Origin of the sequence: Methylobacter psychrophilus (assembly GCF_025583945.1) — a bacterium.
Taxonomy (GTDB): Bacteria; Pseudomonadota; Gammaproteobacteria; order Methylococcales; family Methylomonadaceae; genus Methylobacter_C; species Methylobacter_C psychrophilus.
The window spans coordinates 171,968-229,638 of record NZ_JAOEGU010000002.1; the positions used below are offsets into that span (position 1 = coordinate 171,968).

At 43.5% G+C, this 57,671-nt stretch carries 43 protein-coding genes and 1 riboswitch (1 of these 44 cut by a window edge); of the genes, 19 read left to right on the forward strand and 24 right to left on the reverse strand.

Going from position 1 to position 57,671, the window contains the following annotated elements; all coding sequences use genetic code 11:
* The 3 genes in view from nifX (N7974_RS01935) to nifE are tightly spaced (at most 44 nt apart) and all read right to left on the reverse strand, a layout consistent with a single transcriptional unit that may run on beyond the window.
* Nucleotides 1-95: the 5' portion of a nitrogen fixation protein NifX gene (gene nifX / locus N7974_RS01935; protein WP_262964011.1), read on the reverse strand. 337 nt of this gene lie to the left of the window's left edge; only the first 95 of its 432 coding nucleotides appear in the window; the start codon lies at nt 93-95; its stop codon lies beyond the left edge, outside the window.
* A gap of 44 nt (nt 96-139) precedes the next feature.
* Nucleotides 140-1,549 carry a nitrogenase iron-molybdenum cofactor biosynthesis protein NifN gene (gene nifN, locus N7974_RS01940; protein ID WP_262964012.1) on the reverse strand — a complete coding sequence of 470 codons (1,410 nt, stop codon included), beginning with the start codon at nt 1,547-1,549 and terminating at the stop codon, nt 140-142.
* Nucleotides 1,542-2,981, reverse strand: coding sequence for a nitrogenase iron-molybdenum cofactor biosynthesis protein NifE (gene nifE, locus N7974_RS01945; RefSeq protein ID WP_243217892.1), 1,440 nt, complete (start codon nt 2,979-2,981; stop codon nt 1,542-1,544). The genes nifN and nifE overlap by 8 nt, the downstream gene beginning before the upstream one ends.
* A 356-nt stretch (nt 2,982-3,337) precedes the next feature.
* On the opposite strand from nifE, the gene N7974_RS01950 reads away from it, so the two are divergent.
* Entirely contained in the window at nt 3,338-5,170 is a 1,833-nt protein-coding gene (locus N7974_RS01950) for an autotransporter outer membrane beta-barrel domain-containing protein (protein WP_262964013.1), read from the forward strand.
* Between the two features lie 149 nt (nt 5,171-5,319).
* On the opposite strand, the gene N7974_RS01955 is transcribed toward N7974_RS01950, so the two are convergent.
* From N7974_RS01955 to nifH, 10 genes are all read right to left on the reverse strand, one after another.
* The gene (locus N7974_RS01955; protein WP_243217890.1) at nt 5,320-5,538 is read right to left on the reverse strand and encodes a Nif11-like leader peptide family natural product precursor; all 219 of its coding nucleotides are present in this window, start codon (nt 5,536-5,538) and stop codon (nt 5,320-5,322) included.
* A 70-nt stretch (nt 5,539-5,608) separates the two neighbouring features.
* A complete protein-coding gene (locus tag N7974_RS01960; protein WP_262964014.1) occupies nt 5,609-6,616 on the reverse strand; it encodes a hypothetical protein in 1,008 nt (335 codons plus the stop codon).
* A 1-nt stretch (nt 6,617) separates the two neighbouring features.
* Entirely contained in the window at nt 6,618-7,394 is a 777-nt protein-coding gene (locus tag N7974_RS01965; protein WP_243217888.1) for a 4Fe4S-binding leucine-rich repeat protein, read from the reverse strand.
* Between the two features lie 12 nt (nt 7,395-7,406).
* On the reverse strand, nt 7,407-7,673 hold the full coding sequence (locus N7974_RS01970; protein ID WP_243217887.1) for a DUF6129 family protein: 267 nt from the start codon (nt 7,671-7,673) through the stop codon (nt 7,407-7,409).
* Nucleotides 7,670-8,383 carry a nitrogen fixation protein NifX gene (gene nifX, locus N7974_RS01975; protein WP_243217886.1) on the reverse strand — a complete coding sequence of 238 codons (714 nt, stop codon included), beginning with the start codon at nt 8,381-8,383 and terminating at the stop codon, nt 7,670-7,672. The genes N7974_RS01970 and nifX (N7974_RS01975) overlap by 4 nt, the downstream gene beginning before the upstream one ends.
* Before the next feature lie 4 nt (nt 8,384-8,387).
* On the reverse strand, nt 8,388-8,588 hold the full coding sequence (locus N7974_RS01980) for a 4Fe-4S binding protein (RefSeq protein ID WP_243217885.1): 201 nt from the start codon (nt 8,586-8,588) through the stop codon (nt 8,388-8,390).
* 2 nt (nt 8,589-8,590) lie between these two features.
* Nucleotides 8,591-8,815, reverse strand: a complete 225-nt coding sequence (gene nifT, locus N7974_RS01985; RefSeq protein WP_243217884.1) for a putative nitrogen fixation protein NifT — start codon at nt 8,813-8,815, stop codon at nt 8,591-8,593.
* 65 nt (nt 8,816-8,880) lie between these two features.
* Nucleotides 8,881-10,452 (reverse strand): nitrogenase molybdenum-iron protein subunit beta, encoded by a 1,572-nt coding sequence (gene nifK / locus N7974_RS01990; RefSeq protein WP_243217883.1) that lies wholly within the window; start codon nt 10,450-10,452, stop codon nt 8,881-8,883.
* Between the two features lie 132 nt (nt 10,453-10,584).
* The gene (gene nifD, locus N7974_RS01995; protein ID WP_243217882.1) at nt 10,585-12,066 is read right to left on the reverse strand and encodes a nitrogenase molybdenum-iron protein alpha chain; all 1,482 of its coding nucleotides are present in this window, start codon (nt 12,064-12,066) and stop codon (nt 10,585-10,587) included.
* A 183-nt stretch (nt 12,067-12,249) separates the two neighbouring features.
* Nucleotides 12,250-13,134 carry a nitrogenase iron protein gene (gene nifH, locus N7974_RS02000; RefSeq protein WP_262964015.1) on the reverse strand — a complete coding sequence of 295 codons (885 nt, stop codon included), beginning with the start codon at nt 13,132-13,134 and terminating at the stop codon, nt 12,250-12,252.
* 498 nt (nt 13,135-13,632) lie between these two features.
* Here nifH and N7974_RS02005 point away from each other — a divergent pair, with 498 nt between their 5' ends.
* The 4 genes from N7974_RS02005 to N7974_RS02020 all read left to right on the forward strand — a co-directional run bounded on the left by N7974_RS02005 (nt 13,633) and on the right by N7974_RS02020 (nt 16,463).
* Nucleotides 13,633-14,469 carry an SIR2 family protein gene (locus N7974_RS02005; protein WP_243217880.1) on the forward strand — a complete coding sequence of 279 codons (837 nt, stop codon included), beginning with the start codon at nt 13,633-13,635 and terminating at the stop codon, nt 14,467-14,469.
* 41 nt (nt 14,470-14,510) lie between these two features.
* Nucleotides 14,511-15,080, forward strand: coding sequence for a hypothetical protein (locus N7974_RS02010; RefSeq protein WP_262964016.1), 570 nt, complete (start codon nt 14,511-14,513; stop codon nt 15,078-15,080).
* A gap of 300 nt (nt 15,081-15,380) precedes the next feature.
* Nucleotides 15,381-15,689, forward strand: a complete 309-nt coding sequence (locus N7974_RS02015) for a rhodanese-like domain-containing protein (protein WP_262964049.1) — start codon at nt 15,381-15,383, stop codon at nt 15,687-15,689.
* 60 nt (nt 15,690-15,749) lie between these two features.
* Nucleotides 15,750-16,463: a dinitrogenase iron-molybdenum cofactor biosynthesis protein gene (locus tag N7974_RS02020; protein ID WP_262964017.1), complete on the forward strand. Its 714-nt coding sequence runs from the start codon at nt 15,750-15,752 to the stop codon at nt 16,461-16,463.
* 50 nt (nt 16,464-16,513) lie between these two features.
* Here N7974_RS02020 and ligA read toward each other — a convergent pair whose 3' ends face one another.
* The 3 genes from ligA to smc all read right to left on the reverse strand — a co-directional run bounded on the left by ligA (nt 16,514) and on the right by smc (nt 22,797).
* A complete protein-coding gene (ligA, locus tag N7974_RS02025; protein WP_262964018.1) occupies nt 16,514-18,520 on the reverse strand; it encodes an NAD-dependent DNA ligase LigA in 2,007 nt (668 codons plus the stop codon).
* Nucleotides 18,521-18,595: 75 nt separating this feature from the next.
* A complete protein-coding gene (locus N7974_RS02030; RefSeq protein WP_262964019.1) occupies nt 18,596-19,282 on the reverse strand; it encodes a cell division protein ZipA C-terminal FtsZ-binding domain-containing protein in 687 nt (228 codons plus the stop codon).
* A complete protein-coding gene (gene smc / locus N7974_RS02035) occupies nt 19,282-22,797 on the reverse strand; it encodes a chromosome segregation protein SMC (RefSeq protein ID WP_262964020.1) in 3,516 nt (1,171 codons plus the stop codon). The genes N7974_RS02030 and smc overlap by 1 nt, the downstream gene beginning before the upstream one ends.
* 419 nt (nt 22,798-23,216) lie before the next feature.
* Here smc and hrpA point away from each other — a divergent pair, with 419 nt between their 5' ends.
* A complete protein-coding gene (gene hrpA, locus N7974_RS02040) occupies nt 23,217-27,158 on the forward strand; it encodes an ATP-dependent RNA helicase HrpA (protein WP_262964021.1) in 3,942 nt (1,313 codons plus the stop codon).
* A 475-nt stretch (nt 27,159-27,633) separates the two neighbouring features.
* On the opposite strand, the gene lnt is transcribed toward hrpA, so the two are convergent.
* The 3 genes from lnt to N7974_RS02055 form a co-directional block, all read right to left on the reverse strand.
* A complete protein-coding gene (gene lnt / locus N7974_RS02045; protein WP_262964022.1) occupies nt 27,634-29,196 on the reverse strand; it encodes an apolipoprotein N-acyltransferase in 1,563 nt (520 codons plus the stop codon).
* A gap of 539 nt (nt 29,197-29,735) precedes the next feature.
* Nucleotides 29,736-30,515 (reverse strand): ParA family protein, encoded by a 780-nt coding sequence (locus N7974_RS02050; RefSeq protein ID WP_262964023.1) that lies wholly within the window; start codon nt 30,513-30,515, stop codon nt 29,736-29,738.
* 59 nt (nt 30,516-30,574) lie between these two features.
* Nucleotides 30,575-31,060 carry a zinc ribbon-containing protein gene (locus N7974_RS02055; RefSeq protein ID WP_262964024.1) on the reverse strand — a complete coding sequence of 162 codons (486 nt, stop codon included), beginning with the start codon at nt 31,058-31,060 and terminating at the stop codon, nt 30,575-30,577.
* 83 nt (nt 31,061-31,143) lie between these two features.
* Here N7974_RS02055 and leuS point away from each other — a divergent pair, with 83 nt between their 5' ends.
* From leuS to fusA, 4 genes are all read left to right on the forward strand, one after another.
* Nucleotides 31,144-33,597: a leucine--tRNA ligase gene (gene leuS, locus N7974_RS02060; protein WP_262964025.1), complete on the forward strand. Its 2,454-nt coding sequence runs from the start codon at nt 31,144-31,146 to the stop codon at nt 33,595-33,597.
* Nucleotides 33,598-33,862: 265 nt separating this feature from the next.
* Nucleotides 33,863-34,345, forward strand: a complete 483-nt coding sequence (locus tag N7974_RS02065) for an LPS-assembly lipoprotein LptE (protein WP_262964026.1) — start codon at nt 33,863-33,865, stop codon at nt 34,343-34,345.
* A 1-nt stretch (nt 34,346) separates the two neighbouring features.
* A complete protein-coding gene (gene holA / locus N7974_RS02070) occupies nt 34,347-35,372 on the forward strand; it encodes a DNA polymerase III subunit delta (RefSeq protein ID WP_262964027.1) in 1,026 nt (341 codons plus the stop codon).
* 582 nt (nt 35,373-35,954) lie between these two features.
* Nucleotides 35,955-38,045, forward strand: coding sequence for an elongation factor G (gene fusA / locus N7974_RS02075; protein WP_243221519.1), 2,091 nt, complete (start codon nt 35,955-35,957; stop codon nt 38,043-38,045).
* Between the two features lie 162 nt (nt 38,046-38,207).
* Here the strand turns inward: fusA and N7974_RS02080 are convergent, their stop codons facing one another.
* The 5 genes from N7974_RS02080 to N7974_RS02100 form a co-directional block, all read right to left on the reverse strand.
* Nucleotides 38,208-40,229, reverse strand: coding sequence for a multiheme c-type cytochrome (locus N7974_RS02080; protein ID WP_262964028.1), 2,022 nt, complete (start codon nt 40,227-40,229; stop codon nt 38,208-38,210).
* A 29-nt stretch (nt 40,230-40,258) separates the two neighbouring features.
* Nucleotides 40,259-43,840, reverse strand: a complete 3,582-nt coding sequence (locus N7974_RS02085) for an FG-GAP-like repeat-containing protein (RefSeq protein WP_262964029.1) — start codon at nt 43,838-43,840, stop codon at nt 40,259-40,261.
* Nucleotides 43,841-44,115: 275 nt separating this feature from the next.
* Nucleotides 44,116-45,198: a DNA polymerase IV gene (gene dinB, locus N7974_RS02090; protein WP_262964030.1), complete on the reverse strand. Its 1,083-nt coding sequence runs from the start codon at nt 45,196-45,198 to the stop codon at nt 44,116-44,118.
* A gap of 93 nt (nt 45,199-45,291) precedes the next feature.
* Nucleotides 45,292-48,213, reverse strand: a complete 2,922-nt coding sequence (locus tag N7974_RS02095) for a UvrD-helicase domain-containing protein (RefSeq protein ID WP_262964031.1) — start codon at nt 48,211-48,213, stop codon at nt 45,292-45,294.
* 185 nt (nt 48,214-48,398) lie between these two features.
* A complete protein-coding gene (locus N7974_RS02100) occupies nt 48,399-49,175 on the reverse strand; it encodes a DUF2272 domain-containing protein (protein ID WP_262964032.1) in 777 nt (258 codons plus the stop codon).
* Between the two features lie 208 nt (nt 49,176-49,383).
* On the opposite strand from N7974_RS02100, the gene N7974_RS02105 reads away from it, so the two are divergent.
* The 9 genes from N7974_RS02105 to N7974_RS02145 all read left to right on the forward strand — a co-directional run bounded on the left by N7974_RS02105 (nt 49,384) and on the right by N7974_RS02145 (nt 57,656).
* Nucleotides 49,384-49,860, forward strand: a complete 477-nt coding sequence (locus N7974_RS02105) for a copper resistance protein NlpE (protein ID WP_262964033.1) — start codon at nt 49,384-49,386, stop codon at nt 49,858-49,860.
* A gap of 175 nt (nt 49,861-50,035) precedes the next feature.
* Entirely contained in the window at nt 50,036-50,851 is an 816-nt protein-coding gene (mutM, locus tag N7974_RS02110; protein ID WP_262964034.1) for a bifunctional DNA-formamidopyrimidine glycosylase/DNA-(apurinic or apyrimidinic site) lyase, read from the forward strand.
* A gap of 50 nt (nt 50,852-50,901) precedes the next feature.
* Nucleotides 50,902-51,113, forward strand: a riboswitch (cobalamin riboswitch).
* A gap of 111 nt (nt 51,114-51,224) precedes the next feature.
* Nucleotides 51,225-53,072 (forward strand): TonB-dependent receptor domain-containing protein, encoded by a 1,848-nt coding sequence (locus N7974_RS02115; RefSeq protein ID WP_262964035.1) that lies wholly within the window; start codon nt 51,225-51,227, stop codon nt 53,070-53,072.
* A gap of 48 nt (nt 53,073-53,120) precedes the next feature.
* On the forward strand, nt 53,121-53,690 hold the full coding sequence (locus tag N7974_RS02120) for a hypothetical protein (protein WP_262964036.1): 570 nt from the start codon (nt 53,121-53,123) through the stop codon (nt 53,688-53,690).
* Nucleotides 53,691-53,818: 128 nt separating this feature from the next.
* On the forward strand, nt 53,819-54,958 hold the full coding sequence (locus N7974_RS02125; protein WP_262964037.1) for an MlaE family ABC transporter permease: 1,140 nt from the start codon (nt 53,819-53,821) through the stop codon (nt 54,956-54,958).
* Nucleotides 54,955-55,737: an ABC transporter ATP-binding protein gene (locus N7974_RS02130; RefSeq protein ID WP_262964038.1), complete on the forward strand. Its 783-nt coding sequence runs from the start codon at nt 54,955-54,957 to the stop codon at nt 55,735-55,737. The genes N7974_RS02125 and N7974_RS02130 overlap by 4 nt, the downstream gene beginning before the upstream one ends.
* Nucleotides 55,730-56,644: an MlaD family protein gene (locus tag N7974_RS02135; RefSeq protein WP_262964039.1), complete on the forward strand. Its 915-nt coding sequence runs from the start codon at nt 55,730-55,732 to the stop codon at nt 56,642-56,644. The genes N7974_RS02130 and N7974_RS02135 overlap by 8 nt, the downstream gene beginning before the upstream one ends.
* Complete coding sequence (locus N7974_RS02140) at nt 56,641-57,210, forward strand: hypothetical protein (RefSeq protein WP_262964040.1); 570 nt, start codon at nt 56,641-56,643, stop codon at nt 57,208-57,210. The genes N7974_RS02135 and N7974_RS02140 overlap by 4 nt, the downstream gene beginning before the upstream one ends.
* A 110-nt stretch (nt 57,211-57,320) precedes the next feature.
* Complete coding sequence (locus N7974_RS02145; RefSeq protein WP_262964041.1) at nt 57,321-57,656, forward strand: ASCH domain-containing protein; 336 nt, start codon at nt 57,321-57,323, stop codon at nt 57,654-57,656.
* Nucleotides 57,657-57,671: the final 15 nt, after the last annotated feature.

Sequence of the window (57,671 nt, forward strand, 5' to 3'; positions counted from 1 at the left end):
ACGGCATAGACCGCAAAGGATTTTGCCGAACCGAAATGCTGATTAACCGTTTCCATATCGGTAGTGGCAAAAGCGACTTTTATTGCTGTTTCCATAAGATTCCTTTTATCAATAGATTGCACAACGTGCATACGTCGGGTTAATGACATGACAGCGCTTTACTTGAATGAAGTTCGGTGAGTTCGTTGGCCGGTTTTTGGGCATATATGGAATGGTAAACCGGTATTTCTTCATGCGAATAATTGATGACCAGATTGGCTAAATCGAACAGCGTTTGCCTAGTGCCGCGATAACCTACCCAGGTTTTTTGATAACCGCCAATAATGTCGAACAACGGAAATCCAGCCCTTAAAATAGGTACGCCGAGTCTTTGGGCCGTATCAACCGCATGAGAATTGCCAATCACCAGTTGAACTTTATTGGTTTTACCAATAATTTCCATATCTTCAAGATCGCCAATTTTAATACTGGCAACGGGAATACGCGCCAACAAAGGCACGTTGCACGACGTTACCGCAGTAACAACTTCAGCGCCCATTTCCTGAACCAGATCAACAAATGCCCCCAGTAAATCGCCATCGGCGGCGATCCCAATCCTTAACTGACCCAGCATAAAGTGGGTATCCAACATGGTATCCTGCAATTGTGACCGCTGCCGTTCAATGCGTTCAGGCACCTTTCGGCCGCTGATTTCAGCCAATGCGCTGATCAGTGCATCATTGGCTTTCAAACCGTAAAGATGATCCAGGCTAACCGTTGGCACGCCGGTTCTTTCTTCCAGTAATTCTGCCGCTTTACAAAGAGAGGCACCAATAACTACAGTTGCCAAGGCATCGCCCAGCGTTGTCATTTCCGACAAAGGGGTACCGCCAATAGTCACCGGGCTAAAATCTTCATCCGTCAAACAGCCATCCAGCGAATCAGAAATATCAGGTACAAAAACAGGTCTGAGCTGGAATTGCTCAAATATATCCCGAAGTGCTTCCAGGTCGCCCGGTGTTAGTGTGTAATTTGCCAAAACATTAACCTGACGTTTGCGTGTACCCGGGCAAGTCCCTGCATCTTTGGCATCCGGCACTAAAGCACGAATTATTTCCGTGAGTGTCGCGGCATAGCCGGTCTCTACACTACCGGTAAAATCAGGGGTATTGACAGCGACGACGGCAATGTCGGCAAATTCCGGGTTAGCTTCTCTAAATTCCCTGACATTACGTTGTACATCAGCGCCTTGGGTTTCTGCCAGTCCCGTCGTCAAAATAGTGATCAGGGCCGGGCGTGATTTTTCTGCAATGGTTCTAATACCCTCACGTACATTTTCGTCAGCACCCATAACCGAACTACCCTGATCCATTGCCGTACTTTGCAATGGAATGGGTTCTCTGAAATGACGAACAAAAAATACTTTGGCAAAAGCAGTGCAACCTTGCGAGCCATGCAGCATGGGTATTGAGCGATTAAACCCCAGTGTAGCCAGGGAACCGCCTATGGGCTGGCTGGCTTTCAGCGGATTGACGGATAGGGCTTTGTTTCTTTTCAGGATATCAGCCATGTGCCACCTCTTGTTCCAGAGCGGGCAGGCTTTTTTGCCGACCGGCATCTTGGTATTTTTTCCAGGGTGCCGGTGCCCTGACGGCATCCCATACCGGACTTTCAATAGTCAGTGCCAATTGGCGCACCAGTTCCAGCATGCCCTGATAGCCTTCATAACCAAATTCACGTTCCTGATTAATATCCAAAAACGGTACTTTGGCTTTTAAAGCCGTATACATATTGCGACCTCCGGCGATCAGAATATCGGCCTGATAATCATGGACGATTTTCAGTAACGCTCTGGGGCTGCCATCATCAATCATGACGGTATCTTCACCCATCAATTCACGTATTCTGGCTTTATCTTCTTCAGTAGATTTCTTGGTGCCGGTAGCAACCACCACCATGCCTAAATCTTGCAGGGCTGAAATGACTGACCAGCTTTTTACGCCGCCAGTAAACAACAACACCCGCTTGCCTTTGAGGCGGGCTTTCCAGGGCTCAAGTTCTGCTCTGACACGGGTTTCTTCACGCTTTATCAGTGCTTGGGTACGTGCGGTTAAATCGGTATCGTTTAGCGCTTTGGCGAAATCCGTTAATGCCTGGCTGGTGTCGGTAATGCCGTAAAAACTGCCTTCAAACCACGGTGTACCGTATTGTTGCTGTAACTTGCGGGCGACATTTACCATTGCTTTTGAGCACACCATCATATTGACTTCGGCTTTGTGCATGGTTTGCACTTCACGAAAGCGTGCGTCACCCGACAGCGTACACAATACGCGCAAACCCAATTCATCCAGTAACGGTAAAACATGCCAGAATTCACCGGCAATATTGTATTCACCGACCAGATTAACGTCATGAACCTTAATACCGGAATGCGCTGCGATTTTAGGCAGTGGATCAGGATCTCGCGTACCAATCACATGATTAACCATCGCGTCACCGGCAATGCGGTTACCCAGATTTTTGGTGCCGTAAAACCCGGCACAATCAATGGGCACTACCGGAACGCCCCAGAGCTCCTGAGCAGATTTACAGACCGCAGTAATATCATCGCCAATTAACGCCGGAACACAGGTGTTATAAATAAACACCGCAGGCGGAGCGTAAGTGTCGATTGCCTGTTTAATGGCATGGAACAAACGTTTTTCCGCGCGACCCATAATAATGTCTTGTTCGGTTAAATCAGTGGTCATACCAATGCGATATAAATCCGCTCCGGAAGATCGCGTCCCCCGGTTATCCCACGAACTACCGGCACAGGCAATAGGCCCGTGGACGATATGAGCAACATCGGCAATAGGCAGCAAGGCAATCTGGGCACCGTCAAAAGCACAGCCACCCGCAGAAGCTCCGGGTTTGGGCTTGGCGCAGCCTGACTTTTCCTTTTTGTTATGCTCACAGGCAGGTTCATCCAGTAGCGCAGCAATATCTTTTGTTGATTTCATGGTTACTTATATCCGATAGCCTTGTTTATATTGATCATAGCAAAGCTTATGCCATTATTATAAGCAATTGAATATATTGGCTTTTATGGGTATTTTTTTTGTAGTAAAACTTACAAAGCAGCTGGGTCCGTTATAACAAACAGATTTATTGGAGCAATAGTGACGGTGATGGAGGTTGCTGCGCCAGCCAAATTAGAAAGTTGAATGTAAAAGTAAAGGTTCTGGTTAGCAGAGGTAATTCCATTGCAGTTATCTCCGGCTTATACGTAGAATTACCTATTGTAGGATACGGGGTGTTTATTTTACTATGAGATTTTATTGGCTTATGTCGAACTTAAGTCAACGATAGCGAGGTCATGATGGACAAAAAGGTAACCGGTAAATATCAACGGCCATTCCCGGGGTTAAGGCTTCTTTTTGTAAGTGTGATACTGGCAACACTTTCTGCCGGAGCCTTGGCGCAACAAGACCCGGTCGATTTACCGCTACCCCCTGGCCAGATAATTTCCGGTCCGGTAAAGCGATCGGATGGAACATCTGTACCTTCAATTAATACGGGTGCTGATGCCAATCTTTATATTAAAAGCACACCGCCAACCGAATCCTTTACGCCATCGCTTGCAGCGCGAGTTGTTATTACGAATGAACCAACGCAATATATGCGTTTCTACACTGCCGGAGTGACCAACCCAATCGGTGGTTTTATTGCCGGTTCAAACGCAGTGCGCGGCGCCACACCTGAACAGGTGCGCGATGTACTGGCTTTACCTTATCAGCCTGATTCTTACACAATCGTGCAAGTGCCGGCGGGAACTTGTCTATTGGTTGGTACAGCCGCGCCGATCATGGGCAATTTCCCGGCTAATCCACCTTCAATTCCTACGTCAGGGCCGTGGGGTAATGGCGGCGTATTTCAAGAAAGGCTGATTGGCCGAAATGCAAACCCAACGGATTGTGGTAATGCCCAATTCCTGAGTGCCGGTAGTTACATTAATCAGCAGCTAATAGGTGCTTATGCGCTATCGTATCGACCCAGGGCAGGTTTTGGCAATGCCGGCGCAGTTGCCTCTGCACTGGATTTGACAATGCCGCCAGCGCTATTCACGGATATGGATGGCGTTTACAACAGACTGGACGTGCTCAATTTTGGCAACCCGGCGGCACTGCAATATGCACTGACCCAACTGGATGGCGAAGCATATGCCGATGTGGCATCGGTTGAAATCGTTGCCGCGCAAATGTTTCAGCGTGTTGTGCATGATCAGATGCGTCTTGGACGGGGTTCGGGTGGTTTGGCGGGCTCCGTTGCAGTGGGTGCCTTAACCGGTGAGGCCAATGGTCAAAGGAATATTGGTACTGTAAGGCCTTGGCTTAGCGGGTTTGGTGGTGGTGGAGGTTTGGACGGCAATGGCGATACTCACGGTTTGAGTTATAACGCCGGTGGCATTGCTGCGGGTATCGATCACCGGTTTAATGCTGAATTGTTGGCTGGCTTGGCATTGGGCTATACACACAGCACTTTAAATACCAACGGCATATCGGGTAACGGCACTATCGATTCGTTCTCGGCTGAAACCTATTCAAGCTACTCGCCAGGGTCTTGGTATATTGACGGTATGTTGGGTTATGGCCGCAGTCAGGGGACACTGAGCCGTACTATTATTGTCTCTGATTTGGCGCGTAATGCCAGTGGAAACCCCAATGCCAACCAGTTCCAATCCAGCCTAGAAGCCGGTCGCCACTTTACCTTGGGTGAACGGACGGTCTTAACTCCGCTGCTTGCCATGCAAGGCATTGTGATCTCTCAAGACAGCTTTAATGAAAGTGGGGCAGGAGCAATCAATTTGCAGATGCGTACTCACACCACTGCCTCAGCGCGTAGCGTTTTAGGGACGGAGCTGTCACACGGTCTGCCGATTGGCTTGGCATCACCGTTGTTGTTAACTTTACGGGCGGGGTGGGGACATGACTTTGCCGAGGTGACCCGTAACAGCACGGCCAGTTTTGAGGGCTTGCCGAGTGCAATATTTACTGTTCAAGGGGCAAAAGCACCACGTGACCAAGGTTTGGTTGGTGCCGGGGCGAGCTTTACGTTGAAGTCGGTCAATTTTTTTCTGCGTTATGACGGTGCATTGGCCAGTGGGGCATCCATGCATGCCGGTACCGCAGGTTTGCGTATTACCTATTAACCCGTAAGACGGATTAGAAGTAGGGCGCATATCCTACGCTATTGACGCCCTACATAGCAGACCTTGCCGTGCTTTTCGTGTCTTTCGTGGATATTGGCTTTTGCTTGTTAATCTTATCGGGCTAGGTCTTACCGTTAACTTACAAAGAACTAAACTCTCAGTAACGCTTTGGCCATTCTTTCAGAAAGTTGTGCTTCGACGAACTGCGGTTCGTTGGGTGGATAAAGCTCGACTTCATCAAGTTCAAAATCATATTCTTTGCCCAAGGCAATAAGTTCCCTGATTTTTTGTACCGCCAGTAGTTTTTCTTTTAAGCCGGAATCTGTTTTAGCGTGTTCAGAGAAGGCTTTTATTTGTGCGATTGACATGGTGTTTACCTCTTTTGTTTGAAAAATAAGCTTTGCATTACAAAGCAGTTGATGAAAATAAGTAGCATGACTACACGCTATAAGGGGTGTTTACCCAATCTTTGAGTACAGCAACATCACGTTCCGGTAAATAAGAAAAATCTCCGCTAATATCTTTAAAAACAGCGACACCGCTATCCGGAGAAACCAATTTGCCTTTAACCATATAAAAAAACCAGGCAAAAGGATAGCCTGCCTGGCGATCAAAACGTGTTAACAGGTTTTGTAGTGAGATACCTTTTTTACCATTAATATCATCCAATTGCGGCAGGTGTTTTTGCTGGATGTTGATGATTTCAATATTAATGATTTGTTCTCCAAAGCGCCCGGTATGCCGGAACGGCCGAACAATCCAGTCATCGGAAAGTATGGCTTTTTGCAGGGCGCTACTACGGTTCCAGTCATCCATAAAGCGTTGTACAGGATGTTCATCACTATGGTATTTATTGATTTCAGCCATGAAAATCGCCACGTCAGTTTTACGTCGATAAGAATAACGCGGGGTTCCGATACAGAATGTTTCTACATATTCCGGATACAGTGGATCAATAAATTCTTCTAAATCCTCAGGCGGATTGTGTTCGCTGACCAGTAAACGATCTGCTATTTCATGCGTTTTATCAATGTCGATCTGTATAAATTGTTCGGCTTTATTGCCGGTTTGCACAACAAAATGCAGCGTATTACCCGTTTGCCGCGTGGCAATCAGTTTCTGTTCCTGGGCATGGTCAATCAGGGTTTGCAAATTTTTGCCGCATTCGATATAAGTTCTTTCCGTCCACTCAATCAGATCGCTGGCAATACGGTTGCCTTCCTTATCAACTATACCGCCCAAGCGATACCATTCTTCATCCGTTTTGACTAAACGAACGGGATAATCAGGGTTAAGCGCTTGCAGTGTCGATAACAAGAATTTATCATCCTCGACATATCGCTGTGCTGCTCCAGCTTCTGTACCCATGCCATCGGAGCCGGGCAGGCTGTGTTTGCAAATTTTTGCAAGTTGTTGTCCATCCAGTTGAAAAGGTTGAGTAGCCATCTTATGCCTCCGGTTTCTGGTTGCCATGGGCCTGACCGGCATGGCCAACTAATCGTTCCCGCGCTACTGCCCTGACATCAGGTTCGGGATCATCAAGCAGACAGACCAAGGCTTCGGGTGCGACACGCTGGGCAGCGGTATAACGCACCACCCAATCAGGGTCATTTAATAAGGTGACGGCATCTTCAGTACTCATACGTTCAGCGATAATGCGCCTGACTTCAGGGGCATCGTCATGAGTCATTAATCCCAGACTAACCTCTGGCAAACGTTCAGCAACCACTTTTCTGACTTGTGCATCTCTATCCCGAATAAGACGAAACAGGCGACCTGTCGGCAGTCGTCTGGCAACCGTTAATCTAACAATATAGTCAGAGTCATTAGCCAGTTTTTCCAATTCCTCTAAGGCAATGCGATCAGCAACAGTCATGCGCACTTCCCGATCGGGATCATCAAGCAGTTGAGTCAACAAAGATTGCGGCAGGCGATAGGCAACTGCACGTCTAACCACTTCATCTTCATCATGAATCAAGTCAGCCAATGATTTTTGTGGCGCATAACGAACGGCAATGGCCCGTCTTTCCCAAAAACCATCGTGTAGATATTGCTCGGCATAGTTTGGATTAACGCGAAAAAAACGGTCAATTTGCCGGCCACTTTCCACACAGACACAGGTGTCACCCGGCATACAGCGCCCCATTAGCAGGGTTTTGCCACGAAAAGGACAAAGAGAACAATCAGCGACAGGAATGCTAACAGGGCTTTCACGACCGGGCATGGGAAGTTCCGTTTAATCAGGGACAGTTTCAGCAACGATAATGCCGGTTGCCGCATCGTAGTCATTAGTCAGACACAGGCAATGCTCACGGCCATCAATTAAATAAAGATTGAAGCCTTTATGTTCAATAATTGGCGTGTTATTGGGAAGATCATCATCCATACAATAAGTGAAATGAATGGGTTGATATTCCTGTCTTAACGTCAAAACAGTCGATTCATCAACACCTGATGCGGCAATTTTTGCCGCTATTGCCGTGACTTGTTGTGTGGTAATCATCCCGTTGCTTCCCGTTCAAATCTAAATCGATTGGTTGCTTCAATACCCATAACTTTAGCCAACCAGGGTGGTGGTGTACCGGCAATAACGGTTTGTAGTTGGTCGATGATGTCGGTAATGGGCTCAACATCCGGAAGTTTCATCGGATGTATGCCTAACTTGACAATTTTCGCCGCAGCAGGACCGCCTACTGATGCCATATAAATCACCTGACAATCCTGTATAAGCTCTGCTCTGTACCGGTTTTTGTCCTCCATATCCAAACCATCAAGACTGTTGGTTGGGCGTATGTCGATTAAACGGGTTTCATCGGCGGAAACCTGGTAAATCATAAATTGCGTACAAGAACCAAAATGACCATCGACATTGATGGCATCATTGCTGGCACAAGCAATACGAACAGACCCCGGCATTTCTCCTTCAGCAAGTCTAAGAATTTCCGGTTTCGGTATTTCACCGGTTTCCACATTGGTTTTAAGAATGTGTAAGGCCTTTCTTAGTAAAGCGTCATCAATGGTTGAAAATTCGCCTTGTTGAGCAGTCTTTAGCATTTTCAAGTTGATGCTGCTAATTTTAGCTTCAGTTATAGGCAAGCTAACGCAGTCGGTCAGCACGGTAAACAGACGTCTGGCATCGGTGTCCGGTAAAGCATGGGCAGCCAAACCAATACGTAAAGCCAGTTCTCTTAACATGATATCTTGACTGCTCATGAGATTATGCCTCCAGTGGTAGTATGCAATTATCAATGGGACATACCTTGATACACTGGGGTATGTCAAAATCCCCTTCGCATTCGGTACACGATTTTTTGTCTATTTTAAAAACAATAGAACCTTCGGTGATTGAATTGGTAGGGCAGACAGGTTCACAATCGCCACAAGAAATACAATCTGCTTCAACAATATATAAGGCCATGATTATTCTCCTGAATCTAAACGTTTTGCGCGTAAGGTAACGGGAAAGTCGGGCTGTGCATTAACAGGTTCAAAGTAATATTTTGAACCATCACTAAGTAAAACTTCACCACCCCATTTTTCGGGACTATCAAATTCAACCGATTCAGCTACTTCTTCCAAATCTTTTTTGGGTACGTAGAAGATTAATTTGCCTTCGGTATTCTTTTTCAACATGACACTGGGCATGGAGTTCTCCGTTATGCGCATTGGGTTGTATGTAGAGACGCGATGTGCGCGTCTCTACGGGCAAATTAACGAATCAAATCGTAGTTATAGTCTGTTGTACCCATGCCTTTGGTTTCTTTGTCCAACTGCTCCAGTACGGCATTAACCAAGGTTGTCAGCATATAAATAGCGCCTTCATAACCCAGTGTTGTCATTCTGTGCAGATGATGTCTGTCAAAGATTGGAAAGCCGATACGAATTAACGGTACTTCAAACGCTTCGCCTTTATAAAAAGTATCCCGTTGAATAAACTTGCCATAAGAATTACCGATCATGAAGTCGGGTTTGTTGGTGAAGACCAAAGAGCGAAAATGCCATAAATCTTTACCGGTATGGACGACAGTCTTTTGTCCATAAGGGGAATCTTTCAGCATTTTATCCATCGCTTTCGCCCAACGTTTGTTGGCATGGTTACATAATACATCGGCAGGTTCAGCGCCCATTTCCAACAGGAATTTGGTCATGCCCATGACAAAATCAGCATCGCCGTACAAGGAAAACTTTTTGCCGTGCATCCAGGTGTGCGAGTCAGTCATCATGTCAACCAGGCGGCCACGTTCGAGTTCCAGAGAAGCAGAAATGGGTTTACCGGTCAATTCAGAGACTTTCATCAGAAATTCATCGGTCCATTCCAGACCCATTGGAATGTTAATGGCTGTAGCAGGTTGATGCCAAATGTTTTGCACATATTTTTTGGTTTTATCCAACTGCCAAGGCTGTAACAACAAGGTATCAATCGCATTGGGCGAGTCTTTTAGTTCAGCTTGGGTAGTGCCACCGGCATACATGCGGAAAGTGCCGTCTGCGGGGGTATCCAAAACTTCAGAAGGATCACACATTAACGTATAGTCGACATCCATTTCCTTCATCATGCGGCGGATGACGCGGTAGTTACCCAAATACGTTTCAAAACCGGGGACCAGGTTGATCTTGCCGTTTGAACCGACTTTCTTGCCTTCCATATGATTTAACGTGAAATACTTGATCATGCCCTCGAACATGTTATCCCAACCGGTGGTATGACTACCGACAAAGCTTGGGGTATGCGCATAAGGTGTCGGGAAATCCTGTTCGATATGCCCGGCTAATTTAGCGTTATTGATAAAGGCATTTAAGTCGTCACCGATAACTTCAGCCATACAGGTGGTGGATACGGCAATAATCTCCGGTTTATATAAGGCTTTGGCATTTTCCAAACCGGCCATCATATTTTTTTGACCGCCAAATACCGCTGCATCTTCGGTCATAGAGTCTGAAACACAAGCGACAGGTTCTTTAAAATGACGGTTAAAATAGGTGCGAAAATAAGCGACGCAACCTTGCGAGCCATGTACATAAGGCATGGTTTTTTCAAAACCCAGTGCGCAAAGTACCGCACCCAAGGGTTGGCAGGCTTTAGCCGGATTGACGGTCAAGGCTTCGCGGTTAAAATTGAGCTCCTGATATTCCTTAGTGGTTGTCCACTGAAAGACTTCATCAATCTTTTCCTGGGGGTGCCGCTCTTCATAAGCTTCACGTTTATTGGCCAGACTTTCCTTGTACTCATCATTGCGGAATAACGGATAGCTGGGTTGAATGTTATCTACTTCTTGACTCATGATAATCTCCTACGCGCCACTAATCTGTGGACGACGGTTGAAGGAAGGGCAGGGCGGGCATTGTGCACCTTCTACAAAGTACATCGCATGACTTGCAAAAGGTGCGCGATGAGCACCCTACAAACTCAAAAATTACGCGCCTGCGGCAACGGCTACCGGGGTACTTTCTGCTGTTTTCCAGGGCACTTTCACTTGTTTCCAGCAGGGGTTATTTAATGTCATGTCCATATCGCGGGCAAAAATGGCAAAGCCGTCATAACCGTGATAAGGGCCGGAATAATCCCAGGAATGCATTTGCCGAAAAGGGATGCCCATTTTTTGAAAAATGTACTTTTCCTTGATACCGGAACCGATCAAATCCGGTTGTACCCGTTTAACGAATTCTTCAAATTCATAACCGGTTACATCATCGTAAATCAGTGTTGCATTGCCCATTTCTTTAATGGTGCGATCATAGTCATCGTTATGACCAAATTCATAACCGGTACCCACCACTTCCATACCCAAGTCTTCATACGCGCCGATCACATGACGTGGACGCAGGCCGCCGACATACAACATGACGCGTTTACCTTGCAGGCGTGGTTTGTATTTGTCGATTACTGCTTGGTATTCAGACTCATATTTGGCGATCACTTTTTCAGCGCCAGCCTGAATGGTTTCATCAAATAACGCGGCAATTTTGCGCAAGCTTTCAGCAATTTTGGTCGGGCCAAAGAAGTTGTACTCAAGCCAGGGTATTTTGTATTTTTCTTCCATGTGCCGTGCAATGTAGTTCATTGAACGATAGCAATGGATCAAGTTTAGTTTCACCTTGGGGGTTTTTTCCATTTCCGCAATGGTCCCGTCACCAGACCACTGGGCGACAACGCGTAAACCCATTTCTTCCAGTAAAGTTCGTGAAGCCCAGGCATCACCACCGATGTTGTAGTCACCGATAACAGCGACATCATAAGGTGTGGTAGGAAAGCTGTCGTCACCATCGCGGTTTTCGAGTACCCAGTCCCGAATGGCATCATTGGCAATGTGATGGCCCAATGATTGTGATACACCGCGAAAACCTTCGCAGCGAACGGGTACCACCGGTTTACCGATTTCTTTATTGGCTTTTTTGGCGACCGCTTCAATATCATCACCGATCAAACCGATCGGACATTCTGATTGAATACTGATACCTTTATTCAGCGGGAATAATTGTTCGATTTCGTTCATGATTTTGGCAAGCTTTTTATCGCCGCCGAAAACAATATCTTTCTCCTGAAAATCAGAGGTAAAGTTCATCGTGCCAAACGTATTGATACCGGTGGTGCCGACATAGTAATTACGACGACCTGCCCGTGAATACTGACCACAGCCCACCGGACCATGCGAGATATGGATCATATCTTTAATCGGCCCCCAAACCACCCCTTTGGAACCGGCATAAGCACAACCACGAATGGTCATGGTGCCGGGCTGAGATTTACGATTTGAAGTAATACATTTGTTTGATTTTTCCAGGGATTGATCGTTAACCGCCAAATGCTTGGCGCGATCTTTTCTGGCTTGTTCGGGATAGACTTCCAGCACTTCTTGAATAAGCGCTTCGGTCTCTTCTCTTGTTAGAGCTGCCATGATTATCTCCTACTTATGCCGTGGGTAATCTCCCAACAGACAGGTTTCAGGACGGGAATTCTGTAGAGACGCGATTTATCGCGTCTTGATTTAACGCTTGATTTATCGCATTACAATCAGACGCGATAAATCGCATCTCTACAGTCAGAGACGCGATAAATCGCGTCTCTACGGTCTTCGGTGTTAAGCGACGGCTGCTGCGGCTGCTGTTACACCAATAATAGATTCGTCTTCTTCATCGATGATGCCAAATTCCATCATTAACTCTTCCAGTTCATCCATCGTGATGGGTGTTGGAATAACAAAATTCTTGTTATCACGAATCTTGATGGCTAAGTCACGATACTCTTGTGCCTGTTTATGCTCGGGTTCGTATTCGATAACGGTCATACGACGAATTTCTGCGCGTTGTACGACGTTATCACGCGGTACAAAGTGAATCATGGTAGTACCGATTTTTGCAGCCAACGCCGAGATCAATTCATCTTCACGCGCAGTTTCACGAGAGTTACAAATTAAACCTGCCAAACGCACACTGCCTGAGTTGGCGTATTTCACAATACCTTTGGCAATGTTGTTGGCGGCATACATCGCCATCATTTCTCCCGAGCAGACGATGTAAATTTCTTGCGCCTTGTTTTCACGGATTGGCATGGCAAAACCACCACACACAACATCCCCAAGTACATCATAAAAAACGAAGTCAAGTTCATCGTCATAAGCGCCTTCTTCTTCCAGAAAGTTAATCGCCGTAATTACACCGCGGCCTGCGCAGCCAACACCGGGCTCAGGGCCGCCTGATTCAACACATTTAATACCGCGGTAACCGGCTTTCAATACATCTTCAAGTTCCAAATCTTCAACACTACCGGCTTCAGCTGCCAAACTCATAATGGTTGTTTGGGCTTTGGCATGAAGTATTAAACGGGTTGAGTCAGCTTTAGGATCGCAGCCGACAATCATTACACTGTTACCTAATTCTGCCAGCGCAGAAACCAAATTTTGAGTGGTTGTAGACTTACCAATTCCACCTTTACCGTATATTGCACATTGACGTAATCTTGCCATGATATTCTCCTCGTAATAGGACGTTTTGTTAGTGACATCATGGTTAAAGCAATCAGTGTGCCAACTGCTTAATGTTGGTTTATCCTATTGATTAATAATGATTATTTGTTTGATGGTGACGGGTAGATGACGTTATGTTTCAAACATTTTGTCTGTTTTCTGTAAGCTTGTTAACAGTAGGGTTATTATTTTTCTTTATATTAACGTAACCGGCCAGGACAAAACCAGGCTGCAATAATAATGCTGTCACTAACGATAAGTTTAGTGATGTTGTATTCATTACTTGCTACCGATTTTTTCCTGTGTCGGTAGTCGGATTAATCAATCCAAAATTGTCATAAAAAGAACAAAATAATAACCGTACAGCCCTGAAATTTCAGATGGAAATATTTATAACTTATTGTTTATATTGTCGATAATCTATTTTTTACAGGTAGTGTAAAATTGGTTTGATTATTGCTTAATTACAAGAACAAACAATAACGAATGGAGTTTGCAATGTCTTCCAATGTCTTTTCTGAAATATTAAACGGTTTATATGAAAATCGGGTTATACCTTATCTGGGGCCGGGTGTACTTTTTGATGCCACCAATAAATTAACAGGAGCTGCCATGCCTGCTGATAGTAACAGTCTGATTTTGGCCATGAATAACGGTAACCCGATGGCACCCAAACTGATGTATGAGTTCCCCAGGGCCGCCATGAATCAGGAGCTTAAAAAAGGCAGAAATTTTCTGGGTCAGTTTCTCACCAAGCTATATGGCGATACAGAATGGACGCGCGCGGCAGTACACGATTGGCTGGCAGAATGGAAACCTGCTTATGTTATTGATATCAACAGGGATACCCAGTTGCAAAATAGCTATGCCGATGAAGAGCACACACTGATTGTAGGTGTTGCAAGAATTACCGCCAGCGACTTTCGCTATAAAATATTTCACTTTGATGGCAGTGATTATTTTGAAATTCCACAGGAACAGGTTGATGCCAGACTACCTATTTTATTTAAACCTATGGGAACGCCTAAACCGGAAGCCAACTACATCGCTTCTGATGCCGATTATGTCGATTACATAACCGAGTTGATGGGGGGCTTTGCTATTCCTGACTTTCTTAAAGAGTACCGCAAGGGTAAGCAATATCTATTTATAGGTATGCCCTTAAACCGGGATTCAGAGCGTATGGTGATGAGCGATATTGTTTATGGGGCAGCGCCACAAAAAGGTTGGGTTTTGAACAAAAATCCTACCGATAAGGAACAGCGGTTTTGCAAAAAAATAGGCTTGGAAATTATCGATGCAAGCACAGAAGAATTACTGGACGCTGTTTGCTAAACAATGATTTTTTTACGTGAACTTATCTTGGAGAACAAACAATGCTACTAGAAACTTATCAAGCTAAAGGCTTACTGACGGTTACGCTGGTTAACGGTCAAACCAGCGAAGCCGGTGTTTATGCTTATCGTGGTGACCTGGTTTTAAAAGAAGGCACTCTACGTGAAGGTTCAACAACGGACCGTAAACCCCCGGAAGCGCTTTTTATTCACTCGGCTTTATTGATTGAAAATGACAAGATTAAATTTGTCAATGGCCTGTTGCCTACGCTCGATTTACTACCGGTTTTCGTGGAAAAATATAAAGACGATATAGCACCGGATTGCAATGCGTTGGTTTATGTTGAAAATATCGATAAAGGCATGCAAGTTGAGCTGGAAGGCGTCACTTATAAATTAATACCTTTCAAAGAAGGCTTGGTATGGAATGAATTACTGGAAGAGTTGTATATCGAAAAAAGCGAGCTGAAGAATCAATCTCCTGAAAATAAAGTAACCATTGCTTACACAGCAGCCAAATCGTATCAGCCGAAAACACCGTTGCTTTCATTTTCAGAAGCTCAGGAAAACACCATTGTGGTAGTTAAAAAAGCGGCAGTTGGTGCAATTTAAAGGTTATGCATCAGCGTGCTAAAAAATACGTCTGCTCTTACTCCTGGGCAGTTACATTTGGCGTCCTGCTTTCTCGGCCAGGGCGTTTTTTTTGCCTGATGATCTTGCCGGTTGCTTAAAAACGGGTCAATCCAAAATTTGGCAGATAATTTGCTTAATTATTCAGTATCCCAAATTAACTCAAATACAGAGCTGATAAAGGTCGAAAAACGATACACGGAGCAACAACGTCAGTTTTATTGTCAGGTTTAAAACAATCTTTCTATTCTTGAGGAATGACTTTTTAGAGTCATTAATATGATGAAATATAAAACTATCTCTATTACCGATTCTGAAAAGTTAATTAAAGAAATTAATCCCATGATTCTTGATTGCCGGGATTTAAAAGATTACCGGGCGGGGCACCTGGAAGATGCCCTTCATGTCCATGAAGGATTAAAAGATTCTTTAGTCAAGCGCGGCGATAAGCAGCGGTGCTTATTGATTTATTGCTATTACGGTCATGCCAGCGAACATCTTGCCGAATTTTTCTTTGATTTTGGCTTTAAGGAGGTTTACAGCCTGGAGGGCGGTTACTCTGGTTGGAAAGATAAACATTACAAAGCCTGAATAGTGGCTTGGTTACAAAGCAATTATTATTAGCCATACTTGTTAAATGAGGATAGTAAAATGGAAGCATTACCCCGTGAACTGGCTTTGCGTATTGCCTTGGCATCGCGCATTTTGCCAGGTATAGACATACCGTCATTACTGGCGATATTACATGAGCGAGTCGGTTCTCCGCTGGATGATGAAAAATTAAAATCGATTACAGTGACCAATCTTAAGACCGGTTTGGGCAGTCTGGATGGCGAAGAAGATGGTGAAGATATTGGGATTGGTCTTGCCAATATAAAACTGGCGGTGCGTTATCTTTGGGGTGATGAGGCTGAAGATGAAGATTTGCCGGAAATACTACCCTATAAAGACGGTGAAATACCCGATTCTATTCGTGTCGCCATCAGTTCAAACAGTGGTGCATTGATTAACGGGCATTTCGGCTCTTGCATACGTTTTCTGATTTATCAGTTATCACAGAATGATTATAAGCTGGTTGATATACGGTCAACTATTGAAGCCGACAGTAGTGATGACAGAAACCTGTTTCGTGCCAATTTGATTAAAGATTGTCATGTGGTTTTTGTGCAATCTATTGGCGGACCGGCGGCGGCTAAAGTGATACGCGCCGATATTTATCCGATCAAGATTCCTGAGGTAACCGGGGCAGTTGATCAGTTAACCGAATTTCAGAAAGTATTTGCTGCGCCGCCGCCGTGGTTTGCCAAAGCATTGGGGCATTCAGCGGAGGAGCGCGTAAGGTTTACTCATGATGAGGGTTGTTAAGGTGATTTCCTGTGAATAATCTTAAACGATCTTTTACTTAAGTTGATGGACTAATGTATCAGGTCAAATTCTGCCAAAAATGTGGCTTCATCAATCACCCTAACGCCTAATGACCTGGCTTTATCCAGTTTTGATCCTGCATCTTCCCCGGCCACTACACAGCTGGTTTTTTTAGAAACGGAACCGGCTACTTTCGCACCAAAACTTTCCAGCAGTGCTTTTGCATCATTACGTGGCATGTGTCGCAGGGTGCCGGTTAAAACCCAGGTTTGTCCGGCAAGCAGTTGTTGGCCTGCGGGTTCATAGTCGCTATCTTCCCAGTTAACTCCGGCTGCAATTATTTTTGCAATAATATCCCGATTTGTTGCATCTTTAAAAAAATTGACGACATTGGTCGCCATTACCGGACCAATATCAGGTACCTGCATCAGCTCTTCAAAAGAGGCCTTGGTAATGGCCTCCAGATTTTTAAAATACTTGGCGATGCTTTTTGCACCTTCTTCACCGACTTCATGTATGCCTAACGCGCCCAGGAAGGTCCCCAGTTTTGTTTTTTTTGAAGTTTCAATGGAATCAAGCACATTTTGAGCACTTTTCTCGCCTTGTCCTTCCAGATCGGCAATGTCACCAAGTTTGAGGCTATAAATATCGGCAATGGTTTTAAGCGTGCCTTTACCATGAAGCAGCTCAATCAGCTTGGTACCCAAATTAACGATATTCATGAACTTGCGTGAGGCATAATGGCGGATGCGCTCGGCACCTTGAGCTGCACACGTTAAGCCGCCGCTGCAACGAAAAGCCGCTTGTCCTTCGGTTCTTTCGACGGCAGCATGGCAAACCGGACAACGATCCGGCATTATTATTGGCGTCCTGTGGGAGCCTTTGGCTACCACTTTAACTACTTTGGGAATAACATCGCCAGCTCTTTGAATTTCGATATTGTCGCCGATACAAAGTCCCAGACGTTCAATTTCATCCATGTTGTGCAAGGTTGCATTACTGACGGTTACGCCGCCTACAAAAACCGGTTCCAGGCGCGCTACGGGCGTTAAAACACCGGTACGTCCTACCTGAAAATCTACCGATAGCAGTTGGGTAACAACATTTTCTGCGGGAAATTTTCTGGCAACCGCCCATTTAGGGGAGCGGGCAATAAAACCTAATGACGTTTGCAGTTCCAGGGAGTCGATTTTGTAGACGATGCCATCAATTTGCATTGGCAGCTTTTCTCTGGCTTGCTCCATGAGCTGATAATTTGTTTCAAACATCTCAAAGTTACCCGAAAAAGCGTAACAATGCGGATTTTTTCTAAACCCAAAAGTGTGTAAATATTCAAGGATTTCAGAATGACGGGTAAATTGACGCTCGCCTTCATACTCGCCCAAGCCGTAAGGAATAAATTGCAAATCACGTTCGGCGGCAATTTTAGGATTCATTTGCCTGATGGTTCCGGCAGCGGCATTTCTTGGATTAACAAAAACTTTGCTGTTATTTTGAGCCGCCAGTCGGTTAAGTTTCTCAAAAGCAGCTTTGGGCATAAAGACTTCGCCGCGCACCGCCAGTTTTTTTGGTGGATTATTGGTTGCCAGTTTCAGCGGTACGGATTTGATGGTTTTTACCGTGTGAGTCACCTCTTCACCAATCTGGCCATCGCCGCGCGTAGCGGCATAACTTAATAATCCGTTATCATAATGGATGGATATCGCCAAGCCATCAAGCTTGGGTTCACTAAAAATCTCAAGTTCCGAAGGGCTTATATTCAGTTCTTTGGCCGCTTTTTCAAAGAATCCATAGGTCTCTTCCAAACTAAAAGCATTCGCTAAAGAAAGCATTTTTACGGTATGTTCAATTTTTCGAAATTCATCGATTGGTTTTGCACCAACGCGCTGAGATGGTGATTCCGGAGTGACTAATTCAGGATTTTCAGCCTCCATCGCCAGCAGTTGTCTAAATGTTTGGTCGTACTCGGCATCAGAAACAGACGGATTATCGAGAACATAATACTCATGATCCCATTGGTTTATGTTGGCAACAAGATTGTTATAGGCTGGGTTCAATGGGCTATGCAGAAATAGAGGTCAGGGACGTTTTTAAGGGCTCAGGTAAAAAACCTGAACCCTTAAGGATAAAATTTACAAGCTCTGCCGAATGGATTGAACCGTGGCATCAGTTAGCGGCTGTCTGTGATGATCCATGATAGTGCCGTCCAATTCTATGGCTAATAATTGAATCGTATCCAGATAGTCATCAAAAACGGCTTGGGCATCGTCCAACGCGCCTGGCTGCATAAAAAATACCAGTCCCTGACAATAAAATGTGTCCAGATCGCTATTTGGAAAAGTACCCGGTTCAACCATACAGGCAACGCCAAAATCTACCAGTCGATTCGCATCCAGTCGTTCATATATTTTCAGGCTACCATATTCAAGCCCGACAATTCCAAAAGCATTGACTAAATCAATACCATTAAAGCCTTGGTCTGCCTTGGCGATAAGACTGAACTGGATAATGGCAGGAACGGCAACTCGAGGTGGTGGCTCAATATCATCATCGTCAAGTTCAATAGTATTTTCTTCCGGCTCATAAACAGAGTCATCCTGGTCAAAATAATGATGATCAATAGTCTCTGCTGGTTGGTTATCTAGTTTTTCATCATCGACAGGTAACGGTTTATAGCGTTTGCCTTTGGTATCGTGGTCATCATGAAACTCCAGATCTTCCCGAAATTTTTTATTTTTTAAATAAGTCCAGGTCAACATGCCCATAATAATCATTAGGCCCGTTGCTATAATTACAATTCTTAGTAGTTCTTTATCCATTAGATTTCCGCCAGACTCACTGCTTCTTCAATATCAACTGCGACCATCCGGGACACGCCCGGCTCTTTCATCGTAACACCTGCCAATTGTTTTGCAATTTCCATAGTTGCCTTGTTATGAGAAATATACAAAAATTGAATAGATGCCGACATCTCTTCTACCATTTTTGAAAACCGTCCCACATTTGCATCATCCAGTGGTGCATCGACCTCATCCAACAGGCAAAAAGGCGCAGGATTGAGTTCAAAAATTGAAAATACCAGCGCTACCGCTGTTAATGCTTTTTCTCCACCTGACAGCAAATGAATGGAGCTATTTCGTTTGCCAGGCGGCTGGGCAATAATATTTACGCCCGCTTCCAGTAAGTCTTGCTCGGTCAATTGCAGATAGGCTTGTCCGCCACCAAATAGTTTGGGAAATTTCTCCTGCAATCCGGTGTTTATTTTATCGAATGTTTCTTTAAAACGCAGCCTACTTTCTTTATCAATTTTGCTAATTGCCTGATCCAGTATTTGTAATGCCTCAATCAGGTCGGCATGTTGCTCATTAAGAAAGTTCATCCGCGCGGATTGTGACTTGTATTCTTCTATAGCGGTCAGGTTAATTGTCCCCAAGCGTTCAATTTGAACCGATAACTCGTCAACTTGTTTTTTCCAGTGAGGTTCTTCGGCTTGATCGGGCAGGGTCTTTAAAATATCCTCAGCATTTGCATCATTTTCTTTAAGTTGTTCATTGACAGTTTGCTGGCGAACTTTAATTTCCTGTAATTCAAAGCGAATAGTATCCAGTGCTTCCTTTTGTTTGTCCAATGCTCTTTGTTCGCGAGTCTGTTGTTCAGACAGTTGTGTTATATCCGCTTCGATGGTTTCCTGCAACAAGCGCTGATTTTTTAAATCAGCTTCCAGTTCATCTTTGGCTATAATTTGCTGCGCTAATTGTTTTTTTTCTTCATCCAGTGGCGTCAACGTTTGTTGCAGTTTTTTCTCCAAATTGGCAAGCCAGTCAATAGAATGTTGATGTTGGTTTTGCAACCGGTCAATTTGTTTACTGGTTGACGCTTCAGAAGAACGTAACGAGTCAATTTGTGCTTTTATACTGTAAACCTGTTGTCTCGCTTCATTAACGGCACGCTCGATATTATCATGCTGTGCCTGTAAAAGCTGGTTTGATACTTCCAGTTCGTGTTTGTTTTGTTCCTGCTGCGCTAAAATAGCTTCCGCTTCTTCCTGCAATAACCCGGATTCAGCAATACTCTCGGCATTGTCACCCGTTTCACTAAGGATTTCTTCAAGGTCATTAGCTATCTGTTCAAGACGGCGTTGTTGATGTTCCCAGCGCGTAGAGTACGCACTAAATTCCGCACTCTTGATGGCCAACTCCGAACCCAGTCTATTGTCTTGCTGTTGAATAGCTTCGCGCAATATTTCTGCTTCTTTTAAGCCGATTTCGGTATCTGCCAATTGATCTTCAAAGGTCGTTATTTCAACGACTAATACTTCTTGTCGATGTTTTAACAGGCGCAATTCTTTCTCACGCTGTAAAACTCCCACATTACTGTCTTTAGCATGGCTTATTTTTAGCCAATTTTGTCCAAACCAGGTGCCGTCAGGGGTAATAACCGACTCATAGCAGTTTGTATTAACGGACAACGCTCTGGCAGCATCATGATTATCTGCGCAATAAACACCGGTTAGTAAAGCGCTTAAATCCCACGGTGCGTTAACTTTATCCAGCAAGGTAAACTGTCCGTCTTTGACGAGGTATTTTGCAGCATTGTTGGTTTTGGTTTCAAATAGAGTCAGTGATTCATTAGCCAAGCCGTTTAAGCCAGGAATAACAGCATCGGCACTTTCCACACAAATGGCTTCCAGATAGCTTCCCAGAACAGTTTCAACGGCGGTATCCCAGCCTGATTCCACTTCAAGGCATTCAGCCAGTCGTTGGTTTTTGTTAAGATTCATGGCTTCCAGCCAAGTAGCCAATTTTTTATTGTCTTTGCCCATGGCGTGTTGCTGTAATAACTCCAGTGACGTTATTTTACCTTTAATGCCATGACTTTCCGAACGGCGTGTGTGTAGAGTGTCATGTAGCTCTTTTACCTGATGGCGCTGTTCGCGAATTTGCTGATGCAATTTTTCCAGTTGGGCTTGATGATCATCACGCTGAAAACTGATAATCTCAATATCTGCGTCCAGCGTTTCAATATCAGCCTGCAATTGACTGGATGACAGTTCGTTGCGTTCGCTGTGCAATTTATCCATACGGATTTGCAATTGACGATTCTGGTTTGCCAATTGCTGGGTTTTTACCTTTTGTACTTCGGCCTGTTCCTTATATTCTGAACTCATCGTTCGATACGCTTCCCACTGCGTTTGCCATAAGCTCCTTTGTCCCTTGGTATTTTGTTGTTGCTCGACAATATCTTCTTGCCTTTCTTGGGCAATAATCCAGCTTTCTTCGGCTTCCAGTAAAGTTTGTTTTAGCTCATCCAAGGTTTGCAAATCAGATCCAAGCTGGCTTAATGATTGATCTGCCTGCAGCTTGGTACGATTAATTTCAAGCAAGGTTTCTTCATGGCTGGATTCATGATGCTTGATGGCTTGTTGAAGACCACTGACGTCAGCAACCAAGGTGTAATAATCACCTTGAGTTGTATTTAGCTGCTGTTGCCGGATTTTATGTTCAGCACGTTTTGTCTCGATAGCGTTATTAATATCCCGTAACGTCACAAACAGGCGATTATGTTCGGTAGCTACGCCTTGCAGTTTTATTTCCAACTGCTTGGCTGCTTGCTGATAAGCATTCCAGCGCATGGCCAACAACTCCAACTTAAACTGGCGTTCCTGTTTTTTTAGCTCGGTATATTTTTCAGCTTTTTCTGCCTGTTTTTGCAAATGCTTAAGTTGCTTGTCAACTTCTTCGCGCAAATCATCAAGTCGTTCCAGATTTTCGCGGGTATGCTTCATTCGGGTTTCGGTTTCGCTACGCCGTTCTTTATATTTAGAAATACCGGCCGCTTCTTCGATATGCACTCTTAACTCTTCAGGTTTTGCTTCAACCATCCGCGAGATAGTACCCTGTTCAATAATGGCATAACTTCTCGAGCCTAAACCCGTCCCCAAAAACAGATCGGTAATGTCCTTGCGTCGGCAGCGTGAACCATTGAGTAAAAACAAGGATTGGCCGTCACGGCTAACCTGTCTCTTGATGGCAATGGAATTGTATTGCGCATATTCACCGCCCATCTTGCCTGCTGAATTATCAAAAACCAGCTCTACCGAAGCGGTACTGACCGGTTTACGCCCTGATGAACCATTAAAAATGACATCAGACATGCTGCCACCACGCAGATGTTTGGCAGAACTTTCGCCCATTACCCAGCGCACAGCATCAATAATATTGGATTTTCCGCAGCCATTGGGACCAACAATCGCCGTCAAATTGCCGTTAATAGGAATGACTGTTGGATCAACAAAGGATTTAAAACCCGAAAGTTTGATTTTTTCCAGCTTCAAAACAGGGTTTAATCCTATGCCTTAGTTAAATAGCCCAGCATTATCGATGATATTTAGCCGAGTTTCGACTTTTTAATTAACTATTTGGTTTTTAGGCTTAATATTTAGTCGTTCTTGAAATAACCAGTATTTAAAAAAATCTTTAACATATTGGTTTTTAAGTTATTTTTTTGAGGATACAAAGTCTTTTTTTGATTGAGCAAAGAAAAGACATTTGCTTTAGTTAGTCGTACTATGTATTTCATTTTCAATAGCGTCTTGTAATGTCAAGATAAAGGCATTATATGTGAGGGGTATTATTCGACATGTTAAGACTGACATACTCTTGGGCTGGGTACTTACAAACAGTCTTTATTTTCGGCATTAAACTTATCTGCCACAGCTGACGTATAATGGCTTCATTTTATCCGACTGTTTAGATGCCCTCTTCCGATCTTGTTAAACAACTCACCCAGCAATTGCCGCTTTGTCTTAATCAAGACAGGCATGTTTTAAAGCGTCAGCTAGACAGGTTACGGAGTGAAACTCAGAAAGGCAAAAATCCGCTGGAGCAACTTAACGCGTTAGCCGGTCGTCTTGAGAAATCTGTCGCATTAAGAGCCAAGCGACTCGCCAGCATTCCGTCCCTGAATTTCCCCGATTTACCGGTTACCGGTAAAAAAGATGAAATCGCCAAACTTATCAAAGAAAATCAGGTAGTCATTGTTTGTGGTGAAACCGGTTCCGGTAAAACCACCCAGTTACCCAAAATTTGTTTATCTATCGGTCTTGGTGCGGCGGGTTTTATTGGCCACACACAGCCCAGGCGAATTGCCGCACGGACGGTTGCTGATCGTATTGCCGAAGAACTCGGTGAATCGATAGGCAAGTCAGTGGGTTATAAAATTCGTTTTAATGATAAAACGCATGCAGAGTCATTAGTTAAATTAATGACGGACGGTATTTTGCTGGCGGAATCGCAAAATGATCCTTACTTAAGTCAATATGACACCATTATTATTGATGAGGCTCATGAACGTAGTTTAAATATTGATTTTCTGCTGGGGTATTTAAAATGGCTATTGCCAAAACGCCCTGATTTAAAGGTGATTATCACCTCGGCCACTATTGACCCACAACGTTTCTCTACCCATTTTAATAATGCGCCGATTATTGAAGTGTCAGGGCGAACTTATCCGGTTGATATGCGCTATCGTCCTATCGAACAAAAAGAAGAGGATGACAACCAATCTGCACGTACAGCCCTTGATGAAACTAGCGATGATCTGCAAAATGCAATACTGGATGCGGTTGATGAACTGTATCGGGATTTACGCGGCGATATACTGATTTTTTTAAGTGGTGAACGGGAAATCAGGGAAACGACTGATTCCTTAAAGAAACACCATCCCACGCAATATGAAATTTTGCCGCTGTATTCAAAACTCAGTGTTAGCGAGCAGGAGCGGGTGTTTAAGCCGAAAGGCGGAAAAATACGTATTGTACTGGCAACCAATGTCGCCGAAACCTCGTTAACGGTTCCCGGTATCCGTGGTGTAATCGATACGGGTCATGCACGTATCAGTCGCTATAGCCATCGCAGTAAAATCCAGCGTTTGCCGATTGAACGTATTTCGCAGTCCAGTGCCAATCAAAGGGCAGGGCGGTGTGGTCGGGTTGCCGAAGGCATTTGTATCCGGCTATATTCGCATGATGATTATCTGGCCAGATCTGAATTTACCGAGCCGGAAATTATGCGTACCAATTTGTCTGCGGTTATTTTGCAGATGACGGCATTAAATCTGGGTGAAATTGAAGATTTCCCGTTTTTGGAACCGCCTGAAGATAAAATGATTCGGGATGGTAAAAATGTATTGCATGAAGTTAATGCCTTGGATAAAGCCGGGAAGCTGACTGACATAGGTAAACAGTTAGCCAAATTTCCGACTGATCCCAAATTGGCGCGTATGTTGATAGCAGCAGCGCACGAGCACTGCTTAACCGAAGTGGCCATTATTGTATCCGCGTTAAGCGTACAGGATCCGCGTGAAAAACCGGCGGATAAAATGCAGCAAGCGGATACCAAGCATGTGGCTTTTCGTCATCCTGAATCTGATTTTTTAACGGTACTGAATATCTGGAATACCTTTGAAGAACAGAAGAAACATCTGTCCAACAGTAAACTGCGTAAATATTGTAGCGATAATTTTCTGTCCTACATCAGAATGCGTGAGTGGTTTGATATTCATGCCCAGATTATGCAGGTGATTAAAGGTGATTTAAAAATGCACCCGAATACCGATGATGCCGGTTATGAAAAAATTCATCGCGCCTTGTTGCCGGGCTTGTTATCCAATATTGGTTTTCGGCATGAATCTCACGAGTATTTGGGTGCACGCGGTTTAAAATTTTTTATTTTCCCGGGTTCGGGGCTACACAAACTAAAACCCAAGTGGATTATGGCTGCAGAGCAGGTTGAAACCAGCAAGGTTTATGCCCGTAATGTCGCCAGAATTGAACCTGAATGGATAGAGCAATGTGCGGCGCATTTGGTCAAGCATAACTATTATGATCCGCATTGGGCAAAAAAGTCGGCGCGTTGTATGGTGTCGGCAAGAACCTTGTTATATGGCTTAACTTTGCAGGCAGGGCGTAAAATTCCTTATGATCATGTTGATCCTAAAGCTGCCAGAGAGATTTTTATTCGTTCGGCGTTGGTTGATCATGATTATCACAGTAATGCACCTTTCTACATCGCCAATCAAAAATTGCTGGAAGAAGTGGGGATTATTCAGCATAAAGGTCGTCGGGTTGATCTGGTGGCTGACGAGCAGTGGCTTTATCAATTTTACGATAACAAACTGCCGCCCGAAATTGTTAGTGGTGTTGCTCTGGATACCTGGCGAAAAACAGTCGAGCGTGCTAATCCCAAAATTCTGTTTTTAACCAAGGAAGATTTAACACGTGAAGAAGAGGAAGATTATGTTAATGAATGGGATTTTCCCGATAGCAAAAAAATAGGTAATTTGACTCTCCCGTTACAATACCGTTTTGAACCGGGACATGATGAAGACGGCGTAACAGTAATTATCCCTGTGCATCAGTTAAATCAGCTATCTCAAGCGCCTTTTGAGTGGCTGGTACCGGGTTTGTTGGAAGAAAAATGTGTTGCCTTGATTAAATCCCTGCCCAAGCAAATCAGAAAACATTTTGTCCCGGTGCCGCAAACCGTAAAGCAATGTCTGGAAATTGAACCTGATTTTAAAGGTACATTGCAGGAATGGTTAGGTAATCGGCTGCGGAAATTAACCGGTGAAGCGATTCCATTGAATGCCTGGAATTTGGATGGGTTGACCGACCATTTGAAAATGAATTTTAGAGTCGTTGACGATCAGGACAAACTGCTTGATTACGGTAGGGATTTAAAAAAATTACAGCTTAAATATACGACTAAAGCCGAGCACAGTTTTGACCAAATAGCCGCTGATGAGCTGAATTATACCGGTTGTATTCAATGGGCGTTTGATGACCTTCCCGAGACCTGGCAATTTATCCAGAAGGGACAAAATTTTATTGGTTTTCCGGCCATTATTGATGAAGGCGATGCTGTTGGTGTGCGTATTTTTGATACAGAGCAGAAAGCGGCATTGCAGCACCAAAAGGGTTTGATGCGCTTACTTAAGTTGCAATTACGTAAAGAATGCACTTATATCATCAAAAATATGCCACAGTCGGCAGCAGTAGAATTAACCTATAATCGTTTACCCAAGCACCCGATTTTATCGTTATTAGTCGGTGAAAATGGCGTAGCGAGTACCTCGTATAAAGAAGATATGTTGTATTTGATTTTATACAGTGTATTTATTGAGGGTCAATCCATACGAACCCAACAGGCATTTGAGCAAAGTTTGCAACAACACAAGCCCGAGTTGATTGGCATCGGCAATGATGCCGGAAAAACAGCTTTGGAGATTATGGAACTTTATGGCGTAATAAAAAAATGCATGGAACGAACCCTGCATGCCAATGATCCCCTGGCAAAAGATATTAACGAGCAATTAAACTTACTCATTTATGCAGGATTTATTCGTAATACGCCTTATCAATGCCTTAAAGCCATTCCTCGCTATCTAAAAGCAATACAATATCGCCTTGATAAGCGAGATCATAATCTCCAAAAAACCCAGGAAGTCACTCGGTATTCAGTACGTTTTTGGAAGGATATCGAGAAAAAAGCCAAAAAAGACTGGGTCATTCCAGAGCAAGACCCGTTTCGTTGGGCTATTGAAGAGCTCAGGGTTTCACTGTTTGCCCAGCAACTTAAAACCGCTTACCCGGTTTCCGTAAAACGCATGGATAAATTGTGGGATGAACACGGATAAATTTTAAAAGATTCTCACCACGAAGACACGAAGGACAATAAATATAACGTCGTCTCTTCGTGGCGAATAATTGCCTGTATGTCGATATTCACGCTTGGCTAATTTATTACCGTAGTTAACACTTGATAAGTGTTTGTACACAGAAAAAATCAATGACTTACAATAGCTTTTATTTGTGTGCTTAATTGCCGCATTTTTGCTGAAAATAAACTTGTAACTCATTGATAAATTTTAATAACTATCAGGTTGTCGTGTTTTTGTACAATTTAACAAAACTGTAATAAAAACGGCAGTTAAGAGTTGGATATCACAATCTATACACAGAGTTATCCACAGGTTTTGTGGGTAACTGACAAAGCACTTGTTTTAACAGGTAAATCCGGATTTTTCTTATCCGGATTTACGCGGTGAAAATAACATATCAGGTTATTTGTACATAAAATAAATCAATGACTTAACATCTGATTGGGTAGTCTTACTGACGTTTTTTTAAGCCTGTAGCTAGTAATAAAACCAACGTTCCCCAAAGTAAGCCAGGTATTAGCCAAAACCAGTTTTGATAAAAAGTAACCGGTGGAGTTTTAAGGTAAGGGACTTCGTATAAGCCTGCCCATGGCTGATGTATCGGTGATTGTTCCAGGATTTTCCCCGATGCCAGTGATACAGTCGATACACCGGTATTGGTGACACGTAATACGGGTCTTCGAAATTCTATGCCGCGTGCCAATGTCATGTACATGTGTTGATAGGGTTCTTGCCAGCTACCGTACCAGGAATCATTGGTTACATTGACGATAAACTGCGCGCCCAATTGAGCCAGCGAGCGTGAAAATCCGGGGAACAGACTTTCATAACATATTTGCGCGCCCATTTTATAACCATTCCAGTTTAACAAACGGGTAGGTCCTGCGCCTCTTGCAAAATGACCGGTTTGCGGCAACCAGTCTCTGATTGCCGGGAAAAATTGTTCGCCGGGTATGTATTCACCAAAGGCCAACAAAATAGTCTTGCTGTAATGAGGCGGCACAATTTCGCCATTATTGTTTAATACGAACAGGGAGTTGGTAATTAATCGGGATTGTTCATCAACACTGTACGCCCCGGTAATAAGCGGCAGTTGTTTTTCATGAAGAAATTCAGCCAGCGCTATTGGCAAGGCATTGTCTATAAATTGCTCACCTAATAGCCCGGGAAAAGCGGTTTCCGGCCACATGGCAAAATCTATTTTTTTATCTTTATGGCCATTAAGAGCATTATTCGTTAGTGTTATATAACGATTGAGAATTTCTTTGCTGTAGCCTTTACCTAATTCAGCGGCCATTTTTTCTGAATTCTCTGTACTTGCCTGAATGAGTAATGTTGTAAAAGTAGCATCTGGTTGTGGCAATCTTGCTTTAAGCCATAGACCGCCCATGTTCAACAGAAGAAATCCCGCAATAACTGCCGCTAATATTATTTTCCCCGAGTTTTGTCGGCGCTTTTGCCAGGCAATATAAAGCGGCAAATTACAAAGTAAGGTTGCGGCACTGAGTCCGCTAAAACCAATAAACTCAGCCCATTGGTAAACCGGTATATTCGCTCCATACCAAGAGTAACCAAAGTTCCAGTCAAACAGGGTGAATGAGTAAGCTTCGCATAAAATAGTGATGATAGCCATCAATCCCAGCGATAGACGTTCCGGCCATTTAAATTTTCGCTGCCCTAAAAGCCAGAGTAGCCCTGCTAATGGCACATATAAATGCGCTATTAATGCGTAGAACAGCATTCCAAATACAGCAACGGGCCAGTCCAGATGAGCAAACTCATGGAGTAGATAGGTAACCCAGTTAAAACCAATCAAGGTAAATACAAAAGCAGTGATCAAGCCGCCAAGGATTACGTCTTTAAGTTGCGTTTGTTGATTCCAGAAAAGCCATAGTGGCACAAAACAAAATAATGAAGCCCAGGGTGGGAAAGGGATATAACTGGTACCAATCAGAATGCCGGACAGGACAGGAAGTAACCAATGTTTTGGGTTGGCGGGTAATACGTTATTCATAGGGGATATAAAGGGGTTATGTGTTCTTGGGGTGTTTTTGGCGGACTATCTCAACTTTTCTTGAGATTACCGCTTTTATTTGACGGTGTGATGACAGTCTTGTTTTTTGAATTTTTACGGCATGTTATGTTGTTAATGGTGTAGCAAGTTTTAGCATCATCACGACAAACTAGTGCGTAACATCAAGGCTTAAGTTTAACGCTGAAAAACAAGAAAAATTTCCTTTATGGGATAAAAATTACAGAATTCTTTCCATGAAATATTATTTATTTTTATTCTGTTGTCACACAAAATTCATCAAACGGTAAAATTCTTTTAATAAAAAGTCGTTATACTTTTATGAATATCAGGAAAGTGTTTTACTGAGATGTTGCAGATTGTAGGGAAGTTATAACTCAATCATTAAATATTAGTTACGACAAGTTGCTAGAGTAAATTATTTATCTTGCAAGATCATTATGATCAAATTAATCCCCCCTGATATATCACTCAAAAGCCGCTGTTCAGCGGCTTTTTTTTGTGCTGATTAAAGCTGCGTGTTAATTATTATGAATCTCGGCATATAATGCCCGGTATTCATCACTTAGCTTATGGTTGGGAACATAATGTACTAACGGCTGCGATACCGTATGGGATTCTCTGACTTTAATTGACGGAGAGATCATTGAGGCAAGGACAGGGAGTCCTTCTGCGATAAGTTCGTCAACTAACTGGCGGGGTAAATTGGCCTGTTTTTGGAATTGATTAACGATAATACCCTCAATCTCAAGGCTTTGGTTATGATCGGCTTTGACTTCTGTTACTGCCAGCATCAGGGTATATAGCGCTTCTCTGGCAAAAGTGTCGCAATCAAAAGGGATTAAACATTTTTCGGCAGCGATTAAGGCAGATTGGCTATAAAAATTAAGAATAGGTGGCGTATCCATATAAATGGCATCGAAGCCTTCCAGTTTTTCCAAGGCTTCTTTTAATTTAAAAATTTTAAACCGCGATTCCAAACGACCTTGCAAGGGTTCAAGGTCAGGATGTGAAGGGACAACAAACAGGTTGGGAAAAGGCGTTTCATGGATGACCGCGTCAAGTCCGGCATTATTATTGTTTCCGAACAGGGAAAGACTCAAGCAATCCTTAAAGAAAAGCGCAATGGTCTTGTCGCTTTCGCTAACTTTGTGGCCTAACAGATAGTGCGTAGAATTACCCTGAATATCCAAATCAATAACCAGGGTGCGCTTACCCTCCATGGCACTAATGGCGGCTAAATTACAGGTAATCGTTGATTTACCAACACCGCCTTTCTGGTTAAAGATAACTCTACGCATGTTATTTCCTGTGTAATCAAATAGATAAAAGCCGTATTATAAACCCTGAACCGGTAATATCAAATGCGTATAAAAGTGGTCGCATGACAGGCTGGACACTCAGGGATTTCACTGGTTGTTTTAAAGGCTATTTCTTTACCACAGTCATCACAAATAAAGGTACCGGGTACGGTAATGTCACCGCTATGATAAGTATGTGTTTCGGCTAACTGTTTTAATTTTTCCAGTTCCAGACGGGTTTTGTCAGCAACGCTTAAAAAAGCGTCCAACGTGAAGTTTTCAATTAATTCAATATCAAATTTAAACCACTCCGATAGTGAATCCTTATCTTCCTTGTTTGACAGGCCATGGGCAGCAGTTTCAATATCACGTTTAATATAGCCTGAAAGTTTGTTCAGTTCATCAGTAGTCAAGTCACTAGTTTTGCTGGTTTTTTCTTTTGAAATTTCTAATGCTTCGGCAAAAGAATGTAGTGTATTCTCCATGGTTTCATGAAGATGCTTCATGAAATCGGAATAGGCGGCGATCAATTTATTTTTATTCATGGTTCAACTCCTGAAAAATGGCGCTTTAGATTTAAGCAACTGTGCGGTATTCTAACGCTTTTGACCGGTAAAAGACGAGAAGGATGCAAGAAAATTATCAACCGCTCGCTATTGAGCAAGAAGTGCAAGCAGCATGGGAAGCTTCAGGGGTATTTAACGTCTCGGAATCTGCTACTCAGGAAAAGTATTATTGCTTATCCATGTTCCCTTATCCCAGTGGTAAATTGCACATGGGTCATGTGCGTAATTACACTATTGGCGATGTCATCAGTCGCTACCAACGCATGCTCGGGAAGAATGTTTTGCAGCCTATGGGCTGGGATGCTTTTGGACTTCCCGCAGAAAATGCGGCGATGCAACACGGTGTTCATCCTGCTGACTGGACGTATGAAAATATCGATTATATGCGCGATCAGCTTAAGCGACTCGGCTTTGGTTATGATTGGAGTCGCGAATTAGCGACTTGTGATCCTGAATATTATAAGTGGGAGCAATGGTTTTTTCTTAAATTGCTGGCCAAAGGTTTGGTTTATAAAAAAACCGCACCGGTCAACTGGTGTCCAAATGACATGACAGTTCTGGCCAATGAGCAGGTTATTGATGGTTGCTGCTGGCGTTGCGATACACAAGTTGAGCGCAAGGAAATCGCGCAGTGGTTTTTAAAAATCACGGCTTATGCCGATGAATTACTTGCTTCACTCGAAGCATTGGATGGTTGGCCGGAACAGGTTAAGACCATGCAGGCTAACTGGATAGGGCGTTCTGAAGGTGTGGAAATGGATTTTCCGGTAGTGGGTATGGATCAGCCCTTGCGGATTTATACCACGCGCCCGGACACCTTAATGGGGGTAACTTATCTTGCCGTTGCTGCTGAACATCCATTGGCGTTAAAAGCTGCCGAAAGCAATGATGATATCAGTGTGTTCATTAACGAATGCAAAATGATGGAAACTTCTGAAGCGGCCATGGAAACCATGGAAAAGCGCGGCATTGATTCCGGTATTAAAGCCTTACATCCGATTTCCGGTGAGCAAGTGCCGGTTTGGATAGCCAATTTTGTATTAATGGGTTACGGCACTGGTGCCGTGATGGCGGTACCTGCTCACGATCAACGTGATTTTGAGTTTGCACAAAAATATGGTATTGCCATTAAGCAAGTGATATTTGCTGATGATGTTGAAAATGCCGGCGATTGTGCAGAAGAGGCTTATACCGCCAAAGGGCTATTGCGTCATTCAGGTGAGTTTGATGGCTTAACTTCAGAACAGGCCTTTGTGGCTATTTCCAAAGCCTTGGAAAAAGACCAAAAAGGTGAGCGAAAAACCAATTTTCGTTTACGTGATTGGGGTGTTTCCCGTCAACGCTATTGGGGCGCACCGATCCCTATTATTTATTGCGATGCTTGTGGCACTGTGCCTGTGCCGGAGCAGGATTTGCCGGTGCAATTGCCGCGAGATGTAGTGCTTGACGGTTCACAATCGCCTTTGGTAGCGCACCCGACTTTTTCCCACGTTGCCTGTCCGTCTTGCGGTAAAGCAGCGCGCCGCGAAACTGATACCTTTGATACCTTTATGGAATCGTCCTGGTATTTTGCACGGTTTGCCGGTAATAACTCGGACACTATGCTCGATAACAGTGCCAAATACTGGTTGCCGGTTGATCATTATATTGGCGGTATTGAACATGCGATTTTGCATTTGTTATACGCGCGGTTTTATACCAAGTTATTACGTGATGAAGGTTTGTTGGTCTGTGACGAGCCTTTTAAGAAATTATTGACACAAGGTATGGTGCTAAAAGACGGTACTAAAATGTCCAAGTCCAAGGGCAATACCGTTGATCCGCAAGGTTTGATTGACCAATATGGCGCGGATACCGTGCGTTTGTTTATTATGTTTGCAGCACCCCCTGAACAATCCCTGGAATGGTCTGATAGTGGTGTTGAAGGCGCGTTCAGATTTTTGAAAAGACTTTGGAAACAGGCCTATTTACATAGTGAAGCGGGCGGATCTACGCAAGCACTTGATAAATCCTCTTTAACCGAAGAGCAGCAAACTGTTCGCCGGCAGGTGCATCAAACTATCCAAAAAGTCAGTCATGATATTGGTGTGCGTATTATTTTTAATACCGCGATTGCCGCCAATATGGAATTGGTCAATACCTTATCCAAATTTACCGATACTTCCGATAATGGCAAAGCCATACGTCAGGAAGCCTTGGAAGCGATTGTCTTAATGCTGGCACCAATAGTGCCACATATATGTGATCAACTTTGGAAAGATTTAGGCCATGAGCAAGCGGTGGTTAGCGTATCATGGCCTGAACTGGATAGTACTGCTTTAGAGCAGGATTCAATCGAGATGGTGATACAGGTTAACGGTAAATTACGCAGTAAAATTTCTGTTTTGGCAACGGCTTCAGTAGATGAAATCAAAGCAATGGCGTTGAGTGATGAAAATGCCCTGCGCTTTATTGAAGGCCAGCCCGTAAAAAAAGTGATCGTTGTGCCTAAAAAACTGATTAATATTGTCGTTTAAATTATACTCCGCGCGGTCATGTTTACGGAATTTATGATCGAGTTATTTTATTCGAGAGCAAGGTGCAAAAACAGGCGCATAGCTAGCTATGTAACTGTTTTTGCAACGCAGCTATGGGATAAAATGGCCGATCAGAAAACCGAAAATGTGACCGCGTGGAGTATATATGTAGGGCGATTTTGGTTGCCCTTTAAAAAGATTGGTGGGTGACTTTGTTGCCCGCTAATTGATTGTTTTAATGGAGTTGTGTGTGCTGGTAAAAAAAATGCTTATCTTAACTTTCGCTTTGTTGGTAAGCGCTTGTGGCTATCATTTACGGGGTGCTTTGCAGCTGCCTGCAGGTCTTAAAAATGTTTATTTGGAGGGGGGCTCAGGACAGTTACGCGAACAATTTATACGTGCGATGGATATCTCTTCTGTGCCAATGGCAAGTTCTCCTGAGACGGCAGGTCTGATTGTCAAAATATCCGGCGAAGATAGTGAACGCAGGGTGTTATCACTGGGTGCCGGAGGGGCCGCTAACGATTTTGAATTGGGCTATCGTTTTGATTTTGAATTGGTTGGTGCTAACAATCAACTACTGATGGCGCGTGAGCCTGTCGAAATCAAGCGTGAATATTATAATGATCAGTTGGCTGTTATTGCACAAGGTAACGAAGAATTAGTGATACGTAACGAAATGTATCAACAAGCCGTACGTACAATTGTTAACCGTGCCAGAATGCTGTTGGGAGCCAAGCCCAAATAATATGCGCATTAAGCCTGAACAATTAAGTGCCGATCTACAAAAGGGTTTGAAGCCGGTGTACTTTATCAGTGGCGATGAGCCATTGCAGTTAGGTGAAATGGCCGATGGAGTAAGAAAGTCAGCAAAAAAAGCAGGCTTTGACAGCCGTGAGATTATTTCAGCGGAAACAGGATTTGAATGGAATCAGTTGGCATTTACGGCTGATTCTTTATCTATTTTTGCGGATAAAAAAATTATTGATTTACGATTGCCATCGGGTACTCCAGGAACAGAGGGCTCTAAAGCGTTGATTGCTTATTGCCAACGAGTACCTGAAGACACTTTATTACTCATTACTGCGGGGAAAATAGCCGGTAGTGCATTAAAATCCCGTTGGTTTGAAGCGCTGGATAAAGTGGGTGTTGTTATTCAGGTTTGGCCATTGGAGGGTCAGGATTTAATCCGTTGGCTACAACAAAGAATGCAGCAACGCGGATTACACGCTGAAGTAGAGGGTTTGCGAGTATTGGCATCCAGAGTTGAAGGAAATTTACTGGCTGCCGCTCAGGAAATAGAAAAGCTTTACGTGCTTTACGGAACCGGTAACCTCAGTAATCAGCAGATTTTAGAGGTGGTCGCCGATAGCTCAAGATACGATGTATTCAAACTGATGGATAGTGTCTTGTCCGCCAGCATCAATCGTATCTTCAAAGTATTGTCAGGCTTGCGATCTGAAGGTATTGCCTCGCCGATTGTCCTGTGGGCTTTGACACGTGATGCCAGGTTATTAATAAAAATAAAACTGGCGTTGTCTCAAGGACAAAATAAAGACGTCGTGTTTAAAAACAATCAAATCTGGGATAAACGTAAGCAACTGGTCTGTAACGCCTTGAACAGGCTTGGTAATAGCGATTTAAATAATATATTGGTACTTAGTGCCAAGGCCGACAGACAAATCAAGGGGCAAGAACAAGGTGATGCATGGGAAACCTTGCTGGCTATTTGTTTGCTGTTCGCCTCAACACCGGTTATGGCTTATACCGACTAAATGAATATATACAGATTGGTGCAGATTTAAACTGATGTGATAAAGCAATTTGAGTTGATGCATGGTTAACGCTTGGTATAGCACAAGTTATTGGTATTATTTTTAAAGAGTAGATTGTCTTATTTTTGTACAATCTAACAAAACAGTAATAAAAGCGGCCGTTAAGCGCCTTATGTAACCGTTAATACACAGCGTTATCCACAGGACTTGTGCATATCCGGATAATTTCTATTATTTGTCGGTAACAACACCATAAAAAACCCAAAAATAGTACTTTTTTATAGTATCCAAATATAACACAGGGTTTTTCCTGTATTTTTGCCAAGTTTTTAGGTTAAAATAGCGGGCTTTCAAAGCTGGATGAGTGAGCGGCGATGGTGACTTGTAAAGTGCCACCTCACTTGGCTTGAACTACCTGCAAGTATTCGACACGTTTCAACCATGCCTTGCCGCTACGGTCTTAGGTTATAATGACTGTAGTTTACGGCAGGGTATCGCAATGCCCCAGTACGAACCCTCCTGAGTTGATACTCAAGAGTGGTCACCAAAAAAGTTTTTTATGCCCAACTTTAGAGTAAAAACATGACAGATTTAGCGCATTACAGAAATATCGGCATCTTCGCTCACGTCGATGCCGGTAAAACAACAACGACCGAGCGGATTTTAAAGCTGACCGGTAAAATTCATAAAATCGGCGAAGTGCATGATGGCGAAACCACTACCGACTTTATGGATCAAGAGCGTGAGCGTGGTATTACCATTCAGTCAGCGGCAACGACTTGTTTTTGGAAAGATTATCGTTTTAATATTATCGACACCCCGGGACACGTTGACTTTACTATTGAAGTTTACCGTTCTCTTAAAGTATTGGATGGCGGTATCGGCGTTTTTTGTGGTTCAGGTGGTGTAGAGCCTCAATCAGAAACCAACTGGCGTTATGCGAATGACTCTGAAGTTGCCCGTGTTATTTACATCAATAAGCTGGATCGCATTGGTGCAGACTTCTACCGTGTAGTTAAACAGGTTGAAGAAGTACTGGGCGCTCACCCATTGGTTATGACACTGCCTATTGGTACTGAAGACCAGTTTACCGGCGTGGTTGATGTATTAACCCGTAAGGCGTGGATATGGGATGATTCTGGCGACCCAATGAACTACACCATTCAGGATGTTCCTGCCGACATGGTCGCAGACACTGAAAAATGGCGCGAAAAATTGATTGATGAAGTTGCTGATCAATTTGATGACGTTATGGAAAAATATCTTGAAGGTGAAGAACCCGATATAGATACCATTAAGCGTTGTATCCGTAAAGGTACCATTAATCTTGATTTCTTCCCGACTTTCTGTGGTTCGTCTTTCAAAAATAAAGGTGTACAACTGGTTCTTGATGGCGTTATTGATTATTTGCCTTCTCCAACAGAAGTTAAGCCACAGCCTGAAGTTGATATGGAAGGCAACCCAACCGGTCTTTTTGCTATCGTTGATGCGGAAAAACCGTTACGTGCCTTGGCATTTAAAATCATGGATGACCGTTTTGGCGCGTTGACCTTCTTGCGTATCTATTCCGGAAAACTGGAAAAAGGCACGTCAGTATTAAACACGTTTACCGGTAAAACCGAGCGTATCGGTCGTATCGTTGAAATGCATGCCGATGTTCGTGCCGAGCTTGAATCTGCGCAAGCAGGTGATATCGTTGCTGTTTTGGGTATGAAGAATGTGCAAACCGGTCACACCTTGTGTGATCCAAAATTCCCTGCAACTCTGGAACCAATGGTTTTCCCTGATCCCGTTATTTCACTGGCCATCTCACCAAAAGATAAAGCCGCTTCTGAAAAAATGGGTATCGCACTGGGTAAAATGATTCAGGAAGATCCTTCTTTCCACGTTGAAACTGACGAAGACAGTGGTGAAACCATCCTTAAAGGTATGGGCGAGTTACATCTTGATATTAAAGTTGATATTTTAAGACGTACCCACGGTGTTGATGTTGTTGTCGGTAAACCTCAAGTAGCTTACCGTGAAACCATTACCAAAGCGGTTGAAGACGAATATACTCACAAGAAGCAATCAGGTGGTTCAGGCCAATACGGCAAGATCAACTACATTATTGAACCCGGTGAACCCGGTTCAGGCTTTGTGTTTCAATCGGCTGTTACTGGCGGTAACGTACCACGCGAATACTGGCCTGCTGTTGAAAAAGGCTTCAAAAGCATGTTGGATAAAGGTGTTTTGGCCGGTTTCCCTTGTTTGGACTTTAAAGTTATCTTGACCGATGGTGCATTCCACGCGGTTGACTCCTCTGCGATTGCCTTTGAAATTGCTGCGAAAGCGGCTTTCCGTCAGTCAATTCCAAAAGCCAGTCCACAATTGATTGAACCAATTATGGCTGTAGATACCTTTACTCCATCAGATCATGTGGGTGATGTTATTGGTGACCTTAACCGTCGCCGTGGCATGATTAAATCTCAAGATGCTGGCGTAAGTGGCGTACGTATCAAATCAGATGTACCATTGAGCGAAATGTTCGGCTACATTGGTGATTTACGCACCATGACTTCAGGTCGCGGTCAATTCTCTATGGAGTTCTCGCACTATATGCCATGTCCTAAAAACGTAGCAGAAGAAGTTATTAAAGAAGTAAACGAACGTAATAACGCTAAAAAGAAATAATCTGTATCGTAGCCGGGCAGACAACTGCCCGGCTACACAATGTGCAATCATCCAAAATAAAAACTCCCCTCATACCGGTCAGTCACTTTTTATGACTTCAATGTCGAATGGCTTGTGTTGTAATCCTCTCACCCTCGCTTTTCCTGTGAACTGCCTCAATATTTACGGCTCTATCGCTGTAACTTCGGGTTTTATTTTTATGGGTAACAGCAATGAAGCTACTGCCATTTCAACAACAGGCAATTCAACCTTATCATCTTTTAATGCCCACTTTGCATAACGGTTGTTGAGTTTTCTATAGTTCAGGCTGGCACTGATAATTAACGGTCCTTTTACATCATCGGGTATTTTAAACGAATAGCTGGTTATATCCGTTTCACCGGGAGGAATGATGCGTTTAAAGCTATCACCGACCATGTTAAACAGGTCGTGCCGCCATACGGCATTACCGATTCTATCTATCGGGATTGATTTATAAAAATACGCGTTGTCTTCGACGTTGTTGTCTTGTTTTAGATAACCTGATTCATAAATCTTGCGCCCCTGACCATCCTTCACCAAAAACTGTATCCATGCTTCATTAATATCGGTAGTACCGCCAGGAAAAGCATGGCCGACTTGGACATTGGTTACTGCGACCTTAATGTTAACCGTTTCTCCCAAATAAAAATAACCAGGCGCTTCGGTCGATTTGATTAATTTAGGGTCGATATGCTGATTATTTTCCGTGGCATCGGGTCGATTGGGACGATCAATACTGATGCGCATCTGGTCTGCTCTTAAAAACCCGCGGGTGCGCTCCAACTGAGCCTGATTTTGAGTAACCGAAGGGATAGCGGTGTTGGCTCCAATAGTAAAATGTGTTTTGATAAAGCCATCCTGATTGGCAGAAGGATCTTTTCCCAATTCAAACGGAAAATGGCAATCCTGACAGCGTCGCGGCCTGCCATTGGCAAAGGCTTGCTGAGTTTGCCCCGAATAGGGGCTGTTTAGCCAGGCGCTATAGTCATCCTGCATTTTTACCCAGCCCCAGTCATTGAAGTCCTTATCCATAAACTGGGCATGACAAGTTGCACAAAGTTCAGGTGTGGACAATACTTGCCGGGAAAGATCGGCTTTATGCTGTTCAGGCTTTAGTCGTATTAGCAGGTTATGGACGAAGGTAGGCAAGGCTTGCTGCGAGCCTTCAAAAAGATAAGGTTCTGGCGGTTTAAAGCGGTAACTTGCTACGCCTTTAACATGTTCGACACGGTCGATGCCATGACAGCTCATGCAGCTTACACCCTCTTGCAGGTGCCCGGGTGTATCAAGCTTGCCGCCTTTGCTCAGTTGTCCGCTTAGTAAGGCGACTGGTGCATGACAACCTTCGCAGTAACGAGTCGCGGCCATACCTTTTTTTTCTGAGAGTAACTTAATATTGGTTTGATAGGTTTTATCGGAACCTGCTTGAGCATGGATTGACGCTTTCCATTGTTGTGCAATTTCCAGATGGCAAGTTGCACAGCGCTCGGAATTTCCTAACCGTTTTGCATCGAAGAATCCGCCGGTACTGGTTTCCGTTTGGGCAGGCCGGAAAGGGTGACTGCCGTAAGCATAATCGTAGGGTTTAATCGCCGATGTATCTTTAAACGGTTTTACCCTTATTTGATAAAGGCCGGTTGTAAGGAGTACCAATAGCGTACCGGCCATTACCAAGTGGCTGGTAATTTTGAACAAACCGCCTGATAACGACGGAAACCGGTTTGGTTCATTTTTTTTTCGTCGATCGGATAAGGACAAAGCATGAAAGACAATATGTAAGGCCAGTAAAATCAGCGTGATAGTAGCCAGCCAAACATGTCCCGAAAAAATCCAATACAGTGCTTCAGATTGACCTTCCACAGCAATGTAAATGCCTGAACCGGCAAGTGCCAAAAATGCCAATGCGGAAAATAGTCCTGAAAATGACAGCCACGGCCTTCGCAAACCAAGAGTTCTGAGAAAATGAATCATAATATAGGGTACTAATAATAGTGTAACCAATATTCCCAACAAGAGATGAAGCAGGTAGGTCCATTGCTCAACTACGGAAAGACCTGGTAGAAACAGACTGAAATAACCGCTTATGACCAATGCAATAGTCAGGACTGCCAAGGGTTTAGCCAGATTTCGTTCGGCTGTCATTAGGTTATTTGGGTCGCTCATGTGGCTATCCTTGTGTAACATAATAATATTTAACGATACAGAATTTCTTGAGCTTCAGGATGTCCTTGTCGCATCATAAACTCAACAGCCTGAAAACGAACATCACTATCTTCCGCTACATTGCCGGCTAGCTTGTTGGCAAACTCAAGCAACGAATCGTCATTAAATGACAATAGTTTGCGTATTACTGAATTTCGCAAGGGATCTTTTTTTGCCTGGGCCAGGGTAAATAATGTATTAATGGCATCCTTATCAAAATCAATACCATAGTGATTTAAAACAGCTTGTCGTATGGTTATTGAATAAACCGGGTTGTTTAGCAGTTTTAAGGCTACACGATGATGCTCTGGTGTATTTTTGGAAAACAAGATCATGGGGCAAAAATCTTGTAACTCAATATTTGCGCTGAAACATAGTTGTTCGAGATCGGTTAATTGCTGATTTAAAGGTTTGCCGGGTATTTTTCTAACGACTAAACCTTGATTCGATTTACTGTGTTTATTGCGCCTCAAGTAGTTATTTTCAACATCGGTCCCAGATAAAAGAACGCTATTAAGCGCATTAACCAGCATTGATGGTTCTGTTAGAAAATCGGCTTTTGACCAACTCCGCATTGCTATTGAGCGAAACTGGGGGTTGGCAAGAATTTTTCTGTAGTCTTCTCTTGATAGCCTGTTTTTTTCATCTAACAACGCTTCAATTTCCCACTGATTAATGGATAGATCCTTATCTTGTAATGCCTTGTGCAAAATAGAGCTGCGATCAGCAGATTTTAGTGAAAATAAGGCTTGAAATGCTGATGCCCTTACGCTTTCTTGCGACGATTGTGTTTGTCGACTTAACCAATCAATACTGGCCTGATCTTTCATGTGTTGCCTAATAGCGATCCAGCGGCCGGTTAAATTTGTGGATTTAGTTGTTGACTCTGTATTAGGTGAAAACTGGTCAAAAGCCCTATGGGCAAGCCCATTGAGTTGTTCAGCATCAAATAAGCCAACGTCATCGCCTTGGGCCAGTAAATCAGCAAGCACATCCAAACGTTTTTCTACCGGTATGGTGTCAAATTTATCGTCTCCAATAACGAAGGATTCAAGTGTTTTTAAAATAGTTTCATCGCCCAGCCGTTTTAGCGCAATAAAACTATTTGCAATAACCACCGCGGACTGGGTATCGTCTGACAGCAAGTGCGTCAGTTGTGGCAATGCTTTAGTTTGCCGAATCAATCCCAAAGTCCTTACCATTTCTGCCCGCACAGATAAGTCAGCATCATTCAGATGATCAAGTAATGAATGCACACCACGAAAACGTTCTGCATTGGCTAAAGCACGCGCAGCAGAAATTCGCACCATTGGCTCTGTGTCATCAAGTAAACGGATCAGATACGGAACGGCAAGATATTTACGATTAACCACGGCTTCTTCCTCTTGAAAAAAGAAGCCAAAGCAATCGGCAAGGGCAATTTTTACTGCCGGATCTTTATGAGAGAACAATCGTAGCAGCCACCTAATGGATGTTTCGTCTTCATAATCCTGCAAGCCTTGTATTGCGGCAATAACATTGGCAGTATCCTTATCCTCCAAGCCTTTAATCAGTAAACTTAAGCCCTGAAGTGTATTTATACGAGACACTACTGTAATAACTTCGCGGCGAACCAGTGCATTATTGTCTTTGGCAGCAATTAGCAGTTCCGGTAATATCTGGTCAGGATGTTTTGATTGTCCAAGCATGCTGATATAGTGTGCGCGGATTTCGGCTTGTTCGACGCCAAGTTTTAATCGCAAATACTGACTTGGCGTATTAACTGCAGAAGTAACAGGTAGTTCATCAATTTTGTTGTTGTTTTCTTCGATCAGCCAATAACGATCTACCGGTATTGATTTAATAGTCTGCTTGCGACCACCGGGCCAATTGATAATGAGCTGGTCAATTTTATCTTCATCTCCCAGGCCGAAAATTATTCTTTTATCGCTGTCAGATAAAAAACCCTCACCACTGACTACGGAACGGATTTGTTGGCCATTAGTGGTAGTCAGTTGTACGACGGCTCCCACAGCATCGCGGTTGGATTTTGTGCCGATCAGTTTCAAGCCTAACCAATGTTTTTTGGGTGACTCATTAACCAGATACTGGCCCAAATCGTTATTGTGAGCGATATAGAGATCAATATCGCCATCATTGTCAAAATCAGCAGACACACTTCCTCTGGCTGATTGCATATCTTGCAGGGCAATGCCGGCTGATACCGTGATATCAGTAAAATATCCATTACCGGTATTAAGTAAAAGTTGTTTGAGTTGTCCTTGACTGACTTTGGCAGCATCCGGATCCGGCTCCAATTGACCTGCCGAGATAAAAACATCATTGAAACCATCATTGTTAAAGTCTTGAATAAGCGTTGTCCAGGCGGAAAGATTGAGAAATTGATTGCCGCCAATCCCCATCTCCCGTGCGTGATCCTTATAATGCGCTAACGAAGTATTTTTACCTCCTACCCCTGGTTCCTGAATTAAGGCAATCGTGCTTTCTCCGGGTGTACTTGCCAGCACAAAATCAATATCGCCATCGTTATCCAAATCGCCTGAAGCAATACCACGATTACCCAACGCAGAGCGCAGTCCCAATGCCTGACTGACTGGCTCAAAGTACTTTCCATCATTATTAAGATAAGCCATATTGGAACCGGTACCGCGATCATTGGTGACCAGCAGGTCAGGTAGTGCATCGCCATTAATATCCTGCCAACTAACATCCAGCATCCGTCCATCCGGGTTAATGACACCTACCTGTGCGGCAATTTCTTTGAATTTTAGTCCCCCCAAATTCAGGTAGAGCTGATTGGGTTGCGCCGCATACAGGCTCGAATCAAAGGTATTTTTTTTATCTCCTGTAAACTGGCTATTTGCCTCAAAGGTTTTTTGACCTTTTTTAAAATCAATAAAATTACCAATATAAATATCCAGCAAGCCATCACCATTAAAATCAGCGGCGGCTGTAGAGGTTGACCAAAACTGACTGGCAAGGCCGCTTTCCATAGTGATATCAGTAAACGTTCCATCGCCCTTGTTTTTATAAAGTAATCGGCTTTCCTTGCCGGTTACCAACAGGTCTGCGTCACCGTCATTATCAAAATCGCCAGTCAAACAGCCCATGCCCCATATTTTTTTATGTAAACCACTTGCCGAGGTTGCCTCCCGAAATCCCTGGCCACTTTCGTTTAAAAACAGTGCATTTCCCTTAAATGACTGCCACCAATACTGTTGACCATAATAGCGGGTATGACCTGAGCCGTTAACCAGAAAAAGATCAATCCAGCCATCATTATTAAAATCAGCAGCACAAGCACCGGAACCCAGTGAATCATCAATGCCTGCCAACTGTTCATCGCCTTGTTGATGACTAAAATTAAGGCCTTTTTCCAACGTTCTATCGACAAAAATAACATTTAGTGGCTGCTTTTTTTGAACTAATTGATCGGAATAGATAGTTTTGGCGGCATAAGGAAAACCCACAGGAATAAGCACTGGCGTTCTATAAATAATCAGGCCAATGATGGCTATAAAAAACACAAAAAAAAGTATTCCAAATTTATTGGCAATAAAAGTTGGCAACATAATTTATGTCCCTAATGAAAAATTTATCTGAATTGACAGGAAACTTCATTTTTATTTATAGACTTTCAGAAATTAAATTTCCATTACATGAAATTTTTAGCCCGTACGGATAACATCCCTTGAAGGGATGGTATCCGTTAGTATCGAAATTATTTATCTGAAAATATATAGTCATTGACAGCAGGCTTAAAGGCTATCAAGTCAAACTAATTCGGTAATATAGCCAAGTGGTAGAGGATAGCCGGACTTGTGTAAATAGGGCCGTTCCCGGTACGTTAATAATCCCTGAATAAATCGGTTTGCTGAAAACGAATACCGGTCTGTTTATTTTCCAGTGATGACAGCGTAATGCCTAATAACCTGACACTGCTTTTGCCAATATCGGTATTCTTTATTAATTCTTCCAGAAGCTCGTCGGCTTTGGTTATCATATATGGCAAGGTTCGACTACGGGTAATCTGAATAAAGTTGTGATACTTTATTTTTACAGTCAGTGTGTATGCTACCAGTTGTTTGTCGGCGGCTCTTTGTAATGCTTTCTCTAACAACTCTTGTAAGTATCCGAGAATTTCTTGCCTGGATGTTATATCCTGCTGAAAAGTAGTTTCCACTCCTACGGATTTTGTGGTTCTGTTGCCATTGACCGGGCGATGGTCGATGCCCCGACAAATATGGTAATAATGTGCGGCCGATTTGCCAAAATGCTGTTGCAGGGAGAGTAACGATAACCGCCGTAAATCCTTGCCTGTTTTTATACCGAGTGCCTGCATTTTACCGGCCGTTACCTTGCCAATACCGTGAAATTTACTGACCGATAGCTTTTCGGCAAACTCGGGTCCTTGCTGTGGGGTAATTAAATAAAAACCATCCGGTTTATCCATATCCGAAGCCAGTTTGGCCAGAAATTTATTATAAGACACACCGGCCGAGGCAATCAGTCCAACGTCCTGTTTTATTTTTTCTTTAACAGCTTTGGCAATCAAGGTTGCAGAACCTTGAAGTACACTGGCGTTACTGACATCCAGATAAGCTTCATCCAGTGACAGCGGTTCAACCAATTCTGAGTAATCGGCAAAGATTTTCCGGATTTGTACGGATGCCTCTTTATAAGCATCAAAACGCGGCTTAATAAAAATAGCGTCAGGACAAAGTTGGTAGGCACGCGCTGAAGGCATCGCGGAATGAATGCCGTAGCGCCGCGCTTCGTAACTACAGGTTGCCACCACGCCGCGAGCATCAGGGCTGCCGCCAACAATAATTGGCCGGTTACGATAGGCCGGGCAATCACGTTGTTCGACAGCAGCAAAAAATGCGTCCATATCGATATGAATAATCTTGCGGTGATGTTCTTGCGTCATGAATAGTCGCTGCGATCCGATCAAATTTTATTGTTTAATACCATGATTTTATCGTACCACACAAAATTACCATTCCTTGGTTGCCGGATCAAGTTACTGTTGTTTAGTGTCTTGACTATCAATAAATGGCTCGGTATAGGTACATGAAGACGCTATTTCTTTACGGTAATTGGTACAGCCCCAGAATTGGCCGTAACGGCCTTTGCGCAAACTTAAGGCACTGTTACATTTTGGACAGAGGGGTTCCCTATAGTCACAACGCTTATTTTCGCAGACGTTAAACTTGCCTTTTATTTGCAAACCACCGCCACACCATTGACAGGCACGCTCGGTATGAGCGCATAATGGATAATTGCTACAGCCGAAAAAACTGCCGTACTGACTGTTTTTTGGGACCTTGTAACCAGCTTGGCAGTGACTGCAGAGAATATCCGCTATCTTGTCTTGAAAGCCGTTGCCGGTAAATTCATCGATATTGACAGGATAGCGGTTATTGATAAGTTCCCTGACAAATGGCGAAGCGTTGTTACCATCCGTTATCAAATAGACATGGTGTCTGGCCCGGGTCAACGCGACATAAAACAAGCGCCGCTCTTCGGCATGTTCATAAGTTTCGGCCTTGGGTAGTAACCATTCCAATAATGGATGGACAGGCTTTTCAGACGGAAAACCGTGCTTGCCTTTGTCCAGACCCAATATCACCACATAATCGGCCTCTTTGCCTTTGGCGGCATGAACAGTCATAAAATTAATAGTCAACTGCGGATACTGGCGTTTTAACGCCACGACATCCGGCTTTTTAAAATTAAAGCGCGCCAATAGCAAGACGCTGGCAGGTTGGTTTGCTTCGGTATTGATCGCAGTTAAGGCGGCTTGAATGCCGATGATGTCTTGGTTGGTTTTAATCAAGGATACCGCGTTATGTTTTATGCGGTGGTGACTGCGTAGCTGTTTTTTGATTTGTTCGGGATTTTGCGTAACAAAACGCGAAGCCAGATCACCAATTTTGTTGTTAAAACGAAAGGTCTTGTCGAGAACGCTGGTCGCCGTTGCGCCAAAATGGATGTCGAAGTTTTTAGTCAATGAAACGTCACTGCCGGTAAAGCGATAAATCGATTGCCAGTCATCGCCGACACAAAACAGACTGCTTTCAGGCTGTTGCGCCATTAATGCTTTTAATAGCCGTGCCCGACTTGCAGAAATATCCTGAAATTCATCGACGAGTAGATAACGATATGGTGATTGATAGCATCCGGATTCAACGTAATCAATCGCCAGGCCAATCATATCCTCAAAATCAATACTGGCGGTATCGCGTAATTGTTGCTGATAAGCTTCATAGACCGGCTCAAATAAATAGGCTGCGGCCCGCAGGCGCTCATGGTCTTCATGCTGACTGGCCAGTTCAACCAATTGTTTGATATTGATATTCGCAGCTTTAAATAAAGCCAGTATCTGTGCCATTAATTGACTAAACTCAGAAACCCGTCCCAGTTCTTTGAGTTTTGCCAATAACGTATTTTGGGGCAGGGGATTAAATTGTACGCCTGCTGCCAGCAACTTTTCACTTAGCGTTGTTGTCAGTCGACCTTGTTGTTTCAGGTAGCTGTAGGTTTCGATTAAGGGTGTGTGATGTTTCTGGTGCAAAGCCCGTTTCCATTCCATACCTTCCAGATAGCTTTTTTGATCGATAAACACCGGTGTTTGGTTATGTTCATTAACCGCAAAGTGTTCAATATAAATGCCATAGTCTGGTAGATAAAAATCCGGCTGGTATACCTTGTAGTCAGGCCCTGCGGTGTTAATCGCATAGTTTGCTTCGTATTGATAGGCTACACCTTGTCGATAAAGAAAATTGGCGATCTCACATTCTTCATAGCTTTTTACCAACTCACCTTGCAGGGTACGAAGCTCGTTTTCCAACAGGTAAGCGTTATAGGCAGCGAGGTTGTTAAAGCTGAACGGATTTTTGTAAGGATAAGTAAAACGCAAGAAGTAGTTAACTAGCCGTGACTTGTAGAGATTATCACCAAGCAGTTGTTGAATCTGTCCGTCAATAAAACGGACGCGCAGCAGGTCATCCTCGGCCATTTTATCGATAAGCGGCACTTCGCCTTCAACCTGAGTAATAATATGTTTGCCAAGGCTGTGAAAGGTTTTGACGGTCAGTTTGTCGATGCCTAATTTGTCTTTAATACGCTGGTCCATTTCTTCGGCCGCTTTATTGGCATAGGCCAGCAGTAAAATTTGTTGCGGTTGCGCCAGACCGGCCTTTACTAAATAACCTGCGCGACCGATCATGGTACTGGTTTTTCCGGTACCGGCACCCGCCAGAATCAGATTATTCTGCTCATCAATGACACAGGCTTTACGCTGCTGTTCGGTCAGTGGATTACTTTCTACCTGATCAAAAAAAGCGCGGTATTTGCCTACTTGCTGTTTTACAAAAGCCTGGTTTAAAACGTTAATGTGCTGAAGGCCGGGTTCCAAGAGTGGACTTATTCGTTGATAATTTTGCAATGCTTCTTCGGTCAAATAATCAAAACAGTCTTTGCGTTTAAGGCTGTCAGATAAGGACTGATGTTGGCTTAACCATTGCTCGGCAAGCGCTTGCCGAATATAATGTTTCCCGAAAAAAAGTACTTCGGCTTCCTGTGCAGCGTGTTTTAAAGCCGGTTCTAATTGCTGATAAAAACTTTTGAAAGTGTTTGAAGCATGGTGATTTAGCGTGACCCGAAGTTGTTGTGACTTATTTTTGGCAACGCCGCCAAAACGAAAAATGTTTCCGTCTTCCTGGGTAATGACCAAGGTATCCCAGAACCAACCCGATTTAACCGTCACCGGCAAGATAATGGACAACAAAGGAAGGGAATGTTGGCGGTTACTGGAGGCGCCGAATACCAGATTATCGTTACCTATGCTGAAAGCAGGGTAGGGGCTGTGTGAGGCAAACCGTCTGGCCCAATAATTGAGGCGGTAACTTAATGGTTGAAATGTTGTGGAATGATGAGGCATAGGAGTTTTTGAAATTGGCTACCTGATCAATGATATTTGCTTGTCAGGACTGTCGCGGCAGATTTATCCGGCTAATAAGGCAAGTCGACCTTATGAAGGACACTATTTTTTTGAAAGTATAGCATGCGCGACTTATGCGTAACCGCTTGAGGTAAGGTTATGGAACAGAATTTTTTTGGTCTGTTTTAATTGCGCTGTTCTATCACCAAAGACCATGGTCTGGCTTTTGTGCGTAGCACCTTGCCTGCGCCATCCAGTTTGATATGCGCCAAACTGACTGCATCCAGGACATTGCCGCCTATTACATCAAGCTCACCAAGCCGTTTTTCAACCACTAAATCACAGTGGTAAGCCCCACGCTTTAAGTCTTTATAACTGTGGATCGACTGGATAAATTCTTCACCTCGTGGCGCACAAATAATGTCTCCGGGTTTGGGCGCATAAGCGTTAACGGGATGGCTTACAAAGCTGTTTTTGGAACCGGCGGACAGTACATACTGAATATAATCCCAATGTAAAACGGTAGAAGGGAAATCGCTTTCAGGCACGCCGGCACTTCTGGCCAGCCAGACAATAAATGCGCCTGACCAAGGTCTTATTTCGCCATCATAGCCGATTATCGGCAAGTCTGTTGCCCTATACCAATACATGAATATTCGGCTAAAAAAAGGCGGTAGGGTTTCATGGCCGTGGGTAACTTTATCAGGATAAGTGATGGTCGGCGGTTCACTATCATAATTAACTTCCGGCCGACCAAATAACTCCCATTCTTGGCGGGCAAGATAGAGCATTCGCTCTCTAATGGCAGGAATAATAAATGTTGGGGGAGTATTGGTTGCCGCTAAAATTGCAGGTGCTTGTGCCTGTTTTTGAAGCGTGCAGCCAGTAATAAGCAAAACCATACTGAGTAATAGATAAGGCATATTTAAGTAATCGGTAAATCCAACAGTCTCGATTGACACCTTTTATAAGCTGTCAATATTGGTAAAACAGTATGGAAAAATCAGCTAGGCATTGTTAAAAACAATATCATAATCGATTGGGTATAAACCGTTATTTAAACTTGTTACTTATAATTTAATCGGTCAAATTTAACTTCCACTGCGCCTTCGGCTTTTTACTTTCAATACTTTCTATGCTAGCATTTTTATCTTTTTGCCAAGGATTAAAATGATAGCAGGTAGACAATTTAAAAAGCTTCTGAAATTTTTTCTTTTTATCGCAATTTTTTCGCATTACACACCGGTTTTTGCTGAAACAGCAGAAACACAAGATGAGGCTGGGCATCATGCACAAAACAGCCTTGATTGGCCAGGTATTTATTATGGTTTTTTACCCTGTGATGATTGCCACGGAATTAAAACAACACTCGCTTTAAATAAAAATAACAGTTACTTGCTGATTACCCAATACGTTGGTAAATCAGAAAAAGAACTTACCGAAAAAGGGAAATTTACTTCCGGTAATAAAAGCAATACCTTGGTTTTAACACCACGCAATAGCTCAGCTCCCCGGCAATATTTAGTCGATGAAAATATGCTGATTCAACTGGATGATAACGGCAACCGTATCTCTGGAAAACTTGCAGAGCGTTATATTTTGCGTAAAAAAGATTTAAAAGAACCCGCGCCACATTCGTCACATTGAGCTGGCAGTCTTTAGCATCGCAAATTCCTATAGATTTTCAGATAAATAATTTCCATGTTGACAGATACCATCCCTTCAAGGGATGGTATCTGTATGAGCTTACAGCGATATGAATTGGAAGTTTAATTTCTGAAAGTCTATACATACTAAAAATAAAATAAAGGCCACCATCACGATGCCCGAATTACCCGAAGTTGAAACAACCTGCCGTGGTATTGCTCCTTATATTGAAGGGCAAACTATTAAGCAGGTTATTATTCGACAACCTAAATTACGCTGGCCTGTACCTGAAGCACTGAACCATATTTTAACGGGTTTGCGTATTCAGTCAGTTTCCAGAAGGGCAAAGTATCTGCTGTTTACTACTGATGCCGGTACGATGCTGGTCCATTTAGGCATGTCGGGCAGTTTACGGATTATGACCACAGGGCAGGGGCCTGGTAAACATGATCATCTTGATTTTATTTTCAACGACGACACGGTGCTACGATTTAACGATCCACGCCGGTTTGGTGCCGTGCTATGGACATCAGTGCCGATAGCCGAGCATCAATTACTTAAAGATTTGGGCCCGGAACCCTTGTTGGCGGGTTTTACTGGTGAGCTTCTTTATGCCTTATCCAGAAACCGGAAAGTGCCGGTAAAGTCGTTTATTATGGATAGTCATATTGTTGTGGGTGTCGGTAACATCTATGCCAATGAAGCATTGTTTATGGCAGGTATTTTGCCTTCGCGTCATGCGGGGAAGATCTCTTTGGTGCGTTATCAAAAGCTTGCAGAGTGTATTAGGATTGTTTTACAGCATGCTATCCAGGAAGGAGGAACCACGCTACGAGATTTTGTTAATGAAGCCGGAAAGCCCGGTTATTTTAAGCAACAACTTAAGGTTTATGGTCGTAAGGGACTGCTTTGTGTTGACTGCCTGCAACCCTTAACTGAAATAAGACTGGCCAACCGTTCAACGGTATTTTGTAGCGGTTGTCAGAGTTAATAAACGTGAAAAACAACATCACAACTTGCATTATAAAGATTACCCCCTATAATTGCGCTCTGCTTTAAGGTTCCAGAGGATAGTCAAATCCAATGGTTAAACGGGAAGTCGGTAAGGCCTATGCCAAATCCGAAGCTGCCCCCGCAACGGTATATAAGTAAAGAGTCATTAGTACGCCACTGTGTTAACCAACATGGGAAGGTGATGATTCAGGTTAACGCCACTTATAAGCCCGGAGACCGGCCTAAAAGTATAATTCGCTACAGCGGAGGGCTGTTTTGCGTAGTGATTGCGCGCCTTCGTGTTTGTCATCGTCAATTGTCCTCCGTTGTAATTATTCAATCGCTATGCGCGGGCGGCGCAGAGGACAATCATGCAAAAAATTATAGCCGGTTCATTATTACTCGTGGGTTTTAATGCCCAGTCACAAGCACAACAAAATTCCACAGATAATTCATTAGAACTACCTAATATGGTAGTTACGGCAACCAGAACCGAGACCCCTAAAAATCAATTGGCTACTGCGGCTACTGTTTATACTCGAAAGGATATTGAACGGTTACAGGTTAATACGTTACCTGAATTGCTAAAAGGCACTACCGGGATCGATATGACTCAACAGGGTGGTTACGGAAAAACCACCAGTATATTTATGCGCGGGACCAATTCCGATCATGTTCTTGTGCTGATTGACGGTATTAAAGTCGGCTCTGCTTCTTTGGGAACCACCCCTTTTGAATTTATCCCTATTGATCAGGTCGAGCGGGTGGAAATTATTCGGGGACCTCAATCGAGTTTATATGGATCAGAAGCAATAGGTGGGGTTATCCAGATTTTTACCCGTAAAGGCGGTCAGGAGGATAAACCCAGTGTCAGTTTGGACGCCGGCGGCGGTTCTTACGATACTTACCGGGTTGCCGGTACGGTCAGTGGTAAATGGAAAAATAACTGGTATACCTTGGGTTCATCAGGCTTAGGTTCGCATGGTTTTAATGCCCAGCAAGCAACGCCGGGGCCTTACGGTGTTAATCAGCCGGATAACGATGGTTACAATAACGCGGCAGTGAATGCACGTGTTGGCCACCGTTTTGATAAAAATAATGCTGAAGTTGAAGCATTTTTTATGCGGGCGCAAGGGACAACAAATTATGACGGTAATTATCAAAATAGAACCAACTTTATAGAGCAGGTTGCCGGAACAACAGCCAGTATGGATCTCATGAAAAACTGGCGCTCAACCTTGCGTTTTGGTCAAAGTCAGGACGATGGTGATCAGTTTGCGCCAGGCGGTTCTTTTTCCAGCCAATTTAACACGGCTCGCTGGAATGCCAGTTGGCTCAATCAGTTTACTTTAGCGGATAATCACCAATTGACTGTCGGTTCTGATTATCGGTTGGATGAAGTGACCAGTTCAACAACCTATAATATTGACTCTCGTTATGATGTTGGGGTGTTTACCGAACTACAGAGCAAGCTGTGGGATGATCATTTTGTTAATGCCTCGGTACGCTTTGATAATAATCAATCCTTTGGCAATTATGTGACCGGGAGTGTGGGTTGGCGCTATAACTGGAATTACGGTCTCAGTTTGTTGGCAAATTTTGGTAATGCCTTTAAAGCACCCTCTTTTAATGATCTTTACTATCCGAATTATGGTAATCCCACTCTGAAGCCGGAAGAATCAACCTCGTTTGAAACCGGAATTGCCGGTAACCATGATTGGGGGCAGTGGGAGGTTCGCGCTTATCACACTAATATCGATAATTTAATTACCTCAACGATGGATCCGGTCACTTATAATTTTTCTGCAGAAAATATCGGCAAAGCTCAAATTCAAGGTATAGAGACTGAAATTGGCACCCAATTAATGGGCTGGAACGGTAAGTTGAGCATGAACCTGTTAAATCCCCAAAATAGAGAGACCAACACCCGATTACCACGCCGTGCTGATCAAACTCTGGCTTTTGATTTATCCAAAACTTTTGGGTCTTTTGATCTAGGCGCTAATGTGTTGGCGCAAGGCAATCGCTTTAATAATCTACAAAATACTGTCGAGGTAGGTGGTTACGTCACAGCTGATTTAAGGTCGGCTTATCACATCAATAAAAACTGGATACTAAACGCCAAATTAAATAATCTGCTGGATAAACAATATCAACTAGTTGATACTTACAACACAGCAGGTAGAAACTTTTTTCTTTCAATCCATTATAATAACTAACCGTCTCCTAGAGACAGCTTTACTATTAATCCACCACATTATAAAACTATGAACATAAAACAATGGCTGCATGCCGAGTATTTACCAATAGCCCTGATTGCGTTGATGGCACTGACACGTTTTCATCATTTTGGTGATGTGCTGCATCTTCCTGATGCTTCATTAGCGGTATTTTTCTTTGCCGGTTTTTATCGTAAAAAAGCTTTGCTGGGTTTCTTGTTGGCGTTAGCCGCATTGATTGACACTGTCGCCATCCAGAATGGTACCAGCGGCTGGTGTGTTTCACCGGCTTATGTCTTCCTTATACCTACTTATGCTGTCATGTGGCTTGCCGGTCGTTACTGCGCTACTTTTAAAGCCATGAACATTGCTGAGCTGACCAAGTCTGTCGGTTTGTTAACACTCGCAGCATCGGCGGCATTTGCCATTTCCAATGGTAGTTTCTATTTGTTTTCAGGTCGTTATACGGACTTGTCGTGGGGACAATATTTTTCACGGGTAGCACAATATTACCCTTCTTATGTGGGCGCTGCCTTGATTTATGGGGTTGTCGGTTACGTTATTGTTAAGCTAGTCAAGTTATTACCTGAGCTTCAGTCTGGTCATAAACAGGTTTAAATCAGTCTATAGATTTTCAGATAAATAAGTTTTATCTGAGCAGATACCATCCCTTCAAGGGATGTTATCTGTATGATCTTACCGCTTCGAGTAACTGATCGACAGTATTTATTTAAGTTTACCCTCCCATGATTGAGACTGAAGCAAGTCCTGATTTACCTCCCGATCTAACCGTCGTTACGTGTGACGATACCCCGTCGATTGTCAAATTAACCGGCTGCTGGAATCTTTGTAACTTGGCGATAACGCCTGGTCTGCAACAAAAAATTAGCCTCAATTCTGTTAATAAAACTGCGCAATGGGATCTGCTTACGGTTGATAAGCTCGATAGTATGGTCGCCTTGATTATCTGGCAAGCTTGGGGGCAACAAATACCGGAGTTGTTACAGATAAAACCCGAGCATCAACGTTTATTTGAGCGCTGGCAAGCGCAGAGTGTGCCTGTTGCCGAACCTGTAGAGTCTCGTTTCAATCGGTTTTTTAACTATTTTCAGCAATTAATTTGGGGCTTTTGGGCGCAATTATTGAGTCTGGTAACCATGTTGGGTCAGCTGGTTCTGGATTTTGGTTATCTGTTGCGCCATCCACATGAAATTCCCGTTTCTGAAATTTCCATTACCATTTATGATGCCGGTGTCAGAGCGCTAGGCATTACTGCGCTCGTGGGCTTTTTGATTGGAGTAGTGCTGAGTTATCTGTCGGCCTTGCAATTAAAAACTTTTGGTGCAGAAATTTATATTATTGATATTCTTGGCTTAAGTATTATTCGTGAGCTGGGGCCCTTGTTGGCGGCTATTTTGGTCGCGGGTCGCTCAGGTTCCTCAATGACTGCCCAAATCGGTATTATGCGCGTTACTGAAGAGTTGGATGCCTTATCAGCAATGGGTATTGCTCATTCTTTGCGGCTGATTTTGCCAAAAGTACTGGCACTAACGATAGTGATGCCGCTGTTAAGCGCTTGGACCAGTGCAGCGGCGTTGATAGGTGGCATGTTTTCGGCGCAAAATACTCTGGATATTAGTTATCAGCAGTTTTTTCTTAAATTGCCTAATGTGGTGCCGTTACTTAATGTGTTTATTGGTTTGGGTAAAGGGGCCGTTTTTGGTTTTATGATTGCGCTGATTGCCTGTCATTTTGGTTTCAGAATTAAACCGAATACCGAAAGTTTGGGCAGCGAAACGACTAATTCGGTAGTGGCATCAATTACCGTAGTGATTATGATTGATGCGGTATTTGCTATTTTATTTATGGGCGTGGGAATGCCATGAGTCAATTCGATGCGATACGTTTGGAGCATGTTTATACCCGTTTTGGCGAAAAAATAGTTCATGAAGATATTAATCTGAGTTTGGAGCAGGGCGAAATATTGGGTTTGGTCGGTGCCTCGGGTTGTGGTAAAACAACCTTGCTACGTGAACTTATTGGTTTGCAATTACCCAGTCAGGGTGAAGTGTTTGTTATGGGGCAATCTTTAACAAACGTGACTGCTGATCATTGGCTGCGGTTGCGTAGTAATTGTGGTGTGCTATTTCAAAAAGGCGCCTTATTTAGTGTGTTGAATGTTTTTGATAATATTGCCTTCCCCTTGCGGGAACTGGGCTTTAAGGACGAAGAATTAATTAAACGTATCGTATTTATGAAGCTGTCAATGGTAGGCTTGGCTGATCATGATGCCTGGTTAAAACCTGCCGATCTGTCTGGCGGTATGATCAAGCGGGTAGCGCTGGCTCGCACCATGATTTTGGAGCCAGGTTTACTTCTGCTGGATGAGCCAACCTCGGGATTGGACCCTATTTCGAGTGAAGATTTTGTCAGTCTGTTATCCGAACTACATCAAGCTCATCATTTTACGGTAGTGATGGTCACTCATGATTTGGATATTCTACGAGACTTATGCACCAAGGTCGCGGTACTGGCAGATAATCAATTGGTTGCTTTTGGAACGCTGGCTTCAGTGTTAAGTTGTCAGCATCCGTTTATTGAAAAGTTTTTTTATAATAAACGGGCGCAACGGGTATTTCAATATCAAGAGGCGACTCATGGGTAGAGACAAGCATGCACTGGTCACCGGTCTTTTTTTGATTGTTTTTGTGGTGGGCATAACCTCGATCATTTATTGGATAGGGCATTTTGAAAGGGAACGAAATATTTATGTTATTTCAACCCTCGAATCTGTTTCAGGTCTTAATCCTGAATCAACGGTTTTTTATCGGGGTATTGCGGTAGGGAAAGTGACCAAAATTCTGTTTGATCCCAATGACACGGGCATTATTCTGGTTCCGATTGAAGTCGATAAGGACATCATTTTTACCAAGGGAGTTTTTGCGACCTTACGCTTAAAAGGAGTAACCGGTTTGACCCAGATTCAATTGGAGGATTCCGGTACCTTACCCGCTGTTTTGGAGCCTGGCGACGATCCCTTGTCCCGTATTCCTTTAATGCCATCGATGACGGATAAATTGATGAGTTCAGGGGAAGAAATTTTGCACAAAGCCGATCATTTAATGGTGCGGCTAAGTTCGTTATTAAATGCAGAAAATGAAAAAAATATTGGCGATATTTTAGGTAATTTAAGTGCTTTAACTGACAAGCTTTCGGATTTGCGAAAGAGCGTTGACAAGGCGCTAGCCGGTATTCCTGCATTAACCACGGATAGCCAAAAAACCTTGAGCCATATTAATGCATTAACGCAAGATTTACAGAGGTTAACCGGCGATGTGCAAAAACTCAGTGTAAAAGCAGGTAATCTGGTTAATACCGGTGAGACTGCCAGTGATCTATTGATACAATCCACACTACCGAAAGTTAACAAATTACTTACCGAATTGCAATCAACAGCACAACAGGTAAAAAGAGCAGCCACGATGTTGGACAATAATCCACAAGCATTATTGCTGGGGCCGGATCACCGTAATTCGGGGCCGGGCGAACCGGGTTATAAGGAGCCCGAATGAAGCATTTACTTAACTGTTGCCTATTGTTTTTAGCATTATTATTTGGGGCTGGCTGTAGTGTTTCACCCAAATACCCGGTACAGCATGACTTTGGTTTTCCTGTTTCGATTGCCAACGCTACCATTACCAGCAAGCCGACTAATGAGCCAATGGTCACCGTCAATGCGCCAACATGGCTCTGGGATAATCGTATTCGTTACCGACTGCTTTATGCTTCACCCACTCAAATAGGTTTTTATGCCCTGGATCTCTGGATTGCTTCACCACCAGAATTGCTTGAGCAACTATTGCTGTCTGGTGGGAAGACAAAGGGCTACTCTTTAATTATCCGCTTACATGATTTTGAGCAGCAATTTGATGCACCGGATAGGGCTAAAGTCGTGCTACATTTCTTTGCAGAAGCTTATGCCAACGATAATAAGAAAAAAATGGGTACGCAGGAATTTTATTTTGAACAACCAACGGTAACAGCAGATGCAGCGGGTGCCGTTAATGGTTTTGTTAATGTAACCAGGCAGGCCACTGACAAGATTCAGATTTGGCTGGCAGGATTACCCGGTAAATAATAAAGCTCTACTTCTACCAAGGAAGTTTTGTCAAAGGCTGACTTTACAAAAAGTACGCCTTTATTTAGCTGGTGTACAATGAGTCGATTTTAATTCAGATGGAGCCCGTAATGGACACTTACCCAGAAAAAACTTGTTCAATAGACCGCTTGGTCACTCACCCAAAACTTGTCGCTGCTACAAAAGCCGGTATAAAAACCCAGCAGCGTCGTGATGGTATTTATGGCTTGCCTGGTGAAACCTTTGATCTGGAAGGCATGACTTTTGTGGTGACTGATTTAACGCGCCAGCGCTTGGGTGATATGACTGATGCCCACGCACAAGCAGAAGGCTATCCGAATCTTGAAATGTATAAGGATATTATTTTAAGGATGCATGCAGGAATGACATGGGAGGCTGATAGCTTGGTATGGGTTCATACATTTGCTGCTAAAGTCGATAATTAACCGAATGTTTTTCTG

What these genes read in the sequence shown, in the direction of transcription:
- N7974_RS01955 (WP_243217890.1), bottom strand. Translation starts at nt 5,538, where the DNA reads ATGTCAATCGCACAAATAAAAGCCTTCTCTGAACACGCTAAAACAGAT.
- lnt (WP_262964022.1), bottom strand. Translation starts at nt 29,196, where the DNA reads ATGAATAACGTATTACCCGCCAACCCAAAACATTGGTTACTTCCTGTC.
- N7974_RS02120 (WP_262964036.1), top strand. Translation starts at nt 53,121, where the DNA reads ATGAACATAAAACAATGGCTGCATGCCGAGTATTTACCAATAGCCCTG.
- N7974_RS02050 (WP_262964023.1), bottom strand. Translation starts at nt 30,515, where the DNA reads ATGCGTAGAGTTATCTTTAACCAGAAAGGCGGTGTTGGTAAATCAACG.
- hrpA (WP_262964021.1), top strand. Translation starts at nt 23,217, where the DNA reads ATGCCCTCTTCCGATCTTGTTAAACAACTCACCCAGCAATTGCCGCTT.
- nifH (WP_262964015.1), bottom strand. Translation starts at nt 13,134, where the DNA reads ATGGCAAGATTACGTCAATGTGCAATATACGGTAAAGGTGGAATTGGT.
- N7974_RS01960 (WP_262964014.1), bottom strand. Translation starts at nt 6,616, where the DNA reads ATGGCTACTCAACCTTTTCAACTGGATGGACAACAACTTGCAAAAATT.
- nifT (WP_243217884.1), bottom strand. Translation starts at nt 8,815, where the DNA reads ATGCCCAGTGTCATGTTGAAAAAGAATACCGAAGGCAAATTAATCTTC.
- N7974_RS01970 (WP_243217887.1), bottom strand. Translation starts at nt 7,673, where the DNA reads ATGATTACCACACAACAAGTCACGGCAATAGCGGCAAAAATTGCCGCA.
- nifE (WP_243217892.1), bottom strand. Translation starts at nt 2,981, where the DNA reads ATGAAATCAACAAAAGATATTGCTGCGCTACTGGATGAACCTGCCTGT.
- N7974_RS02080 (WP_262964028.1), bottom strand. Translation starts at nt 40,229, where the DNA reads ATGAGCGACCCAAATAACCTAATGACAGCCGAACGAAATCTGGCTAAA.
- N7974_RS02055 (WP_262964024.1), bottom strand. Translation starts at nt 31,060, where the DNA reads ATGAATAAAAATAAATTGATCGCCGCCTATTCCGATTTCATGAAGCAT.
- fusA (WP_243221519.1), top strand. Translation starts at nt 35,955, where the DNA reads ATGACAGATTTAGCGCATTACAGAAATATCGGCATCTTCGCTCACGTC.
- dinB (WP_262964030.1), bottom strand. Translation starts at nt 45,198, where the DNA reads ATGACGCAAGAACATCACCGCAAGATTATTCATATCGATATGGACGCA.
- N7974_RS02095 (WP_262964031.1), bottom strand. Translation starts at nt 48,213, where the DNA reads ATGCCTCATCATTCCACAACATTTCAACCATTAAGTTACCGCCTCAAT.
- holA (WP_262964027.1), top strand. Translation starts at nt 34,347, where the DNA reads ATGCGCATTAAGCCTGAACAATTAAGTGCCGATCTACAAAAGGGTTTG.
- nifK (WP_243217883.1), bottom strand. Translation starts at nt 10,452, where the DNA reads ATGAGTCAAGAAGTAGATAACATTCAACCCAGCTATCCGTTATTCCGC.
- N7974_RS02065 (WP_262964026.1), top strand. Translation starts at nt 33,863, where the DNA reads ATGCTTATCTTAACTTTCGCTTTGTTGGTAAGCGCTTGTGGCTATCAT.
- N7974_RS02135 (WP_262964039.1), top strand. Translation starts at nt 55,730, where the DNA reads ATGGGTAGAGACAAGCATGCACTGGTCACCGGTCTTTTTTTGATTGTT.
- N7974_RS02020 (WP_262964017.1), top strand. Translation starts at nt 15,750, where the DNA reads ATGGAAGCATTACCCCGTGAACTGGCTTTGCGTATTGCCTTGGCATCG.
- N7974_RS01950 (WP_262964013.1), top strand. Translation starts at nt 3,338, where the DNA reads ATGATGGACAAAAAGGTAACCGGTAAATATCAACGGCCATTCCCGGGG.
- N7974_RS02105 (WP_262964033.1), top strand. Translation starts at nt 49,384, where the DNA reads ATGATAGCAGGTAGACAATTTAAAAAGCTTCTGAAATTTTTTCTTTTT.
- N7974_RS02005 (WP_243217880.1), top strand. Translation starts at nt 13,633, where the DNA reads ATGTCTTCCAATGTCTTTTCTGAAATATTAAACGGTTTATATGAAAAT.
- N7974_RS02130 (WP_262964038.1), top strand. Translation starts at nt 54,955, where the DNA reads ATGAGTCAATTCGATGCGATACGTTTGGAGCATGTTTATACCCGTTTT.
- nifN (WP_262964012.1), bottom strand. Translation starts at nt 1,549, where the DNA reads ATGGCTGATATCCTGAAAAGAAACAAAGCCCTATCCGTCAATCCGCTG.
- N7974_RS02115 (WP_262964035.1), top strand. Translation starts at nt 51,225, where the DNA reads ATGCAAAAAATTATAGCCGGTTCATTATTACTCGTGGGTTTTAATGCC.
- N7974_RS02015 (WP_262964049.1), top strand. Translation starts at nt 15,381, where the DNA reads ATGAAATATAAAACTATCTCTATTACCGATTCTGAAAAGTTAATTAAA.
- nifX (WP_243217886.1), bottom strand. Translation starts at nt 8,383, where the DNA reads ATGAGCAGTCAAGATATCATGTTAAGAGAACTGGCTTTACGTATTGGT.
- N7974_RS01980 (WP_243217885.1), bottom strand. Translation starts at nt 8,588, where the DNA reads ATGGCCTTATATATTGTTGAAGCAGATTGTATTTCTTGTGGCGATTGT.
- N7974_RS02085 (WP_262964029.1), bottom strand. Translation starts at nt 43,840, where the DNA reads ATGTTGCCAACTTTTATTGCCAATAAATTTGGAATACTTTTTTTTGTG.
- N7974_RS02030 (WP_262964019.1), bottom strand. Translation starts at nt 19,282, where the DNA reads ATGGATAAAGAACTACTAAGAATTGTAATTATAGCAACGGGCCTAATG.
- N7974_RS01965 (WP_243217888.1), bottom strand. Translation starts at nt 7,394, where the DNA reads ATGCCCGGTCGTGAAAGCCCTGTTAGCATTCCTGTCGCTGATTGTTCT.
- nifD (WP_243217882.1), bottom strand. Translation starts at nt 12,066, where the DNA reads ATGGCAGCTCTAACAAGAGAAGAGACCGAAGCGCTTATTCAAGAAGTG.
- N7974_RS02145 (WP_262964041.1), top strand. Translation starts at nt 57,321, where the DNA reads ATGGACACTTACCCAGAAAAAACTTGTTCAATAGACCGCTTGGTCACT.
- N7974_RS02125 (WP_262964037.1), top strand. Translation starts at nt 53,819, where the DNA reads ATGATTGAGACTGAAGCAAGTCCTGATTTACCTCCCGATCTAACCGTC.
- leuS (WP_262964025.1), top strand. Translation starts at nt 31,144, where the DNA reads ATGCAAGAAAATTATCAACCGCTCGCTATTGAGCAAGAAGTGCAAGCA.
- mutM (WP_262964034.1), top strand. Translation starts at nt 50,036, where the DNA reads ATGCCCGAATTACCCGAAGTTGAAACAACCTGCCGTGGTATTGCTCCT.
- N7974_RS02140 (WP_262964040.1), top strand. Translation starts at nt 56,641, where the DNA reads ATGAAGCATTTACTTAACTGTTGCCTATTGTTTTTAGCATTATTATTT.
- N7974_RS02010 (WP_262964016.1), top strand. Translation starts at nt 14,511, where the DNA reads ATGCTACTAGAAACTTATCAAGCTAAAGGCTTACTGACGGTTACGCTG.